This window comes from Stutzerimonas stutzeri (assembly GCF_000952685.1).
GTDB classification, from domain to species: domain Bacteria; phylum Pseudomonadota; class Gammaproteobacteria; order Pseudomonadales; family Pseudomonadaceae; genus Stutzerimonas; species Stutzerimonas stutzeri_E.
Genome location: NZ_JYHV01000015.1, coordinates 286,947 through 340,054, shown reverse-complemented (window position 1 = coordinate 340,054; position 53,108 = coordinate 286,947). Strand labels below are relative to the sequence as shown.

Sequence of the window (53,108 nt, the reverse complement as noted above, 5' to 3'; positions counted from 1 at the left end):
GTCGACGAAGCTGCCGGTCGAGCCACTGGTGTTCACCTTGCCGGCATCACCGGCCACCACGCCAATCAACTGCACATTGCTGAGGTCTGCGGCTGTGGTGCCGTCGTAGACCTTGTCGGCCACATCGGCCGTGGCCGTCAGAGTTTTCCTGTCAATCGTCCCGATGTCGCCGCTGACGCTCGAGGCATCGACTTGATAGCCGTAAACCTTCACATCGCCGTTGGTTGCTTCGGAAACCTGGACATTGTCTACCGTGACCCCTTTGCCCGCCCCGGCGTTTTTGTCTGCGTAATAAGCGTCACCGAAGGAGATGACATCGATGGTGTCTCCGTCGATTGCACCACTCATTGCGAAGTGAGTCGAGGCATCGACGGTTGCGTCCGTGTTGCCGTCATAGGTCTTGCGAACCTCTCCGGTCAATTCGACCGTGACCTTCGGTGCGTAGGTATAGACATGGCCGTTGCCAGTGCCAAGTATCGGCTGACCATACCCAGTGGCGTACTGCTTGAAGTCGATGCCGAGCCCGCCCCGCACGTCATCCCATGGATTGGTCGAATACGTGAGCCAGCGACCACTGCTGTTGGTTGCGAGCAATGCGTTGGCCCCAGCGTTGTTGACGAAGTTCCGCGCCGCAACCAGCACCACGGCGTCACCGCTACCCTGGGCGGTGACGCTACCGCCAGCGTTGATGACCACATCGCCCTCGCCCGCCTGGGCGATGACATGGCCGGTCGCGTTGCTGTTGCGCAACTCGCCGTCGATCCGGATGTTGCCGTTAAGCAACGTCAGGTTGTCGTTGGCATTGAAACCGAACCCGGAGGCGTCCACGGTGGTGGTACCGCTGCCATCCTCGCGGCCAATGGTAAGGTTCTTGATGCCTACTAGGCTGCTGATGTCCGTAGCCGGCGCACTCGCATCGAGGAAGATGCCGCCGCCGGCGTTGCCACTGCTGCTGTTCAGATTGATATTGGTCGTCGCGTCGTAGGGCTCCAAGCGGATGCTTGCCGTAGACAGGTTTTGCAGCGTCGCACTGGTGAAATCGACATTATTCGCCCTGAGTGTCAGCAGGTCGTCGCCGGTGTCCAGATTGACCGTACTGGTGAAATTGATCGCGCCGTTGGTATAGATCGAGGCGCCCCCGAGCATGGTCAGCGGCGTGTTGAAATTGACATCTCCACTCAGACTGAGCAGGCCACCCAGCTTTTTCTCTCCAGTGGACGAACCGAGTTGCTTGGTGATGCCACCAGGAATGGCATCGCCGAAGTACAGTCGCCCATTGCCCAACGTGATGTCGCTAAGCAGCGTAGCGCTATACCCATTGCCGCCGAATGACAGATAAAGATTGCCGTCATGAGTGGTGATGTCAGCGCCCTTGTTGATCACCAGGTTTCCGGCACCACCTTTGTTGACCCCGGCATCCGAGTCCACGGAAATGCGCACATAACCGCCATTGGTCTGGAGCGTGCCGGCCAAGGTTGCCCCGTCCGCGCCGAGAACGGTGATGGTGCCCGCACCTGGCGTGCCGTTACCGATCTGATCGACGAGATGTGCCGGGATGTCCGCCACGTCTGGATTGTCACCTGGGCCATGAGCGATCAGATTGAAGACACCCAGATTGCCGGTCAACCCAGCGGAATTACTCTCCCCGATGGAGCCAGTACCGCCCCCTCCGGCTTGCAGATAGATGCTCCCGGTGCCGAATACCTCCAAGGTGTTCTCGGCGTTTTCAAACGTAATCATGGTGCGGGTGCTACCGCTGTTAACCACTTCCGCGCGGAAACTGACGTCTTCCTGCATGGAGATCTTGCCATCACCGCCGTTCTGGGCGAGATCACCGAAGTGAATACGCTCGGTCGCCTGCAGCAGTACGTTAGCCGCCTGGGCTTCCAGCGCCTTTTCAGTGACCGTGGCGCCCGTAATCGAATCCCCAGCGTTGCCGCCGCCGACAATATCGATCCGCGTCGGATCGAGCAGCAGATCGCCCGTGCGACCCTTGGCGGCGCGAGCATCGGTCAGGCCGGCGTAGTGCAGCGTCTGCTTGCCAGACACCTCGGCCTTGCCGCCGTCGCCGCCCTGCTCGCCGCCGCGCACGGAAATTTTGCCGGCAAAACGGTTGTCACCGTCCGACCAGGCGACCACGGTGCCGCCATTGCCGGTGCCAATGGCGTCCGCCTTGAAAGTAGCGTCCTTGCTCACGGTCACCTGGCGAGCGTTGGCGACGCTGGCGTCCCGTCCCTGCCAGCCACCGCCGACTTTTATAGTTCCGCCGCCAGTAGCGCCGCTGGCATCCAGCGTTGCGTTGGCGACGGCAATGTGTTCCCCGGTCACGAGGATGTCGCCGCCCTGGCCCTGGTCCGAGGAGACATCGAGCGTGCCCGCCACCTGGGTCAGACCGCCCTCTGCGTCTCCATCGAGCAGAATGCGTCCGCCGCGCTCGACGAGCCCTTTGGCCTCGATAATGCCGGTATTGTTGATAACGCTGTTGAGCGCGGCGTCGGCCGATCGCGCACTGAGCGCAACCATTCCGCCGTCGGCGCTGATGTGCCCATCGTTCTGCACCAGGGCATCGAGCACGCCTCGCTCGACATTGACGCTCACCAGCCCGTCGCCATGGAAGTCGAGAGCAACCTTGTCACCGGCCGCCAACACCGCGCTACCGCCTGGTGTATGGATGCTGCCGCTGTTACTGACCTGCGGACCGATCAACGCGACTACACCGCCCTCCGCAGCGTTGATCGTGCCCTGGTTGATCACGGCACCGGCACCCGTTCCCGCGTTCAACGCAGTCTTGCCGGCCAGGAAATCCTCGTCGCTGATCTGCAGTGATGAAGCCACCAGGCCACCGACATTCACTTCGGCGCCGCGGCCGATCACGACCCCGTTGGGGTTGAGCAACCAGACCTGACCGTTCGCATCGAGCTTGCCCAGGATCTGACTGGCGCTACCGCCACCGATCACCCGGTTCAAGGCGATGCTGTCGGCGCCCGGCTGATGGAAGGTGACGCCTGAACCGGCGCCCACATCGAAGCTGTTCCAGTTGGTTACTAGCTTGCCGCTGGACTGGTTGATCACCATCTGATTGCCGTTTTGGGAAATAGCACCGCTACCGCCGACTATCGTCCCTCCGGTAGGGAGATCGGCGGCATGGACGGCGCCGATGCTCAGCAGACCCAGGGCGGCTAGAAAACCAACGACACCACCGCGCTTGCCACGGGCAGCGGTATGTTCGGAAACGGCAACGAAAGCCTGTTCGGCATCGCTCCAGACAAGGCGGTAAACATGGTTCAACGAAGCGCTCTTCATGCGTTATTCCTTTTTCGAAAAGACCGATACGGTGATGTCAGAAAGCCAGCGATGCCTGTAGCCAGGCGCGCCAGTCGCTTGAGCGTCCGTCGGCGTCCAATCCGGAGATGCCACGGCCTGGGTTGTTGTCCAGAGTGCGAGCTACAGCGGTGCGAACAGTGAAATCGCCCACCCATACATTGGCCCCAAGACCTACAGCGTGCAGGTCGTAGCGGTTGGTATCGCCCGCGTTGTTGATCGAGCCCGCCCATTCATCCTCGTGCAGCCAGATACGGCCGGTGTCGACGAAGCCGAGCGTCTGCAGCTTGACCCCCGGAAGCCCCAGGTCGAGATTGCGCCGTAGCTCGAGGGTGGCCAACCAGCCCTGGTCGCCGGACGCCTCGCCCACGGGATAGGCACGCACTCCGGCAGGGCCGCCCAGGAGGAATTTCTCCGATGAGTCCAGATTGCCGCTAGCCCATTGCGCGGAAGCGCCGGCGAACAGCGTCCAGTCGCTTGCCGCCCCAAGGTTCTGCAGACGCGACAGTCGCAGATTGAGCTTATGGAAGCCGCCATCACTCTGGGCTCCCATGCTGTCGGCGAATTCATCGCCACGGTTGCCGGATAGATCAAGCTGGCCGACAGTCAGAGCGATTCCAGCATCGGTAACGCCGCCCCCACCCAAGCCATCGAAGCGGTTACCAGAAAGCGCGACGTTGAAGTTGTTCAGCTCCCGGTCACGCAAGTTGATGCCCAGCGCCCGATCTTCCAGAGCCTTATATTCGTACGTCCCGGAGAGATTGAGGTTCTGCAGGCGCGAGCGGATCAGTGGATAGCTCAGGCCCAGGGATCCGCTCTCGGCGGTGCCGCGCAGGTTCAACGGGCGGAATTGCTCCTGGTCGACGTGATAGCGCAGGTACGACCCTGCGGCATGCAAGCGCAATCCGCTCGCCGTCAGCGGCAGGCTATAGCCGGCACCCACCACGGTGCTGCCGGTGGTCTTGCTGAGACCCAGGGAAAACTGGTCGCCGATACCCAGCGGATCAGCGAGGTTGAATTGAGCATTGGCGCGAGCACTGCCCGTGCTCCGGTTTCCGTAATTGTCGCCCGACACGCCACCGCTGAAGACCGGCCCTTGCTTGGCGCTGATCAGCAAGCGGCTGCTGCCGGGCTCGGTGCCGCGCTCAAGGGCGGATTGCGCGGTTATGCCGGGCTGGTCGTTGATGAGCAGCAGCGCACGTTCAAGATCTTCGGCGCGCAGTGCTTTGCCTTGGGGCAGCGCTGCCTCGGCAATGCCACGCAGGCGACCGGTCGAGCTGCGAGTCGCCCCGCCAACCTCGATGCGCGCCGCATCCGATTGCAATTTTCCCTTGGTCAGCGCGATTTCCAGATTGCCCTCGGTCAGGTCCTGACGCGGCAGGTACGCTCTGGCCAACACATAGCCGCGACCACGTAGATAACGGGTCAGGCTGTCGGTTAGCTGTTGGAGCCCGGCGTGGTCGAGCGTCTTGCCCACCATGGGGCTAACCAGACGCTGCAGATCTTCAGTCTCGGCCAACTCCGTGTCGCCGGAAAAGCGGATCGAGCGAAGGGTCACGCGCAAACCGGACTGCCCTTCGCGCACGGCATCGGATGGCAGTTCGAACGCAGGCGGCGGCTCGGTGGATTGCGGTGCGGATGGCTGGCTCTGCTGATGCTCGTTCAGCAACTGACCGGCATCCGGCAGACTTTGAGCAAAAATCCAGGGCGCAGCAGCCGAGCCAGCCAACGCAACGCTCCACCGCAGCAGACGCTTGCCCACATAAACGAAATCCTGTTCACGGACTGCCATCGCCAAACTCCATAAAAACCGTAATGAATGCCCGTCCCGGGTGTTCGGCCGGTCGAGTTGCGGCGAATTATGCGTAGAGTTCAACAGCGCAAAGTTTGCGAGAGCGGACGTGAGCTTTGCTGCAGCGGATGGTCGAGGATTAATCCGTTGCGGCCTGACGAACGGCTATGACGCGGGGGGGCACGGTACCGAGCGTGGCGCCTATCAGTAGCGCGCCCTGACCGTCATGCCTGCCATGCGGGGCTCCCCTGTAAGCACACCGTAATCGCCCGCGCCAAGCAGGGCATAGACGGCACTGACGGAATGGCGGTCGAACAGGTTGCGCACCCAACCTTCGACCTCCCAGCTACGGTCCGAGCGGCGCAGGCCAAAGCGCAGATGGGTCAGTCCGTAGCTCGGCTGATAGCTGCCCTCACCACCTTCGAGGGTGCCGTAATAGCCGCTTCGGAAGCTGTAGTCGACGCCGCCAAAGCTTTCCAGCCCCGGCACCAGCGGTTGCCAGTAATCGAGCCCGGTCGACACATTCCATTCGGGTGCGTTGTACAAGCGTTTGCCGCTCAGGTCGCACACCCATTGGCCCTCGCCGGGTGGGCAAGGCGCGTTGCGAAACGCGCCATAACGCGCATCGCTCCAGGCGACGCCCAGCCGCAGGTCAGTGCGAGGATGCACGCGCCAAGCGGAGTCGAGCTCGATTCCCCTCAGGCGTACCGCGCCGACGTTGATGAGATTGTCACGCAACGGAGGCGCGAATAGCGTGGCCGGAGGGCTATAGGTCAGCGCCTGATAATCGTCGACATCCGTCTGATAAAGGGTCAGGCCGGCCCGCGCACGGTCGTCCCAGAAGCGACTTTCAAGTCCCAATTCGAACGATGTGGCCCGCTCTGAGCCGAACGTCGGTGCTGCCGTAGGGCCCACCACGTCGAAATTGATCCCACCCGTTCGGTATCCGCGTGACCAGCCAGCCCGGCCCGTAACGGCATCGGAAAACTGGTATCTGAACCCGAGTTCACCGGTCAGGTGTCGTTCTTCGGTGGAGTCACGCCGGTAATATGCTCCACCCAACGCAATTTGCCGAAGTAACTGACCGCCACCCTGAATGACTGGCGGCAGACCGTTCAGAGAGGCCAGGTCCGCAAGCTCCCGGGACATCCAACCTTGCTTGTGTTCTCGCCCGTAGCGAAGCCCTCCCTTCAGTTCGACGCGCTCAACGGGACGCCACGCGAGCGCTCCGAACACCGCGCGGCTTTCCGACTCCTGTGCACCGGCATAGCGCTGACTCGCACCGTTGAGCAAGGACGTCGGGATCTGAGCTGGATTTTGAAAGCGGATGCCGAACAACTGCTCGATTTCATCCAGACGATCACCGACGAACCAGGCAGCCGCATCGTCGCCAAAGCGGACAGCGGTCTCACGCCGAGCGTCCTGGCTGAGGTAATAAGCACCCGTTGAATAATCCAGGCGCGGACCGACCGACCCGCTCAAGCGCAGCTCCTGACTGAACTGCCGGTGCCGCAGATCGACATTTCCCTCGGCGACCCTAAGCGGCGTACTGTCGCCATCTCGCTTGCTGAGATAAGTCCAGTCACGATGCGCGCTGATGCTGGTCAGCTGCATCGTCGGCGCCAGCGCCCAGTTCAGCTCCAGCGAAACGGCATCCTGCGACACCCGACTGCCGGTCGGCGCGTCATGCTGGACTTCCCGCTTCTTCGGGTCGGTCGCCGGCAGATCGTAGCCGACAAAAGCGGCCCGGCGGCGTGTCTGGTCGCTGTAATGGCTAGCCATCAGTACGCTTCCCGAATCATCCGCCCGCCCATGCTCGCCCACCAGACGCGCACTGAACGCCTCGGTGGGGGTCCACAGCAGCTGTCCCCGCAGCCCTTGTTGATCCTTGTCGTTCAGCCCCGCGCCGCTGTAACGATTCTCGACGAGCGCATCGCGCTCGGTATGAAAGACGCTCAGCCGACCGGCCAGCACCCCGTCCTCCAACGGCCCTGAGAAACTTCCGCGATGCTGCCGCAAGCCCCGAGAACCCACACTTGTTTCGCCACGTGCCTCGAACTCCGGACTCGGTGGTCGGGTCACGATGTTCAACGCCCCGGCACTGCTGTTCTTGCCAAACGCGGTGTTCTGCGGCCCACGCAGCACCTCGACTCGCTCGATATCCAGCCAGTCGCCGAGGGCCATGCCCTGACGGCCGAGATAGACTCCGTCAACGAAGACCCCAACGCTGCCTTCCAGCCCATCGTTGAAGGCCGTCGCGCCGTATCCGCGCATCCCGAAACCGATATCACGGGCGTTGTGGCCAGACAGCACCAGACCCGGGACGCGTTGCTCGAGTAGGCTGGGCGCGTGTCCACCAGGGCGCTCCACGGCCTCTCCCTCCACCAAGACGACGCCACGCCGCGCGTCCTCGTGCAAGGAACTGTCAGCGTCTGCGGTGACCGTCATGTCGTCGAGCAACAGCTCCTCTCGTCGAGAATACCCGGCATCGCCTGAAGGTACGGTCTCCGCCATGGAGGCAGATGAGACTGCCAGCATCACAAACAGCATCATTACGCGCGAAGAACTCAAGAGCCAACCTCGGTAGTGATCGTTTGCCTTTGACGACATGCCCGCTCATCTATGCAGCGAAGCAGCTCACCGTTCGAAGCCGGTTTGATCAGCACGGCATCGAACTCGAGCTGTTCTGGGTAGCCAGACGGCCGTCGCGCGGGCGCCGCCGAATAAAGCACCACCGGTGTCCCTGGCCACTCTCTACGCACCTGACGCAGGAATTCCCAGCCGTCCAGATCAGGCATCATCTGATCGGTGACGATCAGGTCGACGGGATCATCGGCGAGACACCCAAGCGCCTGGGCAGCGCTGATCGCCGTCGAAACTTCGAAGCCATATCCGCCCAGCAGATCGGCCAGCCATTCCACGTTCTGCTCGATATCGTCAACCAGCAGGACGTGCCGCCCCGCTCCGTTCAGTGCCGTTGGTGGACCGTCCGAAGCGGAAAAATCGATGTCCTGCTCGGTCGCGCAGGCGAGCTGCACGGTGAAGCTCAGCCGGCTTCCGCCTTCTGCGGGCGCCTCGATTTCCAGTTCGCTGCCCATGCGCTGCAGCAAATCCTGGACGATCGATAACCCAAGCCCACTGCCCTCGTACCGCTGCGCGTTGCGACCACGCCCGAACGGCCGCATCAGTTGCTCGCGGTCCTTTGGATCGAGTCCTATGCCGGTGTCGGTGACGCAGAAGCGCAGTTGCACCTGATTCGGACGAATATTGTTCACGCAGCACACCTCGAAGCGGATGCTTCCCTCGGTGGTGAACTTGGCCGCATTGGCCAGCAGATTGATGAGAACCTGCCGCAGCCGCCGAAAATCGGCATGTACCAGTACCGGGAGGTCCTGCGCGAATTGGGCTTCGAACGCGTTGCGCTGGCGGGTAGCGAGGAAAGCGGCCTCGTCCTCCACTTCACGCAAGAAGCCATAGAGATAGCCGGGTGCGAGCGACAATTCCATTTGCTGCAGCTCGCCAGAGGAGAACTCCAGCAAGTCGTCGATCAGTTCCAGCTGCCGCCGCGTGTTGCGCTCGATCTTCTGCGGATAGTCATTTTCTGCGCCCGTCTGTAACAAGCGGGCATATTGGATCACGCTCACCAGAGGCGAACGCAGATCATGACTGATCCGAGCGATCAGCCCGCTGCGCGCGCGCAGCGATTCGCGCAGCTGTTCGGTACGCAGGGCCACCGTTTGCTCGAGGCGTTCGTGCTCGGCCTGTTTGAGATGATCGAGGTCGAGCAGCGCTCGCTTTTCCCTGGATCTGGCGCGGCTTACCTCGACCGCAAGGGTACATAACAGCAGTAAGACTCCCGGTAAGGTCGACGCCAGGCTGTAGCGCTGCTCAGGCGATTGCCAGGGAATGCTGCTCAGTTCGAAAAAATAGCGAGCAGCCAACAGCAACATGAATATCAACGGCAGCAACCAGGCCAGCCAGTCGTAGCGCACACCTCTACGCCAACCGACCAACAGCGTCAGCGGAAAAAGCAGATAGATGCCTTTCATTACCATCAGGGCGGCATCGCCTCCCTGGGCCGGGTCTATCAACGACCATAGGCGTGCACCCGCATGCGCAACGAATTGCAGCCCGAACAATACACCGATGGCTCTGGGTAACTGACCGACACGCAGTACCACTGCGGCGTAGCCCAGAAAGCATGCAAACGAGATCACGCTGGCCAGCACCGTCAGCTCTCGCGTCCAACTGAGCGCCGCCGGCCAGAGCACCAGATAGCCATTCAGAACACACGTCAGCAGAATGTAAGAACTGACGGCGCCGGCATGCACCACGACCAGGCAGGAGCGGAAGATCGCACCGATCATCAGGCTGAACAGGGCCACCAGACATACGATGCCAAGGGTGATTCCGTCCCACAGGTCCGTGGACTGCCGATGTTGGAAGCGCGCCAGATCGGACCAGAGTTGGGGGTTGATCAATATCTGCGTACCGCTGGCGACCCGAGCGACCAACACGACCGATTCACCAGCCTCCAGCGATACCGGGAAGAGCGGCTGCCGCGCCGGATACGACCATTCGTTGAGCGGATAAGCGCTTCCCGCCCGCATCGATTCCCAGCCACCCGGCACCGGTTTATAGACGCGCACGTCTTCCAGACGCGGCGCACCCACCGTCAGCCAGCGCGAGCAGCTGCTCGATCCCTCGTTCTTCAATTCCAGGCGGAACCAAAACGCCGAGTGGGTATAGCCCGCAGGCGGCACCTCCGCCTGGGCGCCGGATTCACTTTCAAAACGCGCCAGAACGCGGGCTAGGCTCAACGTCCCGCTACGGTCTTCGATCATCCGAGTAACGGGCAATAGTTTGACGTGTTCGTCTTTACATGCGTCCACGGAGACCGTGCCATGCGCGAGGCCCGAGATCGAAAGACAGAACCCGAGCAGCAGACGGCAAAACCGCGACCCAATCATGCGGAACGGACCGAGTCGGCCTCGCAGATGCCGTGGATCTGTTGACGGAACTGGGTAGGCGTAATCCCCAGCCACTGGCGGAATGCTGTGGTGAAATTGCAGGCGCTGCGAAAGCCGACCAGCTCGGCGATATCCTGGATGCTCATGGAACCGTCGGTGAGCAGTTTCTGACCGCGACGCAAACGAGCTTCGCGGATATAGCCGAAAACGGTCGTGCCCAAGTGCTCACGAAAAATCATCGACAAGCGCTTCTCGTGTGTCCCTACCATCCTCGAAATGACCGACAACGACGGCAGATCGTCCAGCCTTTCCTCGACCAGACGCATCGCCGCCCGAAGAATCACCTGATCGGGTTGGTCTCCATCGGCCGTCTCGTGCGAGGGTGCGGCGCAGGGCTCATCACGCCATGTCAGTTGCAGATGGATGCGGATCCGAGCGAGCACTTCCTCTGGTTCACAGCACTTGAGTACGTAATCGACTCCACCCAAGGTCAATCCCTCCAGCCGCTCTTCCAATGCACCCGAGGAGGTCAGAAACAGAATCGGAACGCGGCGTGTCACCGACGCTTCGCGCAATAGGCGACACAGACTGAAGCCGTTCATCTGAGGCATCCTGACGTCCAGCACGATGAGATCTGGTCGAGTGGCCAACGCTCTCTGATAGCCCTGGTAGGCCTCGGTTGCCACCGAAACTTTCCATGCCTGCGCTCTGAGAAGCGTGAGCAATCCTCTGAGTTCATCCGGCGTATCGTCGATCACCAATACATGCGGCGCGCCTTGCTGTGGCAACCCGGTCTTCTGAAGATCCACCATGCTCCCTGCCTCTTCATTGTGTGGATGTCACGTATTCACAGCGGCATCACCCAAAGCGTGAGCGAAGACGCGCCAGTCATTTGATTCATCGAGAAAACGGGCTGATCTTATCGGGCCGATCATGCGCGTGCCATTTTAAGCTGTCGGCAGCCTAGCGGTTTACTGAAGACTTATCGCGCTGATTGGTGCGATGTCTGCAAACGACGCCAAACGCTCCAACTCACGCCGCGAAGGCCGACTCCTCACTCACGCCCTGCGAAAACCTCATGGTTTCCGAGTGGCTCCTATACTGGACTGGCGGGCCACTCATCAGGAGATCGAATCATGCGTCGTATATTGCTATTCATCGCAGCCGCTGTCGTCAGCACGCCGCTCTGGGCAATGCACTGTCCCATGGACATGGCAAAGATCGACGAGCAACTGGCAACGAATCCACCAAGCGATCCAGCCGTTCTGACGCGAGTCAAAGAACTTCGCGCCGAGGGGGAAAAATTGCATAAGGCGGGCGAGCACGAACAATCGCTCGAAGCGCTGGGAGAAGCGCAAGAATTGCTCGGCATGAAACAGTAACTATTGTCACCGCGCCCTACCGAGCAGTTGCTCTGTCAGAAGTCGCTCGGTGGGCTCGATCAGCTGTCTTCGTTGCCTTTCTCCGTACAACGAACGCGCAGCTCCTTACGATCGAAATTCTCTTCGCTACTCAACGTTTCGTAACCCTTCGGACAAACCGCGCGCGCACGGGCCTCGCAACCCGGCTGTCCGGCTGCCTTGTTGCAAGCGAATACATATTCATCGGTACCGTCCGGTGGCGGTACCGTTTCTATTCCACTGCAACCAGCCATGAACGCCGTCAGCCCGGCTATTACAGCGTATTGCTCGGTCAGTTTACTCATCGTCAGTCCGAATATGATGCCAATGGAACGTGACGCCCTGGCCAGGCGCTACGCAATGTGGCTGAGCGCAACGACACGTCGCAGGTGCCGGCGCACGGCGGTGCTGCTGACGTGAGTGGCGAAACAAACCTCGAAAGATATCCGGCGAGCGGCCCAGCGGCACTAAAGCGCGTGCAGAGCGCGTAGCGCGCCAACGCTAGCGCGGGTTGGGCACGTCATCCATCTCGGCGTTGTCCACGTCGATGTCGGGGGTCTCACGCTCGATAGGCGCGCCATCGTTGCCATCTCGTGGACGCTCCAGCTCATTGCCCGGCAACTCATCGACGCCCGGCTGATCGTCAGGGTTTACATCGGTGCGTCCAGGACTCAACGGCGGTGCCGAACCGGGAATCACCACCCCATCGTCTTCGTTCTCGGCACGGGTGCCGGTAGGGAATTTGCTCAGCGGTTGGCGATCTTCACGCTCGATGCTCATCATTCACCTCTCTATTGCCCTGTACAGGTAAGAGGATCGACCAGCCTATGCGTTCAGGCGGATGAGCTGCCATTGGTCACTGTACGGGCCGGCCGGCCGTAGAAACGAAAAAACCGGCTGCAAAGGCCGGTTTTCGAGATGTCGCAACTATCGGATACGCCACACGTTTTGGTGCCCGGAGCGAGAATCGAACCCGCATACCCTTTCGGATGAGGGATTTTAAGCGGCAGCATGGCACTCGCGCCGGGTATTCCTTGGGCTTGGATACAGCTTGCTGCAGCAGGTTTTGCGGGGAATCCATGAATTAGATTATATGCCGGCGCGCGACGCAAACCGCTCCGGTTCCCTTTCGCCTGGCTCCTAGCAGGCTCCTGGAATCGGAGCCTTTCGGGAGAGCGCCTCATGGCAAAGATCAAACTGACTAAAAGCGTAGTGGTCATGGCTCAGGTCCAGACCGCGACGTTAAGCTCGGGACACAATCGTTCCGGGCTTCATGTGCAAGGTTACACCAGCCGACCGGAAGGTCTTTATGCTTCAGTACCGAGCGAACTCAGGCGTCCGCCGAAAGCCTGCGCTTGGCCAGTTCGGCGAGCTTACCGTCGAGCAGGCTCGTTCACTGGCTCAGGATTGGCTGGCCGAAGTCCGTCGTGGTGGTGATCCTGGGTTGACCACTACAGTGTTCACCATAGAAGACTCGGCAGTTAGCCTGATATTAAAGCGCCTCTGAAGACACCGTAAGGCGGTTGGCAAGCTGCTTGGTTGGAGCCATGCAGATGAAAGCTATTGCTTCGACAATGTGTGTGGAGTACGTCCCATTTGTCTTCATCCAATTCGTGTGAATCGACGGCTTGTCCCATGCGCCCCCATTCCTGCACATGCATTTGCCGAGTTGATAGTTTCTTGGGGCTCTCCAGCGAATTCAGCCAAGGCAGCGAGTCACATGCTTGACAGCCTGGTAGGCGGCAAGCCCCCAGGGGCCTAGTTCCCGGCCGATGCCGCTGCCCTTGTTGCCGCCCCATGAAGTTTCGACGAACACCGCTTGGATCGAGTTGATCCACACATGGCCGACCTCCATCGCCTCAGCAACGCGTTGGGCACGCTGCAGATCGGCGCTAGCGATGGTGGCAACCAGACCGAAACGACTATCGTTGGCCAAAGATATCGCCTCTGCTTCGCTGTCGAACCGGCGAACACAGAGCACCGGGCCAAAGATCTCCTCGACCCATAGACGGCTTTCGGTAGGCACGTCGACATAGAGCGTCGGTGCAACAAACCAGCCCTGCCCGACCTCAAGCGTGCCGCCAGCCAGGCATTTCAGATGTTCGTTCCGTCCGATACTGAGGTATTCCCCGACCTTTCGCCATTGGGCTTCGCTGCTCAGCGGCCCCATGTCGACTTCTTCATTGAGTGGGTTGCCAACGCTCAATCTGATCATCGCCTCTGCCAAGCGAGGCAGGAGTGCATCGGCAATGCCGTTCTGGATAAGAAGGCGGGAGGTGGCCGAACACATCTGACCCGCGTTCCAGCAGATACCTGCCATGATCCATTCGACAGCCTCATCGACGTTGCAGTCGTCGAATACGATGATCGCCGACTTACCGCCCAGCTCCAAAGTCACCGGCCGGCAATGCTCAGCAGCGCTGTGCATGACTCGGCTGCCCACGGCATTGCTGCCTGTGAAGGACAACTTGTCGAGCCCACGATGGGCACTCAGCGCACTGCCTATATCTGCCTTGCCGCCTACAACATTCAGCACGCCAGCAGGCAGGTCCAGCTCATCGGCAATCTCGCCATAGGTCTGCTCGATCAGTGGGGTGACCTCCGAGGGCTTCAATACCACTGTACAACCGGCAGCCAAAGCCGGTGCGATCTTCCAGGCGCTGGTCACCAATGGAAAATTCCAAGGCACGATCAGTCCAACCACCCCAATGGCTTCCAACCGGCTATGAGAGCTGAAGCCGGCTGCCGCCAATGAGACCGCACGGTTCTGCTGATCGGCCAAGCCATCGGCGAGGTCTGCGTAATAGGCGAAGGTCGCGACGGCGTCGTCAATGTCTACCTCGGCCTCGTGCCGCGGCTTACCGTTGTTGCGCATCTGCAGCTCGATCAGCGCATCTCGCCGCCGGCCTAAGCCATCAGCAAAACCTCGTAAGTAACATGCTCGCTCGCCAGGCTCGCTTGTTTTCCACTCAGGCAAGGCTTTGCGAGCCGCGGCTACGGCTTGGTCGACCTGGCGTGTGCTTGCGGCACGCAGCTCAGCAAATGGTTGGCCAAGGGAAGGATCGTAAACGCTGATGATGTCAGCGCCCTCTCCTTCAACCCAGTGGCCTCCGATGTAATGTGAGTTGCTCATGTTTGGCTCCAGCAGCCACGCCTGAGCGCGACGGAATATAGGATGCAATGTTAATAGCACCTGCCGGTGCATAACTCACAGGTAAAAACATATCCTTCGATAGCCATTCGCGTGCCAACCCAGTGGGTCGGCACGACTCATCACGGTGGCGCCTGACCCAGGCCACACTGGTGGTACGGCACCTGTGGCCGCGTCAGCAGGTTGCCCACAACAAAGGCAGTAAGTCCTATAGCCAGGCCGTTATATCGAGGATCATGATCCCGCCCCCATTTTACTAGCGGGGACATGGGCGTTCCGCGCTACGTCGGAAGAGCGGACGGCGACGCGATCAGCAATTCCGGCGTCGTCCAATGGATGCCTAGTGCCGCTTTTCAGGCGTATCCAGCGCGGGCCTGAAGGGCCGTAGACGTCGACCGGCTCAGGGAACAGATAGAGCAGGCTGAGATAGAGCACAGCCGCGATGCCCAGAGTGATCGGCAAACTGACGTCGATACCGCCTGCCAGCTCGCCCAGCGGTCCAACGAATTGACCAGGAAGATTGACGAAGCACAGCCCCACCGCCGCGCTGGGAATCCAGGCCCCGAGACCGCGCCAGTTCCAGCCATGCTGGAACCAGTAGCAGCCACCGTGCTCACCACGGGTGAATACCTGTAGATCATCGGAGCGATAGAAACCGCGTCGCACGATCAGACCGAGGATCATGATCACCATCCAAGGGCTGGTACACGTCACGATCAATACGGCGAAGGTTGAAACGCTCTGCACCAGATTAAAGGCGAACCGGCCGATGAAGATGAACGCGATGGCAGCCACACCGATCAACAAAGTGGCACCCGCTCGGCTCATCAGACGCGGGAACAGGCTCGACATGTCCAGCCCGGTACCGTACAGCGACGTGGTACCGGTAGACATGCCACCAATTACGGCTATCAGGCAGACCGGCAGGAAAAACCACGTCGGCGAGATGGCCAGCAAGCCGCCAACGTAATTGCTGGCTTCGATGTACTGCGGGGCCTGGGTCGCCACGAGGGTGGCGGTGCACAGACCGAACAGAAATGGGATCAGTGTGCCGGTCTGGGCGGCGAGCACTGCCAGCATGATGCGGCGCTTGGGTGTGTGCCGTGGAATATAGCGGGACCAATCGCCGAGAAAAGCGCCGAAGGAGACCGGGTTGCTCATGGCCAGCAGCGCACCACCGATGAACGCGGCCCAGAAACCTGACTGTTGGACGCTGACAGTTCCAGCGTAACCAGCGTCGAACGTCCCGGCAAAAGCAACAATACCGAGCAGAAATAACAGGCTGGACGCCCACACTGCGATCTTGTTGACCCATAGCATGAAGCGGAAACCGAAGATGCACACCACCAGTACCAGCATGGCGAACAAGCCGTAGGCTAGGCCAAGTGTTAGGTCTGTTTCTGGCAGGCCAATCAATCGTTTAGCTCCGCCAACCAGAGCGTCGCCAGAGCTCCACACCGAGAGCGAGAAGAACGCCACAGCGGTGAGCAATGAGAGGAAGGAGCCGACTATGCGTCCGTGTACACCGAAGTGGGCACCGGACGAGACAGCATTATTAGTGCCATTCAGGGCGCCGAACAAACCCATGGGAGCGAGAATCAGTGCGCCCACCGCTACGCCGAGGACGATTGCCCAAACGCCTGCCTGGAACGACAGACCGAACAGAACCGGGAAGCTACCAAGTACAGCTGTGGCAAAGGTATTAGCACCGCCGAATATCAGGCGGAACAGGTCAGAGGGAGTAGCATCGCGTTGGGAATCGGGAATCTGCTCGACACCAAAGGTTTCGATGCGCGTCGAATGGCTCATGTGTATCTCCAGTGCCTATCACATTTTTATTAGGTTGGCGCAGGCACGCCGACCGTTATTCACCCCCGACAGCCGCCAGGTGGTGGTGCATTGGCAGTACGGCTAAGCCGCGTGGGGGCCTAAAGGGCACCCGAAAGGTGTGTTATTCAGCACGGCGAGCTTCAGCTGGCTCGCTCGCGCACGTCTGTTTTCAACTCGCGCTTGGGGCAGACAAATGCTCGTGGCAAGCCAGCCAGCGTGCGCCGTCGTAGCGGAACACAATGGTCTCCCTTTCCCTGAGGTGCAGTTCCTCGCCGCCGGTGCGAATATGTGTAGCGACGTCATGGATGAAGATGGCGACATCGCCCTGCAGGCTAACGTGAGCGTTGCTTGAGCAGCAGCCGAGCACGGCAAACCCATCTGCCTGCCATTGCTGCCATAGCGCGCGGTATTCACAACGTGACAGCAGCGGTTTCTGCAAAGTATGGAAAACGAAAGTGGCATCCTCGCTGAAGCAGGCGAAATAGCCGGTCGTGTCGTTGCTAGCAAAGGCAGCTACCAGTTCACTTGCGGCTGTTATCACCTCGCTCTCACGACTCATCGCCGTACTACCCCTGGCAGCACGCAAAGCATTTCGTAGAGCAGGTTGGCGCCAAGCAGCGAAGTATTGCCTGTGGTGTCGTAGGGCGGTGACACCTCGACCAGATCGCAGCCGATCAGGTTCAAACCCTGGCAACCCCGAATGATTTCCAGCGCCTGAATAGTGGTCAGACCGCCCACTTCCGGCGTGCCAGTGCCTGGTGCCCAGGCCGGATCAATGCCATCGATATCAAAGGACAGGTATACCGGGCCGCCGTTAACTTTGGCTCGCACCTCTTCCATCAGCGGCGTCAGCGAACGATGCCAGCACTCCTCGGCCTGCACCACGCGAAAGCCCTGGGCACGGCTCCAGTTGAAGTCGTCGGCGGTGTAGCCCTGAGCCCGAAGTCCGATTTGCACCACCCGCTCACTGTCGAGCAGGCCTTCCTCCTGAGCGCGGCGAAAAGTTGTACCGTGGGCGATTTTCTCGCCGAACATGTGGTCGTTGACGTCGGCGTGTGCATCAACGTGTACCAGGCCGACCTTGCCGTACTTTCTCTTCATCGCCCGTAGGATTGGCAGCGTCAGGGTGTGGTCGCCGCCCAGAGTCAGCGGAGTGATGTCGCGCTCGAGGATGCCGTCGTAGTGCGCTTCGATGATGCGCACAGCGTCGAGCAGGTTGAAGGTATTGATTGGCACGTCACCTATATCGGCGACATTCAACGAATCGAAGGGCGCAGCGCCAGTGGCCATGTTGTAAGGACGGATCATTACCGATTCGCTACGGATCTGCCGGGGGCCGAAGCGAGTGCCAGAACGCAGCGAGGTGCCAATGTCGAGGGGGATGCCGATGAAGGCTGCGTCGAGCTTGTTCAACCCATCGGGCGTCTGCACATGGGGTAAGCGCAGCATGGTTGCGATCCCGCCGAAACGGGGCATCTCATTGCCGCCTACGGGCTGGTGGAGATTACTTTCCACGGAGAGCCTCACAATTGTTGAAGTTGTCTTGAGTCGATTCTGTTCGTGAAATGAGAGCAGGCAAATCTCTACAGGCAAAAATTCAGTTCAGAGATTTCTAAACTTTCGGCGGTAGACTGGCTGCATTGATAACTTGTCAGGAGCTTCAACATGCCGTCCGCATTGCCCGACATAAAGCTGCTGCGCATTTTCGCTTGTGTGGTCCGCAACCAGGGTTTCGCCGCGGCACAGCAGGAGTTGAACCTCTCTACATCAGCGATCAGCACTTACATGAGTCAACTAGAAGCGCTGCTCGGTATCTCCCTATGCCACAGGGGGCGGGGCGGGTTTAGCATGACCACCAAGGGAGAGCTGTTCCATCAAGAAACGCTGCGTTTGCTTGCTGAACTGGACGACTTCGAGCGCTATGCGGCCGCCCTCAAGGGTGAACTGCGCGGGACGCTAAACCTCGGCGTACTTGACTCGACGGTCAGCGATGCGTCTCTTCCGCTGGCTGAAGTGATTGGTGCCTACAGTGAGGAGCACCCGGCCGTACACCTGCACCTCGCGGTGCTTAGCCCCGCCGAGCTGCAATTGGGCGTGCTGGAAAATCGCCTGGACCTGGCTATCGGTGCCTTCTCGGTTCGTACAAATGGACTGATTTACCATGCGCTGTACCGTGAACAGCACTGGTTGTACTGCAGTGACCGCCACCCTCTGTACGCGCAGCGACGAATACCGGCTGAAGTAGTCAAACAGCAGCGCATGGTAGGTCGTGGTTACTGGAGCCAAACTGAGCTGGCGCGTCACGGCTTCAAGCACAGCGCCGCAACCGTAGAATCGATGGAGGCGCAGCTGATACTGATACTGTCGGGTGCCTATGTGGGTTATCTCCCAGAACACCATGCGCAGCAATGGGTAGATCGGAAGCGCCTGAAGGTGCTGTTGCCAGCCACATTCGGCTACCAAGCCCCCTTCACCCTTGCCCTGCGGCGAGGCCGCTCCCGCGAGCCGCTGATCCAGAGCTTCCGTGATCGACTCAATGCGCAGTTAAACCACGGATAGCTGTCGTCCTAGTGGCGTGAAGCAGACTCGAGGTTGATCTCTCGTCAACGCATTGATTGCCACGATCCACGGCGCTCACCACCGCCAGCCAACTCCGGCCCAAGCGGCCTTGTAGGATCAACAGTACTCAGCGCTGCGAGAGCGCTTGGCACCCTGCAAACCCTTTGGCGCGCGGATGCTCGCGCAATCGACCCAGCGCCGACCACTGTTGTATGGCGGCGCGTACCGTTAAGCGATCGGGGCGGCCACCGTGGAACGCGTGCCGGCTACGCATCAATCGAAACCTCCAATCGAACCGATCAATAATTTTAAGCTACCGGTCGGTAGTTAGCGAGTATGTTGCACGTTCTTGGCCAGCCCAACCGAGGTGAAGCCGTAACATATTCATATTGAAGGCAGCACTATGCATCCCCCAACCCCCGCGATGAAACGTGTCACGGATGCGGCAGGTAACCGATTTGCCGACCTGAGTTATGACGAAGTCTCGCTGAGCGACATTGCCAATGATCTCGGTATTCGCAAGGCGTCAATCTACTCGCACGTCGAGAGCAAGCAAGCGCTGTTTCTGACCGTCCTCGATGAAGCGTTTCAGGTAGAGGCAGCGTTTGCCCAGCAATGTTTTGATTCAGAATCGGCATCGTCGCTGCCGGGCATGCACTACTGCGAATCCCTGCCCAAGCGTTATGGCGAATCGATGCATATGCGCTTCCTATTGCGCAATGCATACCTCCCGCCAAAGAGTCTTTCCACTCGGGTTTCTTCCAGTTACGAAGACTACCTGCAGCGATTGCTTGAGGCTTTTATAAGCCAGTTGCGTCAGCGCTCAGCGACGGCACTGACCGAGCAGGATTTCTCACAGTTCGGCGATGCCTATCTGGGAATAATAGACAGCCTTCATGTTGAGCTTATTTATGTTGGTGCGCAGCGCTTTGAACATCGCCTGCGCGCTTTGCAAAGGCTGCTGTCCGCCGGTTTGGAGTTGGCAGAAAAGGTACGAGAGGAAATCAAATGAGCAACCCCACAACAGCTAACGCAGCCCAGCTCGGGGCTCCGTTGATTGTATTACTTGCGCTACTAACCGCCTTAGACGCTATGGCGATCGATATGTATCTGCCCGGCATGGCAAGTATCGCTGACGATCTAGGTGTCTCGGCCGGAAGTGTGCAGCAGACTCTTGCGATATTTCTCGCCGGATTAGCCATTGGCCAATGCATGTATGGACCGCTTCTGGACCGCTACGGACGTAGGCTACCGCTGCTTGCAGGGGTAGTGGTCTTTATACTGGGGTCCGTCGGTGCAGCCATGGCGCCAACGTTGGAATGGTTGCTGATTGCACGCTTCGTTCAAGCCATAGGTGCTGCAGCCGGGCTGGTTGCGCCCAGGGCCATTGTTGCGGATATGTGTGACGTCAATTCATCAGCGCGCATTTTTTCCCTACTGATGCAAGTGATGATGATCGCTCCCGTGCTGGCACCGATGATGGGTAGTTTTGTACTTACTCATGGTAGCTGGCGCATCATTTTCTGGGTTCTGGCGGCACTCGCCGTGGTGGGACTGGTTTGGGGCATGCGCTCGCTGCCAGAGTCGCTACCGAAGGAGCGTAGAGTGGCGCTGAGCGCCGGCAGTATCGTCCGCGGATATGCTCGGCAGATGCGCAGACGAGTATTCATGCTCTATACGCTGGCAGGTGGCTTTGTGATGAGCGCTCTGTTCACCTACATTAGTGGTGCGGCGTTTATCTTCACAGAGTACTTCTCGCTTAGCCCAGCGCTGTTCAGTTATTTGTTTGCTGCAAATTCCGTTGGACTGATCATCGGAGGCATGCTTTCCAACGCGTTGTTATCCCGTGGAGCTACAGCTGCTCGTGTCACCTACCTGGGGCTGGGCGTTCATACACTGGCTGGGGGACTGTTGTTCATCGCTGTGCTGGCCGGTGTAGCGCCTTTGCCGCTTTACGCAGGGCTATTAGGTATAGCCATTGGTGCATTGGGCCTGATCATTGGCAACCTGATTGCGCTTACGATGAACAACGGTGGAGCCCAGTCGGGAGTTGCCTCGGCATTGATGGGCACCATGCATTACCTGGTGGCCGCTGTGGTGGGGTACGTCGCAAGCCTTGCGGCTCAGCCAGCGCACGCCATGCCCCTGGCTCTTGCCCTTTGCGGTGTCGCTGGCATAGTTCTGTGTCGGCTCGCCGACGCCGGGGTGGAGCCTGATCAGACGGAGGCCGATGCGTACAACGCGGTGTAGCGTTCGTGAGTGACGCCTCGCATGGCTCGCCAGAGCGGTGAGCCATGCGGGTTGTTGACCCAGACAGTACTGCCCTCGATGCGTGGAGTTCTGATGCACCGAGCTGCTTGCGCCAGCGCGAAAGTCTGCCAGTGACATGCGGCTTAACTGAGCGGGGCTGACTCGCCTGTCCACGTCATCACGACAGCGTTTGATGCTGATAGTCGACGAAGTAGCAGCCCTGCCTGCCACGGTAGGTGTCGATAGCCGTGATGAGTCCGGCAACACTATCGCGAATTTCGACTGGGGCACTGTCACCGCCCATGTCCGTCTTGACCCATCCTGGATGCAACGCCAGTAAGCACGCTTCGGGGTGGTCCGCAGCGGAGCTCCAGCAGCGCAACAGACTGTTGAGTGCTGCCTTGCTCGCGCCAAACAGCGACATATCGCTAGCGCGGGCCAGCTCCACGCTGCCCATTTACGAACTCATGAACGTCAGCACCGATTCGGCTGGTCACCGAGCATCGCAAGTCGGCTTATCGGAGGTAAGTAGGTACTCCTGAATATCGAGAGGAGACTGCAAGGTGGGGGCATAGGGTGTTACGCCGCTGGCTGTTTAATTGAACGTGTGACGGCCGAGATTATAGGAGTGCCATGCAGCGGATCGCGGAGCATCGTGCATCTGACGCCGTAGAGCGCCTCGACTAAAGCCGGCGTAACGACGTCGTCAGGTATGCCTTGCGCAATCACGCGTCCCGCGTGCATAGCTACAAGATGATCGGCGTAACGGCAGGCACTCGTTAGATCGTGCACGACCATGACGATGGTTTTCCCCGCTGCGGCAAGCTGGCGAATCAGGTCGAAAACTTCGATCTGATGGCCCAGGTCGAGGGCCGATGTGGGCTCATCCAGCAGCAGCAAGGGAGTGTCTTGTGCGATGGCCATGGCGATCCAGGCTCGCTGACGTTGGCCTCCTGACATCGACTGTAAAGGGCGGTCGGCCAGCTCGGTCAGATTGGCGGCGTACAGAGCGGCTTCGATGACGGCCTGATCGTGCTCGCTCCATTGCTGGAGCAGCCTTTGATGTGGTTGTCGGCCGAAGCGGATCAGCTCAGCAACGGTTAGGCCATCCGGCGCGCTGGCTTCCTGTGGCAACAACGCCAGCTGTTGCGCAACCTCTCGAGTCGGCAGCTCGGTAATGGCCTTGCCATTGAGCAGCACGGCGCCACTGCTGGGCTTGTGCAGGCGCGCAAGCCCTGCAAGAAGCGTGGACTTGCCACAACCATTGGGGCCGACAATGGCCGTTACCTTGCCCTTGGGCAATAGCAAGTCGAGCCCTTCGATCACCGATGAGCCACCGTAGCCCATGCAGAGGGCACTGGCCTCCAGCCGGACGTCGATGGCGTTTCGTTCTGTGAGGATGCTGGGAAGTTCGCTCATGAGAGGGTCCGAGAAGGTTGACGTAGCAGAATCCAGATCAAATAAGGCCCGCCTACGATTGCCATGATGATGCCTACAGGGATCTCGATTGGAGCGAGCACGGTGCGGCCCACCCAGTCGGCGATGATCATCAACAGCGCACCGCTAAGCGCAGCGTTGATAACGGGTACTCCGTGTTGTCGGCATAGGTAGCGAGCCATCTCGGGTGCAACTAACGCGATCAACCCGACCGGGCCTACTACCGCGACGGCCAAGGCGGTCAGCCACACGGTCAGTACGAGCGTCAGCACTCGCATCAACTGCAGGCGGGCTCCAAGCCCGATTGCCACATTGTCAGAGAATCGCATCAGGGCCAGGGGCCGGGTCAGCAGCTTGGCCGCTGGGAGGCCGATCGCCAGGCCTATACCCAACAGGAACACTGCTTGCTCGGGGCGTGCGTTAAGGCTTCCAATTGTCCAAGGGTAAGCGGCGTTGGCTGCATCGATGTCAGTACGCGCCAGCATCAGGTTCGTCAGCGCACCGAACAGCACGCCGATCGCGATACCCACGACGATGAAGCGATAACCCCGCGCGCCTGAGCCCATGGCTAGAGCGAACGTCAAGGCTGCCGCCGTGGCCGCACCGGACAGGGCCAGCATCGATGGAGCGATGCTGGTTGGGATGGCCACGATAGAGGCGACGGCAAAGGCGGTCGCGCCGTCGTCAATGCCGATAACGCCGGGCGTAGCCAGACGGTTGCGGGCCAGCGTCTGCAAAAGGCAGCCCGCAGCACCGAGGGCCGCCCCGCTGAGCAAGCCCGCATTGAGCCTGGGTAAGCGCAACTCACGGACAAGTAGTAGGTGAATCGGCTCCCCGTCACCAAAGGCAGCACGCAGTGCCTGCCACTGGCTAAGCCCCGGCGAACCTGCGGCCAATAGCCAGCCCACCGTCAAGATCAGGGCAAGGCACAGGCAGGCGGCAACCAGCATGCTGCGCCGGTGGACGAGGAAGGACAGCGAGGCAAATCGCAGTAAGCAATAGCCGCCTGAAGCGTGCATGAGGGAGGCTTGGTTCATAACGTCGGCAACCTATGGCTGCGCACTACGGCAATTAGAATCGGGGCGCCGACGAAAGCGGTGATAACCCCCACTGGAAGCTCATATGGGCGAACCGCAAGACGAGACACAACGTCGGCAAACAGCACAATGCACGGGCCAATCAGTATCGCAAGCGCGAAGGTTCGGCGAATGTCGGTACCGACCAGACGCCGGGCAATGAACGGTACGACCAGGCCGACGAATCCGATCGGTCCGGCCGCAGCAGTGGCCGTGCCGACCAACAGGGCCACTGACAGCAGCGTGATCAGGCGTGTCATTTGCGGATGATGACCCAACCCGCTCGCGACGCGCTCGCCTAGAGAAAGCGCGGCCAATGCTGGGATAAGAGGTAGAGCCAGCAAGAGACCGGCAATAAGTCCAGGTAGGCTCCAGCCAAAGGTGTCCAGTGGCCGTCCGGCAAGCGCGCCAATCACCCAGAAGCGCATCTCGTCTGCGGTGCGCTGATCCTGGAGCAGCAGCATGTTGCTAAGCGCCATGAGCAATCCCGAAAATGCTGCCCCCGCGAGCACCAAGCGCACCGGATCCTCGCCAACGCCGCGCATCTGCGTCACTAGCAAGACCAGCACGCAGCCTACAAGGGCACCGCCAACAGCAACCAGCAAGTTGAGGGAGGCTGCGCTAGCACCCAGCGCAATGGCCAGCACCACCGCAAACGAGGCGCCTGCACTGACGCCCATGAGGCCGGGCTCGGCCAGTGGATTTCGCGTCACTGACTGCAGCAGCAAGCCGGCAGCGCCAAGCGCCGCGCCAACAAGCAAGGCCAGCTCAGTGCGAGCCCACCTCAATTCGTATACAACGAACTGCGCTTGTTCATCGGCTGCGCCAGCAAGCGCGAGCAGGCTGCGCGACACACTGACATCGCCAGCCCCGAATACCAGACTCGCGAGGCACAGCAGTAAAAGGGAGAGCCCTGTAACTGCCAATGCGCGCGACAAAGGAAGCTTGGCGCTATGCATCAGTCGAGCAGGGCCTTCTCTACATCGTCCAGGATGCGGTGCGCTGCAAGATACCCCGCACTGCTGCTCCATATCTGACCATCAACCGACACGACATGCCCGTTTTTAACTGCACCCAAACGATTGAAGGCGGGTTGTTTGCGGGCTTCTTCCAGCGCCTTCTGACCATCACTGTTGAGTGTGGCGAGGAAGATCCAGTCGGCGTCGGCCTTGCTGAGATTTTCCAAGCTAAGGATGTCCGTATGCGGCTTCTTTGTTTGGGTCGATAGCTCGTTTGGCTTGAGCCCTACCGCATCCAATAGCTGGCCGACAAACAGTCGGCTAGACATGATGAAAGGACCCTGGGGATTCCAGCGAATTACGCTGACCTGGGGACTACCGGAAAGGCGTTCACGTAGCGCTACCGAACGGGCATCGATTTCATCTTCCAGTGCCGCGCCTTCATCCTGTTTATCAAGCGCCAGGGCGTAGAGGCTATTGACTGTCCGCCAGTCTTGAAATGAACCGCCTTTGGGCACAATGGTCGGGGCGATCAGGCTGAGTCGGTCGTACTGCGCCCTAGGCAACTCGGAGGACGCCAGGATGAGGTCCGGCTGCAAAGTCAGAATCGCTTCAAGATTCGGTTCGCGGACGCTACCGACAAGAGCGATCTTGCCAGCTTTATCCTTAAGGTAATCCGGTACATCGGTACCGCCCCGGCTCGCTAAGGCACCCACAGGCTGAACGCCAAGCGCAAGTGCTACATCCAACGCGTTTTCATCGAGCGCAACCACGCGCTGGGGTACGCCGTTGAGCTTGACAGGCCCGTATACGCTATCGACAACACGTTCGGCAGCCTGCAACTGTGTGCAAAACAATAGTGAGGAAAACATAATCCCAGCTAACGCTCGGAACGAGAAGTTACGCATTGGATGTACTCCGAAAGGGACCGTACAGGTGACTGTCTGAAAGACAACCCACTAAAGGTCGTGGATTCTAATGGCAATCACTCGCATTTACGAGGGTTTACATTCGTAAATGAATGTTTTATTCCGGCGCTGTTACGCAGGATTCGTAGCCACGTGGCGGTCCTACGCTGCACTAGATAGGCAACAACGGAGTTGATTGTTAATAGACAGCAGTCCCGCCGCATTCGGGATAAGTCATGTACCAGTTGAATCGTGCGGGTGTGTTGCGTGGCGTTTTTGTGAATCTAAGCGGCTGTTATTGGCCGAGATAGCGCATTTTTGCGGCAGGTTTGTTTGTGGCCGGAGGTTCGCAAGGCCGGCCTCACCTCAGTTGGCGGGGTGGGTGCTCGTCTCACTCTCGGTAGAGCTTGGTGGCCAATCTTGAACCGACATGAACATCAAATATCACTTCATTCCATTCTTTAATGCGCCCGCGTCAAACACCAGGCTATAGATCATCCAGCGCTACCTTCACGCGCTGGGACGCTTCAAGACGCTCACGAACCGCGACGATCAACGCTTCATCTTCCTTGGTCATCAGCACTGGACGAAATGACAGCTGCCCAACTTAGTAGACCCTGGCCACAAAACCTCAATCGATATCGAACGACTTCGTCGTAGCGGCAGCTTGCCAGGTAGCCGGCACGGAATCACATAGCCTCGCGACGATAGTCCGCGCTGCTTTGAGGCATCAACCCGCAGATAAGGTAGGCCATATGCGAATCGCCATAAAAAAGCCGACCTTGCATCTACAAGGTCGGCTTTCAAATTGGTGCCCGAGGCCGGACTCGAACCGGCACGCCTTACGGCGGGGGATTTTCTTCCCACTTCGGCTTTCACCGCCGCCCAGCAAGTTGCCGAACGTTCGTGGGCTGGAGCACGCCTTCACCATAGCCTTGCGGCCGTAGGTGCCCGCCGTCTGCTCTCTACACCTTCCCAAGCAGGGCTTGGGCTTGGCTCGGCGTTGGCTCGGACACCGAAGGGTCCAGGGCTTTCGCCGAATTTGACGGGCTTCACTTCGGACGTTTCCCTCCGAAGGCTCAAATTGTTTAAGTCCCCTGTGTCTACCGATTTCACCACTCGGGCGTAGTGTGCAACGCGTAAATTCACGTACCGCAATCTATTGGCACCTAGCTGACACCTAGTCCGAAAAAACGAACTACGACGCTACCGCCTACTGCTCGCAACCCCTTGCCCACCGGCTTTTGATCCCAGCGGAAAAAGCAAAAAAGCTTTACACGGGAAATTTTAAGTTCCTTGCGTCTACCAGTTTCGCCATCCGGGCAGACGGTGAGCGCGATGCTCGATCGCGGCGCAGGACTATAACCAGCCACCCGTCGAGGTGCAACCCGAACGGCACGCCGGAGATGGAAGAGCTGCGTTCAGCGCGACAGGAGCCAGGATCAATCCAGTGCTCGGATTTGGTTGTGCAATGGCTCGCTGCAGTTCCGTTAGCGGGCTCCTCGACCAAGCATTGGACGACCAGACACCTCTGAATCGGAAGCGCCAGAATACCCAACCCGCCGAATCGAAGGCATAAAAAAACCGCAAGCTTGCGCTTGCGGTTTCTTCACTAATGGAGGCCGATGTCGGAATCGAACCGGCGTACACGGATTTGCAATCCGCTGCATAACCACTCTGCCAACCGGCCTCAAAACGATGACGCCGCATATTGCGGCGTCATCGTCAACAAACTGGAGCGGGAAACGAGACTCGAACTCGCGACCCCGACCTTGGCAAGGTCGTGCTCTACCAACTGAGCTATTCCCGCATCGTCTTGGTGACGGGCGCCATTTTATAGTTTCAGCGCCCCCCGTCAAGCCTTTGATTAAAAAAGTTTTTATTTCTTTTCTGTAGGACTTAGGTGGGGCCAGGCGGCCATCAGGTAATTGATCATCGACCACAAGGTCAATGCGGCAGCGATGATTAGCAATGCATAGCCAAGCCCTACCCAAACAGTTACCAGTGGCGGGTTGGCTAAAAGGATCACCAGCGCCACCATCTGCGCCGCCGTTTTCCATTTACCCAGGCTGGAGACCGCCACCTGGGCCCGCGCGCCCAGTTCCGCCATCCACTCACGTAGAGCCGACACCACGATCTCGCGTCCGATGATGATGGCCGCCGGTAAGGTCAGCCAAAGGTTCGAATGTTCTTCGACCAGTAACACCAGTGCCACCGCCACCATCAGCTTGTCCGCGACCGGATCGAGGAAGGCACCGAATGGCGTGCTTTGCTGGAGCCTACGGGCGAGGTAACCGTCCAGCCAATCGGTAAGCGCGGCAACGGTGAACACGGCGCTCGAGGCTAAATAGCTCCAGTGGAAAGGAAGATAGAACAACAGGACGATAATCGGTATCAGCAGTACACGTAGCACGGTGAGAATATTTGGAATGTTCATCGATACCACTGATCCGCAGATTTAGGGGGCGATTCTACTCACTGTGCAGAGCGGCATAAATCGATTCGGCGAGCTTTTTGCTGATCCCGGGCGCCTTGGCGATTTCATCGAGACTGGCGCGGCAGAGTTCTTGAAGACCACCAAAGTGCTTGAGCAGTTCGCGACGACGTTTCGGTCCGATGCCCGGCACACCCTCCAACGTAGAGGTCGTTCGCGTCTTTGCGCGGCGTGCGCGATGGCCAGTGATGGCGAAACGGTGAGCCTCGTCGCGTACTTGCTGGATCAGATGCAACGCCGGGGAATCGCCAGGCAGCGTGAATTCATGCGCGGCGTCATTGAGATAGAGCGTCTCCAGACCGGGTTTACGCGTCACGCCCTTGGCCACGCCCAGCAGGATCAGCTCCGGCACGGCAAGCTCCTGCAGGACCTCGCGGGCCATGTTCAACTGCCCCTTGCCGCCGTCCACCAGCAATATGTCAGGGAGCTTGCCCTCCCCCTCGGCGGCTTTCTTGAATCGCCGTGAGAGCGCCTGATGCATCGCTGCATAGTCATCGCCGGCAGTGACACCTTCGATGTTGTAGCGACGGTAATCAGATTTCAGCGGCCCTTCCGGGCCGAATACCACACAGGACGCGACCGTGGCCTCACCGCTGGAATGGCTGATATCGAAACATTCCAGGCGGGTGGGCAGTTCGTCCAGCTCCAACGCCTCGGCCAGGGCCTGGAAACGGGCCGCCAAATGTTGACGGTTCGCCAACCGCGCCCCGAGTGCCTGCTCGGCGTTGGTCAGGGCCAGCTGCTGCCAGCGTGCCCGGGTTCCACGAACACGATGAGTGATCGTCAGCTCGACGTCGCGCAGCTCTGCAACCGCGCTGATCAAGGTATCGAAGTCTTCGTGAACCGTATTGACGATCAGCTCCGCGGGGAGATCGCGCTCCATGGAGCTGAGGTAGTACTGCTCCAGGAATGCCTGGAGCACGTCGCTGACGCTCTCTTCGATGGCGACCTGCGGGAAGAAATTCTTACTGCCGAGAACCCGCCCGCCACGCACGCTAATCAAATGCACACAGGCACCGCCTGGGCTCACCACGGCGGCGACGATATCGACGTTACCGCTGCCGCCTTCCATGCTCTGTTGATCTTGCACGCGACGCAGAATGCCGATCTGATCGCGAATCTGCGCGGCGCGCTCGAAATCGAGCGCCGCCGCTGCCTTCTCCATGTTCTTCGACAGCTCCTCGGCCAGGGCATTGCTGCGCCCCTCCAGGAACATCACAGAATGCCGGACATCTTCTGCATATTCGTCGGCGTCGACCAGCTTCACGCAAGGTGCCTTGCAACGCTTGATCTGATACTGCAGACAAGGTCGGGTGCGGTTGCGGTAGTAGCTGTCTTCGCATTGGCGCACGAAGAAGGCCTTTTGCAGCAGACCCAGGCTTTCGCGAATTGCGCCGGCGCTGGGGTACGGGCCGAAATAACGTCCCGCCTCCTTCTTTGCACCGCGATGAATACTGAGCCGAGGAAATTCGCCGCTCGAAAGAAACACGTAGGGATACGACTTATCGTCGCGCAGCAGGATGTTGTAAGGCGGGCGCCACTGTTTGATCAACGTCTGTTCGAGCAGCAGCGCTTCGGTTTCATTCGCCGTGATAGTGGTTTCGACCTGCGCGATGCGGGCTACCAGCGCGGCGGTTTTAGGCGCCTGCCCGGTCTTGCGGAAATAACTTGCCAGACGCTTCTTGAGATTTTTCGCCTTGCCCACGTAGAGCAGCTTGGCGTCGGCATCGAACATCCGGTAGACGCCGGGACGTCCGCTGCAGGAAGCCAGAAAAGCGGAGGAATCGAAGCCGCTCATCAATTGATGGTGTCGACCATGCCGTGACGGACGGCGAGCAGCGCCAACTCGACGTCGCTGGTCACCGAAAGCTTTTCATAGATGCGGTAACGGTAAGTGTTGACCGTTTTCGGCGACAGGCAAAGCTTGTCTGAAATGGTCTGTACCTTCTGGCAGTTAGCGATCATCAGGGCAATCTGGATCTCCCGCTCGGAGAGAAGATCGAAGGGTGAGCCGTTGACCTTCGGCTGAAACGATTTAAGTGCCAGTTGCTGGGCGATCTGTGGACTGATGTAGCGCTGCCCGGCAAAGACCATGCGAATCGCCTGAATCATCTCGTCGAGCGCCGCGCCTTTCGTCAGGTAACCGGCGGCGCCCGCCTGTAACAGTCGCGTAGGGAAGGGATCTTCTTCGCAGATAGTGACAGCGATGACTTTGATGTCCGGGTGGCTGCGCAGGAGCTTACGGGTGGCCTCGAGGCCGCCAATGCCCGGCATTTTGACATCCATCAGCACGACGTCCGGCTTGAGCTCCCGCGACTTCTTGAGCGCAATCTCGCCGGATTCCGCCTGTCCGACTACCTGTAGGCCATCGATATCGGCAAGCATTCGGGAAATGCCTGTGCGCACTAGATCGTGGTCATCGACCACAAGCACCCTAATCAAGCAGACACCTCTTTCTGTGCAAATTCAAAGCTGGCTGACTGCTCGCTTCGCAAGCGGCGGACTTTAACAAAAAACACATCGGCTTACCCAGACCATACATCGCTTTATGGCCATATGGCATCACCCCTCCACCCACAGCCTGCTCCTTTATGGGAGCATCAGAGGCCAGATGCAAGCCTGACTCATTGATCAACATAGCCTGAAACCGGCGGTGCCGCTTTTTGTCTGCCCGCCTCGTCAGCCCTGGGGTTGCTGCCCGAGCTGAATCGCTCGTGGGTCGTCTGACTGACAATCGGCTGCTCAGGAATTTAGGCCGTATGGGTTGATCGCACCTGCGATCGAACAGGAGTCATGGCTGGCGCAGAGCTCGGCTGTACCACGCGCGACTTTGATTGACCGTACGGACCAGCCAGAGCATGACCGGCACTTCGATCAGTACGCCTACCACCGTGGCGAGCGCCGCCCCTGAGTCGAATCCGTACAGCACAATGGCGACCGCTACCGCCAGCTCGAAGAAATTAGACGCGCCAATCATCGCAGAGGGGCCGGCGACGTCATGGCGGACCTGCCATTTACGATTCAGCCAATAGCCGAGGCCCGCGATGAATAACGTCTGCAAAAAGATTGGCACCGCCAGCATGGCGATGATCAATGGTTGTTCGACGATCGCCTCGCCCTGGAACGAAAACAACAGAACCAGTGTGACCAACAGTGCCGCGATCGAAAACGGCGCGCTGCCAGTCAGCGCTGCCTGGAATGCCGCTGCCCCTCGCCGGATCAGCCGGGCACGAATGAACTGGGCGATGGCCAGTGGGATCACGATATACAACAACACAGAGAACAACAGCGTATCCCAGGGCACCGGAATGGATGACACACCCAATAGCAAGGCCACGATCGGAGCAAAGGCGAACACCATCACCAGATCATTGAGTGCCACTTGGGTGAGGGTGAAATTCGCGTTGCCGTTGCAGAGGTTGCTCCAGACAAAGACCATCGCCGTGCAAGGCGCAGCGCCCAGAAGGATCAGCCCGGCCATGTAGCTGTCCAGCTCGGCTGCAGGTAGCCAGGGAGCGAACACATGTTTGATGAATAGCCAGCCGAGCAACGCCATAGTGAAGGGCTTAACGGCCCAGTTGACAAACAGCGTGACGCCCATGCTCACGCGCTGGGCATACACCTCGCGCAGCGAAGAGAAATCGATCTTCATCAGCATCGGAACGATCATCACCCAAATCAGCAGGCCGACCGGAATGTTTACATGGGCGATTTCCAACCCGCCCACAGCACGCGCAGCGGTCGGCGCATAGAGCCCGAGCAGCGTTCCGGCGACGATGCAACAAAACACCCAGACCGTCAGAAAACGCTCGAAGAAACCGAGCGACGGCGCCCCAGATCTTTTGTCGACTTCACATTGACTGGACATTCGGAATCCTGGTTTCGGGGTAACAACTGACATACGCTGTTTGATATGTTTATAGTCGCAAAGCGTAGCGCTTTCGGCCCCTTAAGCATAGCCGTCTTAGGTCCTAAGCTGATTGATCGAAGACAACGAAACCTTTACCTAATATGCCGAAACAAATATATTCGCAAAACCATATCTTCTCGATGGCACCGACTCTCGATGATCGAGCACTTGACCCCTACCACCGTTTTCAAATGTCTGGCCGACGAAACCCGTGCGCGGATGACGTTGCTCATCGCCCGCGAAGGTGAACTGTGCGTCTGCGAACTGACCTGTGCCCTGGATGAGATCCAGCCCAAAGTCTCCCGCCACCTGGCGCAGCTCCGCAATTGCGGATTGCTGGCCGACCGGCGCCAGGGCCAGTGGGTGTACTACCGCCTCCATCCGCACCTGCCTGACTGGGTTCATCAAATGCTTCAGACCATCCTCAACGCCAACAAGCACTGGCTGGCGTCCAGCAGCCAGCGTCTGGATGCCATGCGCAACCGACCTGAACGCACCTCCGTATGTGGCTGAGCGAACAAGGAGCCCACATGACCGATACCGATCTGCAGTCGCATTTACCCAACATCGAAGACGAGTCGTTCGCCCTTCCCAACTTGGAAAGGCTCGGTTATTCAGGTGACCTGCCCCATCCGCCGCGGATTCTTCTGCTGTACGGTTCGAACCGCGAGCGCTCGTTCAGCCGTCTGATGGTCGACGAAGCCTCGCGTTTGCTGCGGCGGCTTGGCGCCGAGACCCGTATTTTCGATCCGTCAGGGTTGCCATTGCCCGACGACGCGCCAGACACGCATCCGAAGGTCAAGGAGCTGCGCGATCTGATGACTTGGTCGGAAGGTCAGGTCTGGTGCTCTCCGGAGCGGCACGGTTCGATGAGCGCTGTATTCAAGGCGCAGATCGATTGGGTTCCTCTCGCCCTTGGCGCTGTTCGGCCCACGCAAGGCAAAACCCTCGCGGTGATGCAGGTCTGCGGCGGCTCGCAGTCGTTCAACGTGGTCAATCAGCTGCGCGTGTTGGGTCGCTGGATGCGTATGTTCACCATCCCCAATCAGTCGTCGGTGCCCAAGGCATTTCTCGAGTTCGACGACGCTGGCCGCATGAAGCCGTCCGCCTTCTATGACCGACTGGTTGACGTCATGGAGGAGCTGATGAAATTCACCCTTCTATTACGCGGCCGTCAGGACTATCTGGTCGATCGCTATTCCGAACGCAAGGAGTCGGCTGAAGCTTTATCCCGACGCGTCAACCAGCGCTCCATCTGAACCACGCGCCACTTAGCGAGACCTGAATGCTCAATACCGTTGCGCTGTTCGCCATCACCGCCGTTGCGGAAATCATCGGCTGCTACCTGCCCTATCTCTGGCTCAAGCAAGGCAAGAGCATCTGGCTGCTGGTACCCGCCGCCCTGTCGCTGGCCCTGTTTGCCTGGTTGTTGTCGCTGCATCCGACCGCCGCGGGGCGGGTGTATGCGGCCTACGGTGGCATCTACGTTGGCGTGGCGATGCTCTGGCTGTGGCTGGTGGACGGCGTGCGGCCAACCTACTGGGACCTGCTCGGCTGCGCCGTGGCCTTGCTCGGCATGGCAATCATCATGTTTGCCCCACGAACGACCTGAATCATATAGATGGAGTGGCTTTCATGACGATCAAAGTAGGCATCAACGGCTTCGGCCGTATCGGACGTCTGGCCCTGCGCGCCGCCTGGGCCTGGCCAGAGCTGGAATTCATCCGCATCAACGACCCGGCCGGCGATGCCGCCACTCATGCCCATCTGCTGAACTTCGATTCGGTGCATGGCCGCTGGCAGCACGAGGCGCGCAGCGCTGACGACTGCCTGGTGATCGAGCGCAAGCGGATCCGAGTGACCGCGAACAAGGCGATCGCAGACAGCGACTGGTCCGATTGCGATCTGGTGATCGAAGCCAGCGGCAAGATGAAGACCGTCGAAATTCTGCAAGACTATTTACGGCAGGGCGTGAAACGCGTCGTGGTCAGCGCGCCGGTCAAAGAAGCCGGTGCTCTCAATATCGTCATGGGCGTCAACGACGAGTTGTTCGATCCTGCGCAACACCGTATCGTCACCGCCGCGTCTTGCACCACCAATTGTCTGGCACCGGTAGTCAAGGTGATCCACGAGCATCTGGGCATCCGTCACGGTTCGATCACTACCATTCACGACCTGACCAATACCCAGAGCATCCTAGATCAACCACACAAGGATCTGCGACGGGCGCGCGCGTCGGGCATGAGCCTGATCCCCACTACCACCGGTTCGGCGACAGCCATCGCAGAGATCTTTCCCGAACTACGCGGCAAGCTCAACGGCCACGCAGTGCGTGTTCCGCTGGCGAACGCCTCGCTAACCGATTGTGTATTCGAGGTGGAACGCCCGACTAGCATCGATGAGGTCAACCAGTTGCTGCAGGCGGCCGCGAGCGAAGGCCCCCTCCGGGGCATCCTGGGTTACGAAGAGCGCCCACTGGTTTCCATCGACTACCGTACCGATCCGCGATCCTCGATCATCGACGCGCTGTCGACCATGGTCGTCAATGGAACTCAGGTGAAGCTCTACGCCTGGTACGACAATGAGTGGGGCTACGCCAACCGTACCGTTGAACTAGCGCGCAAAGTCGGCCTGACCGGCTAACGAACCGACAACGATCGGGCTCGGCCTGATCGCGGCATTCGCTCAGCTCCGCCACGAATCGCACCGCTAGTGCAACGCATCAGGACTTCTTATGCACGCCCTCACCCGCCTTGCACCGGATGTTCGCCAGTACTTGCTGGTCACCGGCAACTATTGGGCCTTCACCCTGACCGACGGTGCGCTGCGCATGCTGGTCGTGCTGCATTTCCATACGCTCGGCTATACGCCGCTGCAGATTGCCGCGCTGTTCCTGTTCTACGAGATATTCGGGGTCGTCACCAATCTGATCGGCGGATACCTGGGCGCGCGACTCGGACTCAACCGCACCATGAACGTTGGCTTGGCGCTGCAGGTAGTGGCACTGCTGATGCTCACCGTACCCGCAGCGTGGCTGACGATTGCCTGGGTGATGGGTGCGCAGGCGCTCTCCGGCATCGCCAAGGATCTGAACAAGATGAGTGCCAAAAGCTCGATCAAGCTGTTGGTACCTGAGGATCGACAAGGCACGCTGTATAGGTGGGTGGCGGTGCTCACCGGCTCGAAGAACGCGCTCAAGGGCGTGGGCTTTTTCCTCGGAGGAGCCTTGCTCGCAGGCATCGGCTTTCGGGGATCACTGCTGGGCATGGCCATCGCATTGGCGGTGATCTGGAGCGCCAGCCTGTTCCTGCTGAAAAAAGACCTGGGCAAGGCCAAGGCAAAGCCGAAGTTTCGCGAGCTGCTGTCCAAGAGTCGCGCCATCAACGTTCTGTCAGCCGCACGGCTGTTTCTGTTCGGTGCGCGTGACGTCTGGTTCGTGGTTGCACTGCCGGTCTATCTATCGTCTGTGTTTGGCTGGGACTTCTGGCAGGTTGGCGGCTTTCTCGCGCTCTGGGTGATTGGCTACGGCATCATTCAGAGCTTCGCCCCCGCCATCACGGGCAAGCAGCGCGACCAGGTTCCGGACGGCCGCGCGGCGTTCATCTGGGCGTTGCTGCTGGCCGGTCTACCGGCGGCCATTGCTCTGGGAATGGGCAGCGGCATGTCGACCGAGACGGTGCTGCTCGGCGGCCTCCTGCTATTTGGTGCGCTGTTCGCCGTGAACTCGTCGCTGCACAGCTACCTCATCGTTTCCTATGCCAAGGCCGACGGCGTGTCGCTGGATGTTGGTTTCTACTACATGTCCAACGCCCTCGGCCGGTTGCTGGGGACGCTGCTGTCCGGCTGGATCTACCAGCGCTACGGCCTGGAGGCTTGCCTGTGGGTCTCGAGCAGCTTCGTGCTGCTGGCAGCCCTGATTTCGACGGGCCTGCCTCGGCATGGTCAGGCAGGCCCATCGGCCGGCTGATCAGCGCTCGGCTGGACTCACAAAATCCGGCTCGTGTCGTTCAGGTCGACCCGCGCACCGCTGTCGGACATCGTCCGGGCGGCGCATCAGCCGGAACGCTGCCGGTATCACGAACAACGACAGCAGCGGCGCGCTGAGCATGCCACCCACCATTGGCGCGGCGATGCGGCTCATCACCTCGCTGCCGGTCCCCGCGCCCCAGAAGATCGGCAGCAGACCGGCAACGATCACCGCCACCGTCATTGCCTTGGGCCGTACCCGTTGCACGGCACCTTCACGAATAGCCGCATATAAGCCGGCGGCGTCGTCCTTTCCGACACGCTGCTGCTCGATCCAGGCGTTCTTCAAATAAAGCAGCATGATCACGCCGAACTCCGCAGCCACTCCCGCCAGTGCGATGAAACCGACGCCGGTGGCCACCGACAGGTTGAAGCCCATCAGATAGAGGAACCACACCCCGCCGGTGAGGGCGAACGGTAGCGTCAGCATGATCAACAGCGCTTCATCGAAGCGACCGAAGGTCAGATAGAGCAGCACGAAGATGATCAACAGGGTCGCCGGAACCACCAGCTTGAGGCGTGCGTTGGCGCGTTCGAGAAACTCGAACTGGCCCGAGTAGCTGAGGCTCATGCCCGGCTGCAACTTCACCGTGGCATCGACCGCTTCGCGCAAGTCGGCCACCACCGAGGCGATGTCACGACCTCGCACATCGATGTACACCCAGCCGGTGAGCCGCGCATTCTCGCTGCGCAGCATCGGTGGTCCGTCGCTGACCTGGACCCGCGCCACACTGCCCAGCGTGATCTGACTGCCTTTTGGCGTAAGAATGGGCAGCTGCTCCAGGGCGTCCGGCGAGTCGCGCCATTCCCGCGCATAGCGCACGCTGATCGGATAACGCGCCAACCCCTCCACTGTCTCGCCGATGACGGCGCCGCCGATGGCGCTGGAAACGATCGACTGCACGTCGGCGATATTCAAGCCGTAGCGCGCGGCATCCTGACGATCGATGTCGATGTCGATATAGCGCCCACCGACCAGCCGTTCGGCCAACGCCGAGCTGACGCCTGGCACAGCCTTGGCGACCGCTTCGACCTGCTGACTGATACGGTCGATTTCCTCCAGATTGGCACCGGCGATCTTGACCCCGATGGGGCTCTTGATTCCCGTGGCGAGCATGTCGATGCGGTTACGGATCGGCGGAATCCAGATATTCGTCAGGCCGGGCACCTGGACCGCGCGGTCCAGCTCATCCACCAGCTTTTGTGGCGTCATCCCGTCACGCCATTGGTCTCGAGGCTTGAACTGAATAGTCGTCTCGAACATCTCCAGTGGCGCCGGATCGGTAGCGGACTCGGCGCGTCCGGCCTTGCCGAACACTCGGGAGACTTCCGGCACGGTACGGATCATCCGGTCGGTCTGCTGCAGCAGCTGAGCGGCCTTTTGTGCCGACAGGCCGGGCAGTGCCGATGGCATGTACAGCAAATCGCCCTCATCCATCGGCGGCAAAAACTCCCCGCCCAGGCGCGTCATCGGCCACAGCGTGGTGGCGAGCACCAGCAGCGCGACGGCAATGGTTGTCTTCGGACGCTCCAGTACCGCCTCCAGCGCCGGGCGGTAGATGCGAATCAGGCCCCGGTTGAGCGGATTACGCGACTCGTCAGGCAGGCGCCCGCGAATCCAATAGCCCATCAGCACGGGCACCAGAGTCACCGAAAGCCCGGCCGCCGCCGCCATCGCATAGGTCTTGGTGAACGCCAGAGGCCCGAACAGCCGACCCTCCTGGGCCTCGAGCGTGAACACCGGGATGAATGACAGGGTGATGATGAGCAGGCAGAAGAACAGTGCCGGGCCCACTTCCTGCGCTGCGGCGATCATCAGGCGCCAGTGTTCCTCGCCTTCCAGGGTTCGGCCCGGATTGGCGTGGCGCCAGGCTTCAACCCTCTTGTGCGCGTTCTCGATCATCACTACGGCGGCATCGACCATGGCACCGATGGCAATGGCGATGCCGCCGAGCGACATGATGTTGGCGTTGATGCCCTGATAGCGCATCACCGCGAAGGCGATCAGCACGCCGATCGGCAACGAGACGATGGCCACCAGTGATGAGCGCAGATGCCAGAGGAACATCCCGCACACCAGCGCGACGACCACGAATTCCTCCAGCAATTTGAACCCGAGGTTCTCCACCGCGCGGTCGATCAGCTGGCTGCGGTCGTAACTGGTGACGATCTCCACGCCCGCCGGCAGACTCTTCTTCAATGTATCGAGCTTGGCGTGCACCGCGGCCAGGGTTTCCCGCGCGTTCTTGCCGCTGCGCAGGATGACCACACCGCCGACGGTTTCGCCCTCGCCGTCGAGCTCGGCGATACCACGGCGCATCTCTGGGCCGAGCTGGATGTGCGCAACGTCACCGAGCATCACCGGCACACCGGCCTCGCTGAGCCGCAGCGGGATGTTGCGAAAATCATCGAGCGTCTTCAGGTAGCCCGAGGCACGCACCATGTATTCGGTTTCAGCCAGTTCCAGCACGGCACCGCCGGCTTCCTGATTAGCGTTGCCGATGGCTTCGATCACCTGCGCCTGGGTCACCGCAACGCTGGCCATCTTCAGCGGATCGAGCACCACCTGATACTGCTTGACCATGCCGCCGATAGTGGCGACTTCAGCGACGTTGGGCAGCGTGATCAGCTCATACTTGAGAAACCAGTCCTGCAGGCTGCGCAGTTGCGCCAGGTCATGCGTACCGCTGCGATCGACCAGTGCGTACTGGTAGATCCAGCCGACGCCGGTGGCATCCGGGCCGAGCGAAGGCTTGGCGTTGGCCGGCAACCGGCTCTGGACCTGACTGAGGTACTCCAGCACCCGTGAGCGCGCCCAGTACAGATCTGTGTCGTCCTCGAACAGTACGTAGACGTAGCTATCGCCAAAGAACGAATACCCGCGCACCGTCTTCGCCCCCGGTACCGAGAGCATGGTGGTGGTCAGCGGATAGGTCACCTGATTCTCGACGATCTGCGGCGCCTGGCCCGGATACGGCGTGCGGATGATCACTTGCACATCGGACAAATCCGGTAGCGCATCGATGGGCGTGGTGCGAAGCGCCCAGATGCCCACAGCTGTCATTAGCAGCGTTGCCAGCAGAACGAGGAAACGATTGACTACCGACCAGCGAATCAGCGCGGCGATCATTGCTGTTGCTCCTGCTTCTGCAGACGCTCGATCACCAGACCGCTGGAGGTTTCGCGCACGGCGAAGTCCACCCGGTCCTCTACTGCCACGTCGTGCAATAGATGAGGGTTGGCCACCGCGAAACGCATGGTCATACCCGGCATGCCGAGGGTATGGAATGGATCATGCGAGATCTTCACCGACTGTTCGTCGAGCTCGACGATGCGCCCTTCCGAGGCGTGCAACGCGGGGGCCGCGCTGGAAGCGTCGAGAGCGGGCTTAGGCACTTCGAGTGTCGCGGCGGTGAGCCCTCGCAGACTGGCCTCGGAGTCGATCAGAAATTGCCCGGACGCCACGACCTGTTGACCTTCCTCGAGCCCCTGGAGAATCGCCGTCCGGCTGCCACTGTCCGCCCCCAAACGAACCTCGACGGGCCGGTAGCGGCCGCCCGGCTCGGCCACCATAACCAGGGCCCGCTTGCCGGTACGGATCACCGCCTCGCTGGGAATCAGCAGCACCGGTTCGGTGCCGGCATCGGCCAGGGTCACGCTTGCCGTCAGGCCGGGACGAAGAATCCCGTCAGGGTTGGGCAGTTCGATGCGGACACGTAACGTGCGGCTGGCGGCGGTGGCTTCAGGTAACACAGCGGTCACGCTGCCCTCGATCGCTTCGCCGTCCAACGCCGACAGCCGGGCGCTGGCGTTCTGGCCGACACGTATCGCCCAGCCCTGTGCTTCCGGGACGGCGACTTCGAGCCAGACGCTCTGCAATCCGTTGATCGACGCCAGCGGAGCACCGGCCGATATACTCATCCCTTCACGTACGGCAAGGTCCTGCAACACGCCACCGATGGGTGTGTGAATAGTCAGTTGGGTACGGACCTTGCTGCTGCGCTCCAGCTGGCGGATGACATCTGCGGGCATACCCGCCAGACGCAAGCGTTGACGAGCACCTTCGAGCAGGGCCGGCTCGCCGACACGCCGCAGGGCAAGAAACTCCTCCTGCGCGGCCGCCCACTCGGGAATCAGCAGATCGACCAGCGGCGCACCTTTTTCCAGAACGTCACCCGGCGCGAGGCGATATACCCGCTCGACGAATCCCGCCGCACGCGCTTGCACGAGTGCCACGTCGCGCGCGTTATAGCCCAGTACACCAACCGCCTCGACCCGGCTGGCGAGTTCGCCCCAGGTGACTGTCGCCAGCCGCACGCCGAGGTTCTGCGTCACGCTCGGATCGATGCTGATGCTAGCTGCATCGCCGCTCTCATCGGCGTAGCGAGGCACCAGTTGCATGTCCATGAATGGCGATTTACCCGGCTTGTCGAATTTATGCTGCGGCACCATCGGGTCGTACCAATAGAGGACTTTTCGCGTGGACGAAGCCGCCCCGGTTTGCGCCGACGCCTGCGGCATGACCGAGTGGGATTGTTCCTGTGCCAACCAGTAACCGCCGGCAGAGCCGGCCAGTGCAGCCAAGCCGATCGCTATGATGGTTTTCGCTGATATCCGGCTCATTGGGCGTCTCCATAGGCGAAATTCAGGCGGGCGGCCGCAACGGCTTGCAGGCCCTGCAGATCGATCTGTTTCAGGCGGGTTTCGATCAGTTCGCGACGGGCGGCGAGCACGGCATCCAGCTCGCCAGTCCCGGCGCGATATCCGGCCAGGGTCAACTCCGCCCGCTCGCGGGCCAGTGGCAGAAACACCTCGCTGGTGCGCACCAGGGCGCGTCGAACTCGTTCGAGTTCGGCCAGATCACCGGCCAACTGCTCGGCGAAGGCTCTCCGACTGGCCTCGCGCTCGGCTTCGAGCTGGTTGAGTTGCGCGTGTGTTGCCGCTATGCGCGGGCTTTGCCGTGAGCGCTGGAAAATCGGCAGGTCGAAACTGAACACCAGATTGACCATGTCGCCATATTCCCGGCCACGCTTGAGGTAGTCGACTTCCCAGCTCCAGTCCGGCTTCCTGTCGGCCGTGGCTTCGCCGATGCGCGCTTGTGCCTCACGCAACATCGGCTCATACGCGGCAAGTTGCGGATGGCGGTACAACCGCTCCATGAGCGCTTGCTCGTTCACGGCCAAGCTGGGCAGGTCGCCGCTCAGCGGATTCTGGCCCGCATCGCCGATCCAACGTGCCAGCGCCGCGCGCGACTGGCTGCGCAAGCGCACCAGTTCGTCCTCACGCTCGGCTAGCAAAGCCGCCTCCTGGCGGGGTATCACGCTGTCGGCGATCTGCCCGCGGCGTCCGGCAATCCTTGCCTGCACGGTCTCGGCCAGCAGGCGGTTCTCATCGAACAGCGCCTTGAACAGTTCGAGCTTGCGCTCGATCGTATGAGTGGCGATCCAGGCCTGTGCAGTGGCCTGGCGCACTTTGAGCTTCTCGACCTGACGCTCCGCTTCGGCACGGCCAACACTGGCTTGCGCGAGTTCGACACGGGCATTGCGCTTGTCGCGGTTGGGGACGTCCTGCATCAAGCCGACCATCCGCATGGTCATGCCCTCCTCGCCGAGACGCCAGGCCGCGCCCCCTTCGATAGGCAGGTTCTGCACGCCAAACAGCAACTTCGGATCGGGCAGCTCACCCGCCGGCGTAGCATTCTGCCTGGCTGCGATCAGTTTCGAGGCTTCAGCCTCGAGCGAGGGTGACTGCTGCTCGGCGAGCTGCAGCGCCTGTTCCAATGTCAGTGCGCCAGCCAGCGTTGGCAACAGCATCGCGCCGCAGCACACCACCACGCCAAGCAGACGGGGGTGCAAGTATCGGGATTTCATCTTGAAGATTCCTATGAAGCTGGTGTGCCGCAAGGCACACGTACTGAGCCCATCACCTCGACAGTGAAGGGCTGCTCAGGTCAGCGGAGGAATCAGACGCGGGGTGGACGCCAGTGGTTGTCGTCGACAGGGGTGGGAATGGCGTCCGGGAAATAGACGGCCATTTTCAGTGGTGCGCTCGCGGGCATTGGACGGGCCATATCCAGCAACAGCATGCTGCCGGACTTGCACTGCTGGCCGCTCGGACACGGCGCTCCGTCATCGTCGTGCGTATGCCCGGAGTCGTCGGCGGCGTTCATGGCCGGGCTGTCCGCATGCGCCAGATGGTCTGCGGGCGCTGCCATGGCGCTCATCGAGCCGCCCATCTGGCAGGGTTCGGAACCCAGCTCGAAAGCGGCCATCCCGTTGACGGGAAGCACCAGACTGATCAAGAGAACGAACCACAACCGTAGATGGCGTTTCATGGCGCGAGTGTATCGGTTCCGCTTGGGCTGGGAAACTGATCCAGATTAGTTTTGGCCGTTTCCTCTCGCACAGGCTTATCGTTGAGCAGGTGACTCAACACCGAGCGCATTTTCCCGGCCTTGACCGGTTTGTTAAGCACGGGCACGCCCAACCCCTGGAGCTGGCGGCGGCATTCATCGCTGCGATCGGCGGTGACCATGACCACGGGTATCGCGTGACCGTAATGCGCACGTAGCGCCGTCACCACGTCCCACCCCGTCACACCATGATCGAGATGGTAATCGGCAAGTATCACCTCCGGAGGCGAGCCGCTCAGCACGGTCAGCGCCGCCGCTTCGTCAGTGGCGGTCAGGACTTCGCAGCCCCACTGCCCCAGCAATGCCGCCATGCTGTGCAGAATGCTCAGCTCGTTATCCAGGACTAACAGGCGCCGACCCGGCAATGGGTCGCCGAGCACTGGCCCCATCATCGGCGCTTCAGCAGGTGGCGCCGTGGGATTGTCGGCCAAGGGTACATCGATGCTGAAGACCGAACCCCGTCTCGGTCGCGAGCGCACCTGCACCCGGTAATCGAGCATCGTCGCGATGCGATCGACAATGGCCAGGCCGAGCCCGACCCCGGCGCGCTCGGCAGCACGCTGCACGCCAAGTTGGTTGAATTCAAGGAAGATCGCCTGCAACTGATCCGCTTCGATACCCCGGCCCGTATCCCAAACCTCGATGCGCAGAAACTCGCCACGTTTGCGCGCGCCCAGCAACACCCGCCCGGCGTCCGTATAGCGGCAGGCGTTGCTGAGAAAATTGCGCAGAATTCGCGTCAGCAACCTGAAATCGCTGCGCAGCGCGTAGGCCGGGACGAAGTGCTCGAAGCCGAGCCCTTTCGCTTCGGCTACGGACTGGAATTCGGAGACCAGCGGCAACAGCACTTCGTCTAGGCGGTAGATATCGATGTCTGGCTTGATGGCCTGTTGGTCCAGCTTGGAGATGTCCAACAAGTCGGCCAACAGGTCCTCGGCGCCTTCCAGCGCCTGATGCGCGCGCTCGACGAGGTTCTGCTCGGCATCCGGCAAGCCGCGCTCGCGCAGGGTCGAAATCAGCAAGCGTGCGGCGTTCAACGGCTGCAGCAGGTCATGGCTGGCGGCAGCCAGGTACTTGTCCTTGCTGTGGTTGGCCGCCTCTGCCGCATCGCGTGCCTTGCGCAGCTCCAGGGTACGTTCTGCAACACGCTGCTCGAGCTGCTCATTGAGTTGCAGCAGACGCAGCTGAGCCAATTTGCGCTCGGTGATATCGGCGACGAAGCCCTCGACCAGCCCTTCCTCATCGGGTTTGAGCAGCAAGTTCATCATGACGTCGATGGTGCTGCCGTCCTTGCGCCGCAACCGAGTCTCATAGCCGAAGAGACCACGCTGGGTACTCAAAACCTGACGGATCTGCTTCAGCTCCTCTTCACCGCCCATGAACAGGTGGTGGGATAGATCGGTCAGCGCCCAGAGCGTCTCGGCGGGGCTGGCATAACCGAGCATTCGAGCCAGCGCCGGATTGGCGGCTCGGATACCTTCCTGCAGACTCGCCTGGAAAATGCCGTGCACGGCATGCTCGAACAGCCATTTGTAGCGATTTCGCTCGGCTTCCAGTTCCTCCAGGCGTGCCACCAGCTCTGGGTAATGACTCTTGCGCGCCGAGTGCGTACCAAGGCCGAGCAGTCCGGCCAGCGCGTCGGACCGGTCAGAGTGCTTCGGCATACACCACTTCGACGTCGCGCTGGGTCGAGGAGCGCGGGTTGGTGAGGATGCAGGGGTCCTGCATGGCGTGCTGGGACAGGAAAGGAATATCCGAGAGACTCACGCCGTGAAGCCCCAGGGTTTCATTGAATCCGATGGCCTGCTTGAGCTGAATGACATGGTTGACCAGACGGTCGCGAATTTCGCGATGCTGCAGGCCACGGGTATCGATACCGAAGGTCTCGGCAACCACTTTGAACCGATCAGGCGCGGCGCTGTAATTGAACGCCACCACATGCTCGACCAATACCGCGTTGCACAACCCGTGGGGCAGATCGAGGAAGCCGCCGAGGCTGTGTGACATGGCGTGCACCGCGCCCAGAATGGCATTGGAGAATGCCAGCCCCGCCTGCATGCTGCCGAGCATGATTTTCTCGCGCAGCTGGATGTCCGCTGGATTGGCGATCATCTGCACCAGATGGCCGTTGATCAGTCGCATGGCTTCGAGTGCATGCGGATCGGTCAGCGGACCATGGCCGGTGGAGACGAAGGCTTCGATGGCATGGACCAGCGCGTCGATGCCGGTACAGGCGGAGAGAAACGGGTCCATGCTCAGAGTGGTTTCCGGATCAATCAGCGATACATCGGGTACGGCGCCCTTGCTGACGATGGAAAACTTCATCCGCTCTTCCTGGTTGGAGATGATCACGAACTGCGAAACGTCCGCCGACGTGCCCGCGGTGGTCGGGATCAGGATCAGCGGCGGACTCGGCACCCGCAGCGTATCGACGCCTTCGAACTCGAGGATGCTGCGTCCATGAGCGACAGCAATGCCGATACCCTTGGCACAGTCCATCGGACTACCGCCGCCCACCGCGACGATGACGTTGCAACCCTCGTCGCGATAGACCTCGGCACCGATCATCACCTCCTCGGAGCGAGGATTGGCGGACACCTGGGTAAACAGGCAGTACTCGATGTCCTGATTCGTCAGGCTGGCCTGAATATCTGCTACCCAGCCCGCAGCCACGACGCCAGGGTCCGACACGAGCAATACCTTGCGGGCACCGAAGTTCTTTGCGTAATTGCCCACGCTGTGGCGACACCCGGCACCAAAGACGATTTCGGGTGAAACGAATTTGCGTTGCAGGCTGATATTGGGGCTCATACTACGGCCTCGGTTATTGTTATACGTCCGGCAAGCGTACTGCTTTCTGCCATCAAAGCAATCCGCAAAAAGTCGCTAGGCTGGGAAGCGAACCGTTCTCACAACTGCATCCCGATGCGCTGTACAGCGTCGTACGCTCAGCCAAGCACACCCTGATAGAAGCGACATTCGCGCGCCAACGCATCCGCCAGGCTATCCGCCTGTCGGAAACCGTGACGTTCTTGCGGGTAGAAGCAGTACTCGACCCGAATGTTGCGCTGGCGAAGCGCTGACACCATCAATTCGGTCTGTGCCGGAAGCACCACGGCGTCCAGCCCACCCTGAAAGAAGATCACCGGAACCCTGATCCGCCCCGCGTGGTGCAACGGGGTGCGCTGACGGTAACGCTCGGCATGGCCCTGGGGATCACCGATCAGCCAGTCCAGATAATCCGCCTCGAACTTGTGGGTGGCCCGCCGCAGCGCAAGTGGATCGCTGACGCCATAAAGGCTGGCGCCGCCGCTGAAGCCAGCGTCGGAGGTGAGCGCACAAAGCGCGGTATAGCCGCCGGCGCTCGAACCGCGGACGAAGGTGCGGGCCGGGTCGACCTGCCCGCTCACCGCCAGTGCGGTGACGACCGCGCTGGCATCTTCCACGTCGACCACGCCCCATTGCTCGTGCAGGCGTTGCCGGTAGGCTCGACCGAAACCGCCGCTGCCTCGGTAGTTGACATCGGCCACGGCAAAGCCGCGCTGGGTCCAGTACTGGATCCGCGGATCGAATACCGGGTAGCAGGCCGAAGTCGGCCCGCCGTGCAGGAAGACCACTAGCGGTGGTTTCTCCCCCTCCAAACTCCGACAGTCGGCATTGCAGGGGGGATAGAAAAAGGCATGCGCGGTTTCGTCGGTTCCAGTGGCGAAAGTGAACGGCTGGGGCCGCGACAGCTGCTCGGCCGGTAGCGGCTGCTCGCCACCTGCGATGATCTCGGGCCGGCCGGTCCGGCGTTCTATCGCCAGCACCGTTGGCACTCGATCGACGGCAGCGGCGATGCAGTAATAGTGCTGTTCATCGGCAGCCAGTTGCCGACAGCGGGTGAAGGCCGTCGCAAGCTGGCGTTCGCGGCCCTCGTCGTTGCGTTCCAGCAGCAGGCCGTAACCATCGACCATGCGAGTCAACAGCAGACCACCCTCGCTCAGCGGCAGGTAGCTGGTCGTGCCCAGTTGCCAGGGCGCCGGCGCATGATCAAAGGGCGCCTGCGTCTCTCCAGCTTCGGGCGCGGCCCCATCGTTCGCAACAGCGAACTCCGGCACCAATCGGCCACCCTCCTCCCTCCAGGGCTGCCACCAGCCGGCCCTGTCGCTCAGGCAGTAGAGCGTCCCGTCCGCGGCGAAGCGTGGCTGTTGCAGCGACTCGCCGCCTTCAGCCCCGGCCAGGCGAATCGGCGTTTGCCAGGTACCGTCCGCATCGCGCTCGGCCATCCACAGACTGGTAGCGGTCCAGGGTTGTTCGGGGCGCTGCCATTGGATCCAGGCCATACGCCGGGCTTCGGCATCGAGCGCTGGCGACGAATAGAAATCCGCCCCCTCGGCGAGGACACTGCGCCCACCGGATTGCACCGAGAAGCTGACCAGCCGGTGCTCCACCCGCTCACCAATATGCGCTTCTTCAACCGCCACAATGGCTGTCTGGCCGGAATCGAACTGAAGGTCGCCGTAGCGGCAATCGGCCTGCTGAGTCAACATACTGGGTCCGGCAGCCTGATCGGCAATAGACTGAAGATGGATCTGCTGATCCCCTTCATTCACGAAAGCCACCCCCCGATCCGTCAGACAGAAGGCCCCACCGCCGTATTCGTAGACCCGGCTGCGCAGCGATAGGCCAGCCGGCGTGATACAGACGGCCCGGCCCGCGCGCCAGTGCCATAAGGTGCAGCGAGCATCCGCCGGCTGGTATTCGATCCAGAACACACCACCATGGCCGGCGCGAATCTCGGCAAAATCACGGCTCGCCGATGCGGCTTTCTCGGCGCTCCAGTCGCTGGGCCAGAAGCCGTAGGGGATTGCGGTCTTGGTCATCTCGATTTCGCTCAACAGGCATCGTTCGGATCGAACGACCTTACACCTTGAGGATCAACTTCGATGCCTTCTCGTTGCGGAACGTCAGTTCATCCAGACCGAGAGGTGCCTGCTCGGCTTCGGTCCGCGCGGCGAGGATAGTGCTGTGGTGTGGCGACTTGCTGCAGACCGGGTCAGCATTGACGGCATCGCCGGTGAGCATGAACGCCTGACAGCGGCAGCCGCCAAAGTCCTTTTCCTTTTCATCGCAGGACTGGCACGGCTCGGGCATCCAGTCGAAGCCGCGGAACTTGTTGAAGCCGAACGAGTGCTTCCAGATCTGCTCGATGCTTTGCTCGCGCACGTTGGGAAAGCTGATCGGCAATTGCCGAGCGCTGTGACAGGGCAGCGCCGTACCGTCGGGGGTGATGTCGAGGAACAGGTTGCCCCAGCCGTTCATGCAGCCCTTGGGGCGCTCTTCGTAATAGTCAGGCGTGACGAAGATCAGCTTGCAGGGGTGGTTCTCGGCAGCGAGTTTGTCGCGCCACTCATTGGTGATGCGCTCGGCACGCACCAACTGCTCCTTGCTCGGCAGCAGCCCGGCACGGTTGAGTTCGGCCCAGCCGTAGAACTGGCAAGTGGCCAATTCAACAAAGTCGGCTTCCAGCTCCAGACACAGCTGGATGATGCGCTCGATATTGTCGATGTTGTGCCGATGGGTGACGAAGTTCAGCACCATCGGATAGCCATGGGCTTTCACCGCACGCGCCATGGCGAGCTTCTGCGCGAAGGCCTTTTTCGAGCCGGCGAGCAGGTTATTAACCTCCTCATCGGCGGCTTGGAAACTGATCTGGATATGGTCGAGCCCGGCGGCGGCGAATGAAGCGATCTTCTCTTCGGTCAGGCCGATCCCCGAGGTAATCAGGTTGGTGTAATAGCCGAGGTCACGCGCCGCTTTGATCAGATCGGCCAGGTCCTGACGGACCAGTGGCTCACCGCCGGAAAAACCCAGCTGCGCCGCACCCATCTCGCGCGCCTGGCGGAACACTTCGATCCACTCGGCGGTGCTCAGCTCATCCTGGTTGCGGGCGAAATCCAGCGGGTTCGAGCAGTACGGGCATTGCAGCGGGCACCGGTAAGTGAGCTCGGCGAGCAACCACAACGGTGGGCCTGGCTCGAAGCCCGGTTTAGCGAAGCTCGATCCAGAACCGTTCAACGGCCACCTCCAGAAACGCGACGATATCTTCCTCAATCCCTTCTGCGTCTGGGTAGCGAGCCTGCAGATCGGCCACGATGGTGCCCAGGTTACGGGCGCCGTCCACTTCGGCCAGGACAGCAGAAGCGCTCTCGTTGAGTTTGATCATGCCTTCCGGGTAGAGCAGCACGTGGCAGTTCTGCGCAGGTTCCCATTGGAAGCGAAAGCCGCGGCGAAAGGCTGGGATCTGCGTCAGTTGGATATCGCTCATGGTCCTCTCTCTCGCCAATGTTGCATCATCGATGGCCGGTGAATTGGTAGGCCTGAAACCCATCCCACGCCGGAGCTCACTCCTACCCTGCGCATGGCCGTTACAAGGTGATCCCGCGATGCCACACACGCTCGCTGGTCACCGTGTGGTACGGCGGGCGGTCCAGTTCATAGGCCATGCTCATGGCATCCAGCATGCTCCAGAGTACGTCGAGTTTGAACTGAAGAATGTTCAGCATGCGTTCCTGGCTTTCTCGAGTCTTGTAGTGATCAAGAGTAATGCGCAAGCCGTGCTCGACGTCGCGGCGCGCCTCCTTCAGACGCTTGCGGAAGTAGTCGTAGCCGGACGCATCAATCCAGCTGTAGTGCTGCGGCCAGGCATCCAGACGTGACTGATGGATCGTCGGCGCGAACAGCTCGGTGAGGGAGCTGCTGGCCGCCTCCTGCCAGACGGCGCGCCGGGCGAAATTGACATAGGCATCGACGGCGAAACGTACACCGGGCAGCACCAGTTCCTGGGACAGCACCTGCTCACGATCCAACCCCACCGCTTCGGCCAGTCGCAGCCACGCCTCGATACCGCCCTCTTCGCCCGGCGTACCATCGTGATCGATGATGCGTTGGATCCACTCGCGGCGAGTCTCGCGATCCGGGCAGTTGGCCATGATCGCGGCGTCCTTCACCGGTATACACACCTGATAGTAGAAGCGGTTCGCAACCCAGCCCTGGACTTGCTCGCGGGTCGACCGGCCTTCGTACATGGCGCGGTGGAACGGGTGATGGATATGGTAGTAGTCGCCCTTGGCGCGCAGCGCCTGCTCGAACTCGGAACGGGTCATGGCTGGCAGGGTCATGGAGCTTCCTTACGCATGTTGTACGGGTTGTTCGCCCCGGGCAGAGCCCGGCGTGCATCAGCGACGGGGTGCCGAGCGCCGCTCGTGTTACAGCTCGATGCTCATCCCATCGAACGAGACTTCGATTCCATGCGCGTCCAACTCCGCTCGCTCGGGGGAGCTTTCATCGAGGATCGGATTGGTGTTGTTGATGTGGATGAGGATCTTGCGCGCAGCAGGCATGCCATCGAGCACCTCGATCATGCCGCCGGGGCCGCTCTGCTGAAGATGACCCATTTCGGTGCCGAGCTTGGTGCCGACTTCACGCATGAGCATTTCGTCATCGCGCCAAAGGGTGCCGTCGACCAGCAGGCAATCGGCGCCACGCATGATCTCCAGCAACTCGGCGCTGACCTTGCCCAGACCCGGGGCGTAGAACAGCGTACCGCCGGTTTTTTCATCGTCGATCAGCAGGCCGATGTTGTCGCCCGGATGTGGATCGTTGCGGTGCGGCGAGTAGGGAGGCGCCGAGCTGCGTAGCGGGATCGGCGTGATTCGAAGATTCGGGCAGGCCGGTATACGGAAGCTGCCTTCCAGCGCAATGGGGTTCCAGCGCAGGCCACCGTTCCAGTGTTCGAGCATCTTGAACAGGGGAAAACCGGTGCTGAGGTCCTGATGGACCATCTCGGTACACCAGACTTCGTGCGGACAGCCTTCGCGCAGTGTCAGCAGTCCGGTGGTGTGATCGATCTGGCTGTCCAGCAGGACGATGGCGCCAATTGCGGTGTCGCGCGGTGCACGGGCTGGCTGCAGTTTCGGAAAGGATTCCAGCTGGACACGGATATCCGGTGATGCGTTGCAAAGTATCCAGTGTTCGCCGTCGTCGCTGATGGCGATGGACGATTGGGTACGGGCGTGCGCGCGTATGGTACCGGCGCGCAATCCTGCGCAATTGGCACAGTTGCAGTTCCATTGAGGAAAGCCGCCGCCAGCAGCCGAACCGAGAATCTGGATGAACATGGGCAGCTCCCTGAAAACGAAAACCCCGACCTGAGCCGGGGCGGATAACTCAGCGATTAGCGAAGTACATGGTGACTTCGAAACCGATACGTAGGTCAGTGAAAGCGGGTTTGGTCCACATGGCTCGATCCTCTTCTTATTGGCTGACGGATTATCCCGACGGCCCCATTAAGCACCCATGTCAGCAGAAAGCAGAATGGTACTTTGGAAGGAGACAACACGCTGCCTTGGTAGTGCCTGGCACTTGGACCTAACACCTTCTTTAATTCGTCGGAAAGGCTATCGTAGAGCCCTTGGCGACCGCTCGCGCCGCTCAGGGCAGCGTCGAGGTCAGCGCACCACTGACGAGGCAGGTCCCAGACGGATCTGCCGCAGGCATCGACACAACAGCTCCGGTACGCGCCCCATGCACCGCCACGAGCGGTCGCGAAACGCCGGATTGCGGCTTATCGCGGAGCCAAAAAAAAACGCGGCCAGAAGGCCGCGCTGCGTTGACGAACCACTGAGGCCGCACCCAGTCAGCCTGTGATCCCCGCACTCAGGTGCGAGCAAATGATGCCGGCGCGCTGGAGCGAACGCGCCGGGTCCTCCGAGGTCGATCCCCGCGGCTTAGAAGAAGCCCAGCGGGTTGATGTCGTAGCTGATGAGCAGGTTCTTGGTCTGCTGATAGTGATCGAGCATCATTTTGTGGGTTTCGCGGCCGACACCCGACTTCTTGTAGCCGCCGAACGCCGCATGCGCAGGATACAGGTGGTAGCAGTTGGTCCAGACGCGGCCAGCCTTTATGCCACGGCCCATGCGGTAGGCACGGTTGATGTCGCGAGTCCAGACGCCGGCGCCCAGGCCGAACTCGGTATCGTTGGCGATCGCCAGTGCTTCGGCCTCGTCTTTGAAGGTCGCCACGCCGACCACGGGCCCGAAGATCTCTTCCTGGAATACGCGCATCTTGTTGTGGCCCTTGATCAGAGTCGGCTGCACGTAGTACCCGGAAGCCAGACCACCTTCGAGCTTCTCGGCGGCACCGCCGGTGAGGATCTGCGCGCCTTCCTGCTGTGCGATCTCCATGTATGAAAGAATCTTGTCGAACTGCTGCTCGGACGCCTGGGCGCCGACCATGGTGTCGGTGTCCAGCGGATTGCCACGCTTGATCGCCTTGATCTTCTTCATCACCACTTCCATGAAGGGCTCGAAGATCGACTCCTGAATCAGGGCACGCGACGGGCAGGTGCAAACTTCGCCCTGGTTGAAGAAGGCCAGTACCAGACCCTCAGCGGCTTTCTCGATGAACGCGGGTTCAGCATTCATGATGTCTTCGAAAAAGATGTTCGGGCTCTTGCCGCCCAGCTCCACGGTGCTCGGAATGATGTTCTCAGCGGCGCAGCGCATGATGTGCGAGCCCACCGGGGTAGAACCGGTGAAAGCGATCTTGGCAATGCGGGTGCTGGTCGCCAGCGCCTGCCCTGCTTCCCGGCCAAAGCCCTGGACGATGTTCAACACACCCGGCGGCAACAGGTCACCAATCAGCTCGGCGAAGACCATGATTGACAGCGGCGTCTGCTCGGCAGGCTTGAGCACGATGCAGTTACCAGCGGCCAAGGCCGGCGCCAGCTTCCAGGCGGCCATCAGCAGCGGGAAGTTCCAAGGAATGATCTGACCGACCACACCCAGCGGCTCATGGAAGTGATAGGCCGCGGTGTGCTCGTTGATCTCGGCGGCGCTGCCTTCCTGGGCGCGGATGCAGCCAGCGAAGTAACGGAAGTGATCGGCAGCCAGCGGCACGTCGGCATTCAGGGTTTCACGCACGGCCTTGCCATTGTCCCAGGTCTCGGCGATGGCCAGCTGTTCCAGGTTGGCTTCGATGCGATCGGCGATCTTCAGCAGAATCAGCGCGCGGTCCTGTACCGATGTCTTGCCCCAGGCATCGGCAGCGGCATGTGCGGCATCCAGGGCCTTCTCCACATCCTCCGCGCCGGAGCGCGGGAACTCGGCGATCACTTCACCGTTGACTGGCGAGGTGTTGACGAAATACTCACCCTTGACCGGCGGCACGAATTCGCCGCCGATGAAGTTGCCGTAACGCGGTTTGAAGGAAATGACGGCGCCTGCGGTACCGGGTTGGGCGTAGATCATGATGGGCCTCTCTTTCTCTGCTTGTCAGAGCCTGCGCCGGAAGGTGCACAGGGCATGGACCGATCTTAGGCAGCGCGCTCAGGCCTACGGTATGCACCCATGGCAGCGGAGAACTCCTCATTTGGTAGTAGATGCCAACGGCGCTGGCCAGCGCCCTGAGAGTGATTCAGGCGTCGTCCAGAGCCATTTTTCACTCATGAAACCGTGGAGTGTGGCTCCCCGCGGGCAGTCGGGATTGAGCCTAAGCAAGGGCGGACAGGCCGTATGTCTCTCGTGTTCGGCTAACCTCTTCGCCTGAGGCAATCGAAGCCGTATGGAACG

The 53,108-nt window shown here is 60.5% G+C and carries 41 protein-coding genes, 2 tRNA genes and 3 pseudogenes; 10 read left to right on the top strand and 36 right to left on the bottom strand.

Annotated features, from left to right (window positions below; all coding sequences use genetic code 11):
• The 5 genes from UF78_RS10170 to UF78_RS10150 form a co-directional block, all read right to left on the bottom strand.
• Nucleotides 1-3,303: filamentous hemagglutinin N-terminal domain-containing protein (locus tag UF78_RS10170; RefSeq protein ID WP_045162049.1), on the bottom strand; the 3,303-nt coding region annotated here is incomplete at its 3' end.
• Between the two features lie 37 nt (nucleotides 3,304-3,340).
• Nucleotides 3,341-5,113, bottom strand: coding sequence for a ShlB/FhaC/HecB family hemolysin secretion/activation protein (locus tag UF78_RS10165; protein WP_052679301.1), 1,773 nt, complete (start codon nucleotides 5,111-5,113; stop codon nucleotides 3,341-3,343).
• Between the two features lie 204 nt (nucleotides 5,114-5,317).
• Nucleotides 5,318-7,684: a TonB-dependent receptor gene (locus UF78_RS10160; protein WP_230623599.1), complete on the bottom strand. Its 2,367-nt coding sequence runs from the start codon at nucleotides 7,682-7,684 to the stop codon at nucleotides 5,318-5,320.
• Entirely contained in the window at nucleotides 7,681-10,005 is a 2,325-nt protein-coding gene (locus UF78_RS10155) for a hybrid sensor histidine kinase/response regulator (RefSeq protein ID WP_230623598.1), read from the bottom strand. The genes UF78_RS10160 and UF78_RS10155 overlap by 4 nt, the downstream gene beginning before the upstream one ends.
• A 74-nt stretch (nucleotides 10,006-10,079) precedes the next feature.
• Nucleotides 10,080-10,895, bottom strand: a complete 816-nt coding sequence (locus tag UF78_RS10150) for a response regulator transcription factor (protein ID WP_045162048.1) — start codon at nucleotides 10,893-10,895, stop codon at nucleotides 10,080-10,082.
• 324 nt (nucleotides 10,896-11,219) lie between these two features.
• Between UF78_RS10150 and UF78_RS10145 the strand changes: the two genes are divergently transcribed.
• Entirely contained in the window at nucleotides 11,220-11,465 is a 246-nt protein-coding gene (locus UF78_RS10145) for a hypothetical protein (protein WP_045162047.1), read from the top strand.
• A gap of 59 nt (nucleotides 11,466-11,524) precedes the next feature.
• Here UF78_RS10145 and UF78_RS10140 read toward each other — a convergent pair whose 3' ends face one another.
• A complete protein-coding gene (locus UF78_RS10140) occupies nucleotides 11,525-11,788 on the bottom strand; it encodes a hypothetical protein (RefSeq protein WP_045162046.1) in 264 nt (87 codons plus the stop codon).
• Between the two features lie 196 nt (nucleotides 11,789-11,984).
• Nucleotides 11,985-12,266, bottom strand: a complete 282-nt coding sequence (locus UF78_RS10135; RefSeq protein ID WP_230623597.1) for a hypothetical protein — start codon at nucleotides 12,264-12,266, stop codon at nucleotides 11,985-11,987.
• Nucleotides 12,267-12,665: 399 nt separating this feature from the next.
• Between UF78_RS10135 and UF78_RS22600 the strand changes: the two are divergent.
• Nucleotides 12,666-12,930, top strand: a pseudogene (locus tag UF78_RS22600) (Arm DNA-binding domain-containing protein); the annotation flags it as partial.
• Nucleotides 12,931-13,182: 252 nt separating this feature from the next.
• Here UF78_RS22600 and UF78_RS10125 read toward each other — a convergent pair.
• From UF78_RS10125 to speB, 4 genes and pseudogenes are all read right to left on the bottom strand, one after another.
• Nucleotides 13,183-14,616 (bottom strand): aldehyde dehydrogenase family protein, encoded by a 1,434-nt coding sequence (locus tag UF78_RS10125; RefSeq protein WP_045162044.1) that lies wholly within the window; start codon nucleotides 14,614-14,616, stop codon nucleotides 13,183-13,185.
• A gap of 330 nt (nucleotides 14,617-14,946) precedes the next feature.
• Nucleotides 14,947-16,443: pseudogene (locus UF78_RS10120) on the bottom strand (purine-cytosine permease family protein); the annotation flags it as partial.
• A 190-nt stretch (nucleotides 16,444-16,633) separates the two neighbouring features.
• On the bottom strand, nucleotides 16,634-17,023 hold the full coding sequence (locus tag UF78_RS10115) for a YybH family protein (protein ID WP_045162043.1): 390 nt from the start codon (nucleotides 17,021-17,023) through the stop codon (nucleotides 16,634-16,636).
• The gene (gene speB, locus UF78_RS10110) at nucleotides 17,020-17,979 is read right to left on the bottom strand and encodes an agmatinase (protein WP_045162042.1); all 960 of its coding nucleotides are present in this window, start codon (nucleotides 17,977-17,979) and stop codon (nucleotides 17,020-17,022) included. Before speB ends, UF78_RS10115 begins: the two co-directional genes overlap by 4 nt.
• A 150-nt stretch (nucleotides 17,980-18,129) precedes the next feature.
• Here speB and UF78_RS10105 point away from each other — a divergent pair, with 150 nt between their 5' ends.
• From UF78_RS10105 to UF78_RS10095, 3 genes are all read left to right on the top strand, one after another.
• On the top strand, nucleotides 18,130-19,023 hold the full coding sequence (locus UF78_RS10105; protein WP_045162041.1) for a LysR family transcriptional regulator: 894 nt from the start codon (nucleotides 18,130-18,132) through the stop codon (nucleotides 19,021-19,023).
• 403 nt (nucleotides 19,024-19,426) lie between these two features.
• Nucleotides 19,427-20,035 carry a TetR/AcrR family transcriptional regulator gene (locus UF78_RS10100; RefSeq protein ID WP_045162040.1) on the top strand — a complete coding sequence of 203 codons (609 nt, stop codon included), beginning with the start codon at nucleotides 19,427-19,429 and terminating at the stop codon, nucleotides 20,033-20,035.
• Nucleotides 20,032-21,273 carry a multidrug effflux MFS transporter gene (locus UF78_RS10095; RefSeq protein WP_045162039.1) on the top strand — a complete coding sequence of 414 codons (1,242 nt, stop codon included), beginning with the start codon at nucleotides 20,032-20,034 and terminating at the stop codon, nucleotides 21,271-21,273. The genes UF78_RS10100 and UF78_RS10095 overlap by 4 nt, the downstream gene beginning before the upstream one ends.
• A 178-nt stretch (nucleotides 21,274-21,451) precedes the next feature.
• Here UF78_RS10095 and UF78_RS10090 read toward each other — a convergent pair whose 3' ends face one another.
• The 12 genes and pseudogenes from UF78_RS10090 to arsB all read right to left on the bottom strand — a co-directional run bounded on the left by UF78_RS10090 (nucleotide 21,452) and on the right by arsB (nucleotide 32,015).
• Nucleotides 21,452-21,730: a hypothetical protein gene (locus UF78_RS10090; RefSeq protein WP_052679298.1), complete on the bottom strand. Its 279-nt coding sequence runs from the start codon at nucleotides 21,728-21,730 to the stop codon at nucleotides 21,452-21,454.
• Nucleotides 21,731-21,852: 122 nt separating this feature from the next.
• Nucleotides 21,853-22,692, bottom strand: a complete 840-nt coding sequence (locus UF78_RS10085) for an ABC transporter ATP-binding protein (RefSeq protein WP_045162038.1) — start codon at nucleotides 22,690-22,692, stop codon at nucleotides 21,853-21,855.
• Complete coding sequence (locus tag UF78_RS10080) at nucleotides 22,689-23,747, bottom strand: FecCD family ABC transporter permease (RefSeq protein WP_045162036.1); 1,059 nt, start codon at nucleotides 23,745-23,747, stop codon at nucleotides 22,689-22,691. Before UF78_RS10080 ends, UF78_RS10085 begins: the two co-directional genes overlap by 4 nt.
• Nucleotides 23,744-24,745: a FecCD family ABC transporter permease gene (locus UF78_RS10075; RefSeq protein ID WP_045162035.1), complete on the bottom strand. Its 1,002-nt coding sequence runs from the start codon at nucleotides 24,743-24,745 to the stop codon at nucleotides 23,744-23,746. Before UF78_RS10075 ends, UF78_RS10080 begins: the two co-directional genes overlap by 4 nt.
• On the bottom strand, nucleotides 24,745-25,653 hold the full coding sequence (locus UF78_RS10070) for an ABC transporter substrate-binding protein (RefSeq protein WP_045162034.1): 909 nt from the start codon (nucleotides 25,651-25,653) through the stop codon (nucleotides 24,745-24,747). Before UF78_RS10070 ends, UF78_RS10075 begins: the two co-directional genes overlap by 1 nt.
• A 487-nt stretch (nucleotides 25,654-26,140) precedes the next feature.
• Nucleotides 26,141-26,257: pseudogene (locus tag UF78_RS22595) on the bottom strand (type II toxin-antitoxin system RelB/DinJ family antitoxin); the annotation flags it as partial.
• Nucleotides 26,258-27,269: 1,012 nt separating this feature from the next.
• A tRNA-Cys gene (locus UF78_RS10065) sits at nucleotides 27,270-27,343 on the bottom strand.
• A 44-nt stretch (nucleotides 27,344-27,387) separates the two neighbouring features.
• A tRNA-Gly gene (locus UF78_RS10060) sits at nucleotides 27,388-27,463 on the bottom strand.
• A 69-nt stretch (nucleotides 27,464-27,532) separates the two neighbouring features.
• Complete coding sequence (pgsA, locus tag UF78_RS10055) at nucleotides 27,533-28,090, bottom strand: CDP-diacylglycerol--glycerol-3-phosphate 3-phosphatidyltransferase (RefSeq protein ID WP_045162033.1); 558 nt, start codon at nucleotides 28,088-28,090, stop codon at nucleotides 27,533-27,535.
• A 34-nt stretch (nucleotides 28,091-28,124) separates the two neighbouring features.
• A complete protein-coding gene (gene uvrC / locus UF78_RS10050; protein ID WP_423831468.1) occupies nucleotides 28,125-29,945 on the bottom strand; it encodes an excinuclease ABC subunit UvrC in 1,821 nt (606 codons plus the stop codon).
• Nucleotides 29,945-30,589 carry a response regulator transcription factor GacA gene (gacA, locus tag UF78_RS10045; RefSeq protein WP_045162031.1) on the bottom strand — a complete coding sequence of 215 codons (645 nt, stop codon included), beginning with the start codon at nucleotides 30,587-30,589 and terminating at the stop codon, nucleotides 29,945-29,947. Before gacA ends, uvrC begins: the two co-directional genes overlap by 1 nt.
• A gap of 349 nt (nucleotides 30,590-30,938) precedes the next feature.
• A complete protein-coding gene (gene arsB, locus UF78_RS10040; RefSeq protein WP_045162030.1) occupies nucleotides 30,939-32,015 on the bottom strand; it encodes an ACR3 family arsenite efflux transporter in 1,077 nt (358 codons plus the stop codon).
• A 198-nt stretch (nucleotides 32,016-32,213) separates the two neighbouring features.
• On the opposite strand from arsB, the gene UF78_RS10035 reads away from it, so the two are divergent.
• The 5 genes from UF78_RS10035 to arsJ all read left to right on the top strand — a co-directional run bounded on the left by UF78_RS10035 (nucleotide 32,214) and on the right by arsJ (nucleotide 36,024).
• Nucleotides 32,214-32,570, top strand: coding sequence for a metalloregulator ArsR/SmtB family transcription factor (locus UF78_RS10035; protein WP_045162028.1), 357 nt, complete (start codon nucleotides 32,214-32,216; stop codon nucleotides 32,568-32,570).
• A gap of 32 nt (nucleotides 32,571-32,602) precedes the next feature.
• Nucleotides 32,603-33,316, top strand: coding sequence for an arsenical resistance protein ArsH (gene arsH / locus UF78_RS10030; RefSeq protein WP_045162079.1), 714 nt, complete (start codon nucleotides 32,603-32,605; stop codon nucleotides 33,314-33,316).
• Between the two features lie 26 nt (nucleotides 33,317-33,342).
• The gene (locus UF78_RS10025; protein ID WP_045162027.1) at nucleotides 33,343-33,669 is read left to right on the top strand and encodes a YnfA family protein; all 327 of its coding nucleotides are present in this window, start codon (nucleotides 33,343-33,345) and stop codon (nucleotides 33,667-33,669) included.
• A 23-nt stretch (nucleotides 33,670-33,692) separates the two neighbouring features.
• A complete protein-coding gene (locus tag UF78_RS10020; protein ID WP_045162026.1) occupies nucleotides 33,693-34,700 on the top strand; it encodes an ArsJ-associated glyceraldehyde-3-phosphate dehydrogenase in 1,008 nt (335 codons plus the stop codon).
• A gap of 91 nt (nucleotides 34,701-34,791) precedes the next feature.
• Nucleotides 34,792-36,024: an organoarsenical effux MFS transporter ArsJ gene (arsJ, locus tag UF78_RS10015; protein WP_045162025.1), complete on the top strand. Its 1,233-nt coding sequence runs from the start codon at nucleotides 34,792-34,794 to the stop codon at nucleotides 36,022-36,024.
• Here the strand turns inward: arsJ and UF78_RS10010 are convergent, their stop codons facing one another.
• From UF78_RS10010 to exaC, 13 genes are all read right to left on the bottom strand, one after another.
• Nucleotides 36,025-39,213 (bottom strand): efflux RND transporter permease subunit, encoded by a 3,189-nt coding sequence (locus tag UF78_RS10010; RefSeq protein WP_230623596.1) that lies wholly within the window; start codon nucleotides 39,211-39,213, stop codon nucleotides 36,025-36,027.
• Nucleotides 39,210-40,706, bottom strand: coding sequence for an efflux RND transporter periplasmic adaptor subunit (locus UF78_RS10005; protein ID WP_045162024.1), 1,497 nt, complete (start codon nucleotides 40,704-40,706; stop codon nucleotides 39,210-39,212). Before UF78_RS10005 ends, UF78_RS10010 begins: the two co-directional genes overlap by 4 nt.
• Complete coding sequence (locus tag UF78_RS10000) at nucleotides 40,703-41,953, bottom strand: TolC family protein (protein WP_045162023.1); 1,251 nt, start codon at nucleotides 41,951-41,953, stop codon at nucleotides 40,703-40,705. Before UF78_RS10000 ends, UF78_RS10005 begins: the two co-directional genes overlap by 4 nt.
• A 92-nt stretch (nucleotides 41,954-42,045) precedes the next feature.
• Complete coding sequence (locus UF78_RS09995; RefSeq protein ID WP_045162022.1) at nucleotides 42,046-42,417, bottom strand: hypothetical protein; 372 nt, start codon at nucleotides 42,415-42,417, stop codon at nucleotides 42,046-42,048.
• Nucleotides 42,414-44,159: a PAS domain-containing hybrid sensor histidine kinase/response regulator gene (locus tag UF78_RS09990; RefSeq protein WP_045162021.1), complete on the bottom strand. Its 1,746-nt coding sequence runs from the start codon at nucleotides 44,157-44,159 to the stop codon at nucleotides 42,414-42,416. Before UF78_RS09990 ends, UF78_RS09995 begins: the two co-directional genes overlap by 4 nt.
• Complete coding sequence (gene ercA / locus UF78_RS09985) at nucleotides 44,143-45,306, bottom strand: alcohol dehydrogenase-like regulatory protein ErcA (protein WP_045162020.1); 1,164 nt, start codon at nucleotides 45,304-45,306, stop codon at nucleotides 44,143-44,145. Before ercA ends, UF78_RS09990 begins: the two co-directional genes overlap by 17 nt.
• A gap of 137 nt (nucleotides 45,307-45,443) precedes the next feature.
• Nucleotides 45,444-47,360 (bottom strand): prolyl oligopeptidase family serine peptidase, encoded by a 1,917-nt coding sequence (locus UF78_RS09980; RefSeq protein WP_155397621.1) that lies wholly within the window; start codon nucleotides 47,358-47,360, stop codon nucleotides 45,444-45,446.
• 40 nt (nucleotides 47,361-47,400) lie between these two features.
• Nucleotides 47,401-48,555, bottom strand: coding sequence for a pyrroloquinoline quinone biosynthesis protein PqqE (gene pqqE, locus UF78_RS09975; protein WP_045162018.1), 1,155 nt, complete (start codon nucleotides 48,553-48,555; stop codon nucleotides 47,401-47,403).
• Entirely contained in the window at nucleotides 48,527-48,805 is a 279-nt protein-coding gene (gene pqqD, locus UF78_RS09970; RefSeq protein WP_045162017.1) for a pyrroloquinoline quinone biosynthesis peptide chaperone PqqD, read from the bottom strand. Before pqqD ends, pqqE begins: the two co-directional genes overlap by 29 nt.
• A 100-nt stretch (nucleotides 48,806-48,905) precedes the next feature.
• A complete protein-coding gene (pqqC, locus tag UF78_RS09965) occupies nucleotides 48,906-49,658 on the bottom strand; it encodes a pyrroloquinoline-quinone synthase PqqC (protein ID WP_045162016.1) in 753 nt (250 codons plus the stop codon).
• Between the two features lie 87 nt (nucleotides 49,659-49,745).
• Nucleotides 49,746-50,657: a pyrroloquinoline quinone biosynthesis protein PqqB gene (gene pqqB, locus UF78_RS09960; protein ID WP_045162014.1), complete on the bottom strand. Its 912-nt coding sequence runs from the start codon at nucleotides 50,655-50,657 to the stop codon at nucleotides 49,746-49,748.
• Between the two features lie 49 nt (nucleotides 50,658-50,706).
• Nucleotides 50,707-50,778, bottom strand: a complete 72-nt coding sequence (pqqA, locus tag UF78_RS22590) for a pyrroloquinoline quinone precursor peptide PqqA (RefSeq protein WP_003253598.1) — start codon at nucleotides 50,776-50,778, stop codon at nucleotides 50,707-50,709.
• A 488-nt stretch (nucleotides 50,779-51,266) separates the two neighbouring features.
• Nucleotides 51,267-52,787, bottom strand: coding sequence for an acetaldehyde dehydrogenase ExaC (gene exaC / locus UF78_RS09955; protein ID WP_045162012.1), 1,521 nt, complete (start codon nucleotides 52,785-52,787; stop codon nucleotides 51,267-51,269).
• Nucleotides 52,788-53,108 lie beyond the last annotated feature (321 nt).

Coding starts and splice junctions, on each gene's coding strand:
- uvrC (WP_423831468.1), bottom strand. CDS start 29,945: ATGAGCGGCTTCGATTCCTCCGCTTTTCTGGCTTCCTGCAGCGGACGT.
- UF78_RS10140 (WP_045162046.1), bottom strand. CDS start 11,788: ATGAGTAAACTGACCGAGCAATACGCTGTAATAGCCGGGCTGACGGCG.
- pgsA (WP_045162033.1), bottom strand. CDS start 28,090: ATGAACATTCCAAATATTCTCACCGTGCTACGTGTACTGCTGATACCG.
- UF78_RS10125 (WP_045162044.1), bottom strand. CDS start 14,616: ATGAGCAACTCACATTACATCGGAGGCCACTGGGTTGAAGGAGAGGGC.
- UF78_RS10150 (WP_045162048.1), bottom strand. CDS start 10,895: ATGGTGGATCTTCAGAAGACCGGGTTGCCACAGCAAGGCGCGCCGCAT.
- arsB (WP_045162030.1), bottom strand. CDS start 32,015: ATGTCCAGTCAATGTGAAGTCGACAAAAGATCTGGGGCGCCGTCGCTC.
- UF78_RS09990 (WP_045162021.1), bottom strand. CDS start 44,159: ATGCCGAAGCACTCTGACCGGTCCGACGCGCTGGCCGGACTGCTCGGC.
- UF78_RS10105 (WP_045162041.1), top strand. CDS start 18,130: ATGCCGTCCGCATTGCCCGACATAAAGCTGCTGCGCATTTTCGCTTGT.
- UF78_RS10020 (WP_045162026.1), top strand. CDS start 33,693: ATGACGATCAAAGTAGGCATCAACGGCTTCGGCCGTATCGGACGTCTG.
- exaC (WP_045162012.1), bottom strand. CDS start 52,787: ATGATCTACGCCCAACCCGGTACCGCAGGCGCCGTCATTTCCTTCAAA.
- UF78_RS10135 (WP_230623597.1), bottom strand. CDS start 12,266: ATGATGAGCATCGAGCGTGAAGATCGCCAACCGCTGAGCAAATTCCCT.
- UF78_RS10145 (WP_045162047.1), top strand. CDS start 11,220: ATGCGTCGTATATTGCTATTCATCGCAGCCGCTGTCGTCAGCACGCCG.
- pqqC (WP_045162016.1), bottom strand. CDS start 49,658: ATGACCCTGCCAGCCATGACCCGTTCCGAGTTCGAGCAGGCGCTGCGC.
- UF78_RS10070 (WP_045162034.1), bottom strand. CDS start 25,653: ATGCGTAACTTCTCGTTCCGAGCGTTAGCTGGGATTATGTTTTCCTCA.
- UF78_RS09980 (WP_155397621.1), bottom strand. CDS start 47,360: ATGACCAAGACCGCAATCCCCTACGGCTTCTGGCCCAGCGACTGGAGC.
- UF78_RS10090 (WP_052679298.1), bottom strand. CDS start 21,730: ATGGGCAGCGTGGAGCTGGCCCGCGCTAGCGATATGTCGCTGTTTGGC.
- UF78_RS10025 (WP_045162027.1), top strand. CDS start 33,343: ATGCTCAATACCGTTGCGCTGTTCGCCATCACCGCCGTTGCGGAAATC.
- UF78_RS10005 (WP_045162024.1), bottom strand. CDS start 40,706: ATGAGCCGGATATCAGCGAAAACCATCATAGCGATCGGCTTGGCTGCA.
- UF78_RS10080 (WP_045162036.1), bottom strand. CDS start 23,747: ATGAACCAAGCCTCCCTCATGCACGCTTCAGGCGGCTATTGCTTACTG.
- arsJ (WP_045162025.1), top strand. CDS start 34,792: ATGCACGCCCTCACCCGCCTTGCACCGGATGTTCGCCAGTACTTGCTG.
- UF78_RS10000 (WP_045162023.1), bottom strand. CDS start 41,953: ATGAAATCCCGATACTTGCACCCCCGTCTGCTTGGCGTGGTGGTGTGC.
- pqqB (WP_045162014.1), bottom strand. CDS start 50,657: ATGTTCATCCAGATTCTCGGTTCGGCTGCTGGCGGCGGCTTTCCTCAA.
- UF78_RS09995 (WP_045162022.1), bottom strand. CDS start 42,417: ATGAAACGCCATCTACGGTTGTGGTTCGTTCTCTTGATCAGTCTGGTG.
- UF78_RS10100 (WP_045162040.1), top strand. CDS start 19,427: ATGCATCCCCCAACCCCCGCGATGAAACGTGTCACGGATGCGGCAGGT.
- ercA (WP_045162020.1), bottom strand. CDS start 45,306: ATGAGCCCCAATATCAGCCTGCAACGCAAATTCGTTTCACCCGAAATC.
- UF78_RS10035 (WP_045162028.1), top strand. CDS start 32,214: ATGATCGAGCACTTGACCCCTACCACCGTTTTCAAATGTCTGGCCGAC.
- UF78_RS10075 (WP_045162035.1), bottom strand. CDS start 24,745: ATGCATAGCGCCAAGCTTCCTTTGTCGCGCGCATTGGCAGTTACAGGG.
- UF78_RS10010 (WP_230623596.1), bottom strand. CDS start 39,213: ATGATCGCCGCGCTGATTCGCTGGTCGGTAGTCAATCGTTTCCTCGTT.
- UF78_RS10165 (WP_052679301.1), bottom strand. CDS start 5,113: ATGGCAGTCCGTGAACAGGATTTCGTTTATGTGGGCAAGCGTCTGCTG.
- UF78_RS10115 (WP_045162043.1), bottom strand. CDS start 17,023: ATGAGTCGTGAGAGCGAGGTGATAACAGCCGCAAGTGAACTGGTAGCT.
- UF78_RS10095 (WP_045162039.1), top strand. CDS start 20,032: ATGAGCAACCCCACAACAGCTAACGCAGCCCAGCTCGGGGCTCCGTTG.
- pqqD (WP_045162017.1), bottom strand. CDS start 48,805: ATGAGCGATATCCAACTGACGCAGATCCCAGCCTTTCGCCGCGGCTTT.
- UF78_RS10085 (WP_045162038.1), bottom strand. CDS start 22,692: ATGAGCGAACTTCCCAGCATCCTCACAGAACGAAACGCCATCGACGTC.